The sequence below is a fragment of the Actinoplanes flavus genome (assembly GCF_017592555.1).
Taxonomy (GTDB): Bacteria; Actinomycetota; Actinomycetes; order Mycobacteriales; family Micromonosporaceae; genus Actinoplanes; species Actinoplanes flavus.
This window is the reverse complement of sequence record NZ_JAGFNS010000032.1, coordinates 1-57,671: the sequence shown is the minus strand read 5'-3', so window position 1 is coordinate 57,671 and position 57,671 is coordinate 1. Positions and strand designations below refer to the sequence as shown.

Annotated in this window: 46 protein-coding genes and 1 riboswitch (1 of these 47 running past the window's edge); of the genes, 22 read left to right on the top strand and 24 right to left on the bottom strand. The window is 72.5% G+C overall.

What is annotated here, in order from left to right:
- Both J5X75_RS35760 and J5X75_RS35755 read right to left on the bottom strand, forming a co-directional pair.
- On the bottom strand, positions 1-53 hold the start of the coding sequence (locus J5X75_RS35760) for a hypothetical protein (protein ID WP_208472071.1). The gene continues 628 nt to the left of window position 1, outside the view; the window shows 53 of its 681 coding nt (coding positions 1-53); the start codon lies at positions 51-53; its stop codon lies off the left edge, out of view.
- A 22-nt stretch (positions 54-75) separates the two neighbouring features.
- The gene (locus tag J5X75_RS35755; protein WP_208472070.1) at positions 76-1,383 is read right to left on the bottom strand and encodes a M20/M25/M40 family metallo-hydrolase; all 1,308 of its coding nucleotides are present in this window, start codon (positions 1,381-1,383) and stop codon (positions 76-78) included.
- Positions 1,384-1,504: 121 nt separating this feature from the next.
- Between J5X75_RS35755 and J5X75_RS35750 the strand changes: the two genes are divergently transcribed.
- Complete coding sequence (locus tag J5X75_RS35750; protein WP_372451004.1) at positions 1,505-2,062, top strand: hemerythrin domain-containing protein; 558 nt, start codon at positions 1,505-1,507, stop codon at positions 2,060-2,062.
- Positions 2,063-2,187: 125 nt separating this feature from the next.
- Positions 2,188-3,171, top strand: a complete 984-nt coding sequence (locus tag J5X75_RS35745; protein WP_208472068.1) for a LysR family transcriptional regulator — start codon at positions 2,188-2,190, stop codon at positions 3,169-3,171.
- 44 nt (positions 3,172-3,215) lie between these two features.
- On the opposite strand, the gene J5X75_RS35740 is transcribed toward J5X75_RS35745, so the two are convergent.
- Positions 3,216-5,741 carry an ATP-dependent Clp protease ATP-binding subunit gene (locus J5X75_RS35740; RefSeq protein WP_208472067.1) on the bottom strand — a complete coding sequence of 842 codons (2,526 nt, stop codon included), beginning with the start codon at positions 5,739-5,741 and terminating at the stop codon, positions 3,216-3,218.
- A gap of 157 nt (positions 5,742-5,898) precedes the next feature.
- On the opposite strand from J5X75_RS35740, the gene J5X75_RS35735 reads away from it, so the two are divergent.
- The 5 genes from J5X75_RS35735 (at position 5,899) to J5X75_RS35715 (ending at position 11,367) form a co-directional block, all read left to right on the top strand.
- Positions 5,899-6,339, top strand: a complete 441-nt coding sequence (locus tag J5X75_RS35735; protein ID WP_238490553.1) for a PIN domain-containing protein — start codon at positions 5,899-5,901, stop codon at positions 6,337-6,339.
- A 282-nt stretch (positions 6,340-6,621) separates the two neighbouring features.
- A complete protein-coding gene (locus tag J5X75_RS35730) occupies positions 6,622-6,882 on the top strand; it encodes a hypothetical protein (protein ID WP_208472087.1) in 261 nt (86 codons plus the stop codon).
- A 4-nt stretch (positions 6,883-6,886) separates the two neighbouring features.
- On the top strand, positions 6,887-7,792 hold the full coding sequence (locus J5X75_RS35725) for a hypothetical protein (RefSeq protein WP_208472066.1): 906 nt from the start codon (positions 6,887-6,889) through the stop codon (positions 7,790-7,792).
- Positions 7,793-7,834: 42 nt separating this feature from the next.
- Positions 7,835-10,642 (top strand): FtsK/SpoIIIE domain-containing protein, encoded by a 2,808-nt coding sequence (locus J5X75_RS35720; protein WP_208472065.1) that lies wholly within the window; start codon positions 7,835-7,837, stop codon positions 10,640-10,642.
- A 20-nt stretch (positions 10,643-10,662) separates the two neighbouring features.
- Positions 10,663-11,367, top strand: a complete 705-nt coding sequence (locus tag J5X75_RS35715) for a hypothetical protein (RefSeq protein WP_208472064.1) — start codon at positions 10,663-10,665, stop codon at positions 11,365-11,367.
- On the opposite strand, the gene J5X75_RS35710 is transcribed toward J5X75_RS35715, so the two are convergent.
- Positions 11,336-11,506 (bottom strand): hypothetical protein, encoded by a 171-nt coding sequence (locus J5X75_RS35710; RefSeq protein WP_208472063.1) that lies wholly within the window; start codon positions 11,504-11,506, stop codon positions 11,336-11,338. The genes J5X75_RS35715 and J5X75_RS35710 overlap by 32 nt on opposite strands.
- On the opposite strand from J5X75_RS35710, the gene J5X75_RS35705 reads away from it, so the two are divergent.
- Positions 11,505-12,314: a DUF72 domain-containing protein gene (locus J5X75_RS35705; RefSeq protein ID WP_238490552.1), complete on the top strand. Its 810-nt coding sequence runs from the start codon at positions 11,505-11,507 to the stop codon at positions 12,312-12,314. The genes J5X75_RS35710 and J5X75_RS35705 overlap by 2 nt on opposite strands.
- A 108-nt stretch (positions 12,315-12,422) precedes the next feature.
- Here the strand turns inward: J5X75_RS35705 and J5X75_RS35700 are convergent, their stop codons facing one another.
- The 4 genes from J5X75_RS35700 to secA2 form a co-directional block, all read right to left on the bottom strand.
- Positions 12,423-12,848, bottom strand: coding sequence for a TraR/DksA family transcriptional regulator (locus J5X75_RS35700; protein ID WP_208472062.1), 426 nt, complete (start codon positions 12,846-12,848; stop codon positions 12,423-12,425).
- 199 nt (positions 12,849-13,047) lie between these two features.
- Positions 13,048-13,680 carry a nucleoside/nucleotide kinase family protein gene (locus tag J5X75_RS35695; RefSeq protein WP_208472061.1) on the bottom strand — a complete coding sequence of 211 codons (633 nt, stop codon included), beginning with the start codon at positions 13,678-13,680 and terminating at the stop codon, positions 13,048-13,050.
- A gap of 64 nt (positions 13,681-13,744) precedes the next feature.
- On the bottom strand, positions 13,745-14,314 hold the full coding sequence (locus tag J5X75_RS35690) for a winged helix-turn-helix domain-containing protein (protein ID WP_208472060.1): 570 nt from the start codon (positions 14,312-14,314) through the stop codon (positions 13,745-13,747).
- Between the two features lie 355 nt (positions 14,315-14,669).
- Positions 14,670-16,961, bottom strand: coding sequence for an accessory Sec system translocase SecA2 (gene secA2, locus J5X75_RS35685; RefSeq protein ID WP_208472059.1), 2,292 nt, complete (start codon positions 16,959-16,961; stop codon positions 14,670-14,672).
- Positions 16,962-17,173: 212 nt separating this feature from the next.
- Here secA2 and J5X75_RS35680 point away from each other — a divergent pair, with 212 nt between their 5' ends.
- Genes J5X75_RS35680 through J5X75_RS35665 form a run of 4 tightly spaced genes read left to right on the top strand, consistent with a single transcriptional unit; the run spans position 17,174 to position 21,576 of the window.
- A complete protein-coding gene (locus tag J5X75_RS35680; protein ID WP_208472058.1) occupies positions 17,174-17,914 on the top strand; it encodes an ATP-binding protein in 741 nt (246 codons plus the stop codon).
- Complete coding sequence (locus J5X75_RS35675) at positions 17,911-18,939, top strand: chemotaxis protein CheB (protein ID WP_208472057.1); 1,029 nt, start codon at positions 17,911-17,913, stop codon at positions 18,937-18,939. The genes J5X75_RS35680 and J5X75_RS35675 overlap by 4 nt, the downstream gene beginning before the upstream one ends.
- Before the next feature lie 20 nt (positions 18,940-18,959).
- Positions 18,960-20,798, top strand: a complete 1,839-nt coding sequence (locus J5X75_RS35670; RefSeq protein ID WP_208472056.1) for a CheR family methyltransferase — start codon at positions 18,960-18,962, stop codon at positions 20,796-20,798.
- 52 nt (positions 20,799-20,850) lie between these two features.
- Positions 20,851-21,576, top strand: coding sequence for an ATP-binding protein (locus J5X75_RS35665; RefSeq protein WP_208472055.1), 726 nt, complete (start codon positions 20,851-20,853; stop codon positions 21,574-21,576).
- Between the two features lie 4 nt (positions 21,577-21,580).
- On the opposite strand, the gene J5X75_RS35660 is transcribed toward J5X75_RS35665, so the two are convergent.
- Both J5X75_RS35660 and J5X75_RS35655 read right to left on the bottom strand, forming a co-directional pair.
- Positions 21,581-22,723, bottom strand: a complete 1,143-nt coding sequence (locus J5X75_RS35660) for a SigB/SigF/SigG family RNA polymerase sigma factor (RefSeq protein WP_208472054.1) — start codon at positions 22,721-22,723, stop codon at positions 21,581-21,583.
- Between the two features lie 183 nt (positions 22,724-22,906).
- Entirely contained in the window at positions 22,907-24,064 is a 1,158-nt protein-coding gene (locus J5X75_RS35655; protein WP_208472053.1) for a hypothetical protein, read from the bottom strand.
- A gap of 2,638 nt (positions 24,065-26,702) precedes the next feature.
- Between J5X75_RS35655 and J5X75_RS35650 the strand changes: the two genes are divergently transcribed.
- Together J5X75_RS35650 and J5X75_RS35645 are read left to right on the top strand one after the other, a co-directional pair.
- Positions 26,703-27,224, top strand: coding sequence for a hypothetical protein (locus J5X75_RS35650; protein WP_208472052.1), 522 nt, complete (start codon positions 26,703-26,705; stop codon positions 27,222-27,224).
- 178 nt (positions 27,225-27,402) lie between these two features.
- Positions 27,403-28,881 (top strand): glutamate-cysteine ligase family protein, encoded by a 1,479-nt coding sequence (locus J5X75_RS35645; protein ID WP_208472051.1) that lies wholly within the window; start codon positions 27,403-27,405, stop codon positions 28,879-28,881.
- Here the strand turns inward: J5X75_RS35645 and J5X75_RS35640 are convergent, their stop codons facing one another.
- From J5X75_RS35640 to J5X75_RS35605, 6 genes are all read right to left on the bottom strand, one after another.
- A complete protein-coding gene (locus tag J5X75_RS35640; protein WP_208472050.1) occupies positions 28,882-29,259 on the bottom strand; it encodes a cobalamin biosynthesis protein in 378 nt (125 codons plus the stop codon).
- Positions 29,256-30,605, bottom strand: coding sequence for a cobyrinic acid a,c-diamide synthase CobB (locus J5X75_RS35635; RefSeq protein WP_208472049.1), 1,350 nt, complete (start codon positions 30,603-30,605; stop codon positions 29,256-29,258). The genes J5X75_RS35640 and J5X75_RS35635 overlap by 4 nt, the downstream gene beginning before the upstream one ends.
- Positions 30,599-31,198, bottom strand: coding sequence for a cob(I)yrinic acid a,c-diamide adenosyltransferase (gene cobO / locus J5X75_RS35630; protein WP_208472048.1), 600 nt, complete (start codon positions 31,196-31,198; stop codon positions 30,599-30,601). Before cobO ends, J5X75_RS35635 begins: the two co-directional genes overlap by 7 nt.
- Before the next feature lie 317 nt (positions 31,199-31,515).
- Positions 31,516-33,960: a VWA domain-containing protein gene (locus J5X75_RS46610; protein WP_307798483.1), complete on the bottom strand. Its 2,445-nt coding sequence runs from the start codon at positions 33,958-33,960 to the stop codon at positions 31,516-31,518.
- Positions 33,961-34,345: 385 nt separating this feature from the next.
- Positions 34,346-34,475, bottom strand: a riboswitch (cobalamin riboswitch).
- 568 nt (positions 34,476-35,043) lie between these two features.
- Positions 35,044-36,612 carry a gluconokinase gene (locus J5X75_RS35610; protein WP_208472047.1) on the bottom strand — a complete coding sequence of 523 codons (1,569 nt, stop codon included), beginning with the start codon at positions 36,610-36,612 and terminating at the stop codon, positions 35,044-35,046.
- A 469-nt stretch (positions 36,613-37,081) separates the two neighbouring features.
- On the bottom strand, positions 37,082-38,365 hold the full coding sequence (locus J5X75_RS35605) for a citrate synthase (protein WP_208472046.1): 1,284 nt from the start codon (positions 38,363-38,365) through the stop codon (positions 37,082-37,084).
- Positions 38,366-38,538: 173 nt separating this feature from the next.
- On the opposite strand from J5X75_RS35605, the gene J5X75_RS35600 reads away from it, so the two are divergent.
- Positions 38,539-39,297, top strand: a complete 759-nt coding sequence (locus tag J5X75_RS35600) for a universal stress protein (protein WP_208472045.1) — start codon at positions 38,539-38,541, stop codon at positions 39,295-39,297.
- A 29-nt stretch (positions 39,298-39,326) separates the two neighbouring features.
- Positions 39,327-41,657 (top strand): putative bifunctional diguanylate cyclase/phosphodiesterase, encoded by a 2,331-nt coding sequence (locus J5X75_RS35595; RefSeq protein WP_208472044.1) that lies wholly within the window; start codon positions 39,327-39,329, stop codon positions 41,655-41,657.
- 8 nt (positions 41,658-41,665) lie between these two features.
- Here the strand turns inward: J5X75_RS35595 and J5X75_RS35590 are convergent, their stop codons facing one another.
- Positions 41,666-42,295, bottom strand: coding sequence for a hypothetical protein (locus tag J5X75_RS35590; protein WP_208472043.1), 630 nt, complete (start codon positions 42,293-42,295; stop codon positions 41,666-41,668).
- Between the two features lie 200 nt (positions 42,296-42,495).
- On the opposite strand from J5X75_RS35590, the gene J5X75_RS35585 reads away from it, so the two are divergent.
- The 3 genes from J5X75_RS35585 to J5X75_RS35575 are packed head-to-tail and all read left to right on the top strand — an operon-like array spanning position 42,496 to position 45,923.
- Positions 42,496-43,281, top strand: coding sequence for an exodeoxyribonuclease III (locus J5X75_RS35585; protein ID WP_208472042.1), 786 nt, complete (start codon positions 42,496-42,498; stop codon positions 43,279-43,281).
- 9 nt (positions 43,282-43,290) lie between these two features.
- Entirely contained in the window at positions 43,291-44,904 is a 1,614-nt protein-coding gene (locus J5X75_RS35580) for a PP2C family protein-serine/threonine phosphatase (RefSeq protein WP_208472041.1), read from the top strand.
- On the top strand, positions 44,901-45,923 hold the full coding sequence (locus J5X75_RS35575; protein ID WP_307798480.1) for a cobalamin B12-binding domain-containing protein: 1,023 nt from the start codon (positions 44,901-44,903) through the stop codon (positions 45,921-45,923). Before J5X75_RS35580 ends, J5X75_RS35575 begins: the two co-directional genes overlap by 4 nt.
- A gap of 123 nt (positions 45,924-46,046) precedes the next feature.
- Here the strand turns inward: J5X75_RS35575 and J5X75_RS35570 are convergent, their stop codons facing one another.
- Positions 46,047-47,600 carry a methyl-accepting chemotaxis protein gene (locus tag J5X75_RS35570; protein WP_208472040.1) on the bottom strand — a complete coding sequence of 518 codons (1,554 nt, stop codon included), beginning with the start codon at positions 47,598-47,600 and terminating at the stop codon, positions 46,047-46,049.
- Between the two features lie 586 nt (positions 47,601-48,186).
- Here J5X75_RS35570 and J5X75_RS35565 point away from each other — a divergent pair.
- Positions 48,187-48,426 (top strand): hypothetical protein, encoded by a 240-nt coding sequence (locus J5X75_RS35565; RefSeq protein ID WP_208472039.1) that lies wholly within the window; start codon positions 48,187-48,189, stop codon positions 48,424-48,426.
- Between the two features lie 182 nt (positions 48,427-48,608).
- On the opposite strand, the gene J5X75_RS35560 is transcribed toward J5X75_RS35565, so the two are convergent.
- The 3 genes from J5X75_RS35560 to hrpA all read right to left on the bottom strand — a co-directional run bounded on the left by J5X75_RS35560 (position 48,609) and on the right by hrpA (position 53,797).
- Positions 48,609-49,334, bottom strand: coding sequence for a LamG-like jellyroll fold domain-containing protein (locus tag J5X75_RS35560; RefSeq protein ID WP_208472038.1), 726 nt, complete (start codon positions 49,332-49,334; stop codon positions 48,609-48,611).
- A 74-nt stretch (positions 49,335-49,408) separates the two neighbouring features.
- Entirely contained in the window at positions 49,409-49,798 is a 390-nt protein-coding gene (locus J5X75_RS35555) for a DUF6401 family natural product biosynthesis protein (protein WP_208472037.1), read from the bottom strand.
- 84 nt (positions 49,799-49,882) lie between these two features.
- Positions 49,883-53,797, bottom strand: coding sequence for an ATP-dependent RNA helicase HrpA (gene hrpA, locus J5X75_RS35550; RefSeq protein ID WP_208472036.1), 3,915 nt, complete (start codon positions 53,795-53,797; stop codon positions 49,883-49,885).
- A 194-nt stretch (positions 53,798-53,991) separates the two neighbouring features.
- Here hrpA and J5X75_RS35545 point away from each other — a divergent pair, with 194 nt between their 5' ends.
- Positions 53,992-54,369, top strand: a complete 378-nt coding sequence (locus tag J5X75_RS35545; protein WP_208472035.1) for a response regulator — start codon at positions 53,992-53,994, stop codon at positions 54,367-54,369.
- Here J5X75_RS35545 and J5X75_RS35540 read toward each other — a convergent pair.
- Entirely contained in the window at positions 54,366-55,352 is a 987-nt protein-coding gene (locus J5X75_RS35540; RefSeq protein WP_208472034.1) for a CHASE domain-containing protein, read from the bottom strand. The genes J5X75_RS35545 and J5X75_RS35540 overlap by 4 nt on opposite strands.
- Positions 55,353-55,374: 22 nt before the next feature.
- A complete protein-coding gene (gene gsmA, locus J5X75_RS35535) occupies positions 55,375-56,250 on the bottom strand; it encodes a sporangiospore maturation cell wall hydrolase GsmA (protein WP_208472033.1) in 876 nt (291 codons plus the stop codon).
- A 170-nt stretch (positions 56,251-56,420) separates the two neighbouring features.
- On the opposite strand from gsmA, the gene J5X75_RS35530 reads away from it, so the two are divergent.
- On the top strand, positions 56,421-57,323 hold the full coding sequence (locus tag J5X75_RS35530) for a phosphatase PAP2 family protein (RefSeq protein WP_208472032.1): 903 nt from the start codon (positions 56,421-56,423) through the stop codon (positions 57,321-57,323).
- 54 nt (positions 57,324-57,377) lie between these two features.
- On the opposite strand, the gene J5X75_RS35525 is transcribed toward J5X75_RS35530, so the two are convergent.
- On the bottom strand, positions 57,378-57,671 hold a 294-nt coding region (locus tag J5X75_RS35525; protein ID WP_208472031.1), incomplete at its 5' end, for a sigma-70 family RNA polymerase sigma factor.

Below are 57,671 nucleotides of genomic sequence, written 5' to 3'. Positions count from 1 at the left end.
GCCTCGACCACCCGCTCGAGAGCCTCGTCGAGCTCGGCGTTCTGGTCAGTCATGGAATTGGGGGTCCTTCCGATTTCAGCTGTTTCGGAGCAAACGGTCGAGCACACGCACGCCGAACTTTAGTCCTTCCACCGGAACTCGCTCGTCGATGCCGTGGAAGAGGGCACTGAAGTTGAGATCCGGAGGCAGCCGCAGGGGCGCGAAGCCGAAGCAGCGGATGCCGAGCGTGGCGAAGGCCTTGGCGTCGGTGCCGCCGGACATCAGGTACGGCACGGTACGCGCTCCCGGGTCCTCGGCGCGCAGCGCGGCCCCCATGGCGTCGACCAGGGCGCCGTCGAAGGAGGTCTCCACGGCCGGCTGCTGGTGCACGTGCTCGATCTCCAGGTCCGGCCCGATCACGTCGCGCAGTTCGCGCAGGAACGCGTCGGCGTGGCCCGGCAGGGTCCGGCAGTCGATGGTGGCCGACGCCCGGCCCGGGATGACGTTGTCCTTGTAGCCGGCTTCCAGGCGGGTCGGGTTGGCGGTGTTGCGCAGGGTGGCGCCGATCAGGTTGGCGATCGGGCCGAGCTTGGCCACCGCCAGCTCCGGCTCGTCCGGGTCGAGCTCGATCTCCAGCGCGTCGCTGACCTGCTCGAGGAAGGCCCGTACGGTCGGGGTGACGACGGTCGGGAACCGGTGCCGGCCGACCCGCGCGACGGCTTCGGCGAGCGCGGTGACCGCGTTGTCGTCGTGGATGAAGGAGCCGTGGCCGGGCCGCCCGGTGGCGTGCAGCCGCAGCCAGTCGAGTCCCTTCTCGGCGGTCTGCACGAGATAGAGGCGAAGGTCGTCGTTGACGGTGTACGAGTATCCGCCGACCTCGCCGATCGCCTCGGTGCAGCCCTCGAACGCGTCGGCGTGGTCGCGGGCCAGCCACTGGGAGCCGTACTCCATGCCGGCCTCCTCGTCGGCGGTGTACGCCAGGACGATGTCGCGCGGCGGGACGTAGCCGGTGCGTTTCCAGTCGCGGACGACGGCCAGCACCATGGCGTCGAAGTCCTTCATGTCGACCGCACCGCGGCCCCACAGGTAGCCGTCCTTCTCCTCGCCGGAGAACGGCGGAACCGACCACTCGCTCGCGTCGGCCGGCACCACGTCGAGGTGGCCGTGGACGAGCAGCGCGCCCCGGGACGGGTCGGCGCCGGGTATCCGGGCGATCAGGTTGGCCCGTTTCGGCGCCGACTCCAGCAGCCGCGACTCGATCCCGACCTCATCCAGTTTCCCGGCGACGTATTCCGCGGCGGCCCGCTCGCCCACGGTGGTCCGCTGGTCGCCGGTGTTGGTGGTGTCGATGCGCAGCAGGTCACGGCAGAGGCCGGTGACCTCGCTCTCGGCGGTGGTGTCCATCCGCCCTTCTTACCAGCCGAGTGTAAAGAGCCTTCAGTCCGATCTACCGGTGGCGGGCGGGGCGGTCGGACGGGGGTTTGGGCGGAGAGCCGGGACGGGTATCGGGACGGCCGTGTCCGACGTGAATCTTCCCCCGCTGCCGCCGACCGGCGGCGAGACCTCCGGCCGCAGCATCGTCGACGTGGTCGGCGAGCAGCACCGGCAGATCCTCGCCCTGGCCCGGCGGCTCCGGAGCGACCCCGCCGACGAGCGGGTCGCCTCCGTGCTGGTCGCCGTGGTGTCCCGGCACCTGTGCGCCGAGGAGCAGTACCTCTATCCGGCGGTCCGGTCCGCGGTGCCCGGCGGTGACCAGATCGCCGACCGGGAGCTGGCCGAGGACGCGCGGCTGCTGCGGTTGCTGAGCGACGGCGACGTGGCCGAGTTCGGCGCCGCGATCGAGCGGCACGTGGCGGCCGACGCCGCGGAACTGCTGCCGCTGCTGGAGCAGATGGTCTCGGCCGAGGATCTGATCCGGCTCGGCAACCGGTTCGAGACGGCCGAGGAGGCGGCGCCGACGCGCCCGCACCCGGCCACGCCGTCGTCGCCGCCGTGGAACAAGGTGGTCGATCCGATCGTGGGCGTGGTGGACAAGCTGCGGGACGCGGTCACCGCGCGTACGACGTACATGAGCGATCTGTGACGATAAATGAACTACAGGCGGTAAGCACGGGTTGTCCTGTTCGTTCATACGTTTGTCACAGGTCGCCGATCATTCCACGCTTCCCGGACTAGCATTCCCTCCCGTTCTAGTCCTAACGTCACGCTATGAACCTCGAGCTGCGGCATCTGAAGGTGGTCTGCGCCATCGCGGAGACCGGCAGCGTGACCAAGGCCGCGTCACAACTCGGCCTTGCCCAGCCTGCACTCACCGCCCAACTCCAGCGGATCGAGCGCACTCTGGGTGGCCCGCTGTTCGATCGTGACCGCCGGGGCGCGCGCCCCACGGCCCTGGGAGAGCTGGTGCTGTCCCGCGCCAGGGTGTTGCTGCCGGCGATGAAGGGCCTGCAGGACGAGGCGGCCCGGCTGGCCGCCGGCGGCGGGCACGACACGATGAGCAGGTACCGGATCGGCGCCATCAGCGGCCCGGTCGTGGCACACCTGGTGCACCGCCTGTCGGCCACCCAGCCGGAGGCGCAGATCTCCACCCACGCGTCGTACTACATCTCCGAGCTGTCGAACATGGTGCTCGCCGGCAAGCTGGACTACGCACAGGTGGGCGTCTGCGGCGACGCCATCCCCTCGGCGGAGTACGGACTGGTCTGGGAGACGATCGGCATCGACGCGGTGTGCGTGCTGATGCCGGAGGACCACCCACAGGCCAAGAACATGGAGGTCGACCTGGCCGACCTGGCCGAGGAGCACTGGGTGGCCAGCGCCGGGGACGGCTGCTTCGCCGATTGTTTCGCCGCGGCCTGCGCGCGGGCCGGCTTCGCACCGCGCCGGGTGCTGGAGTCGGACGTCCGCAACTGCGTCGACATGGTGGAGCTGGGCTCCGCGATCGGGCTCTGCCAGCCCACCTTCCGCGCGCCGGCCGGGCTGGTCAGCCGGCCGCTGATGGGTGCGCCGCTGCGCTGGCGGATGATCCTCGGCTGGCACCCGGACTCGCAGGCCGCCCGCAGCGCGCCCAACCTGATGGGCCACGCGCAGGAGGCGTACCAGGAGATCCTGGCGCGCAACGAGAACTACATGGAGTGGATCCGCACCCAGACCCACCTGGGCGGCGGCAGCAGCCAGCTGGCCGCGGCGTGACGCGGACGGGCGCCCTGGCGTGAGGGCGCCCGTCGCTGCCGGGATCAGACCGCGGCGGTCAGCGCCACATCGAAGGTGAGCGAACCGTCGCGGGCGTCCACCCGGACCGTCCGGCCCGGGGCGAGATCCGCCGCGAGCAGCATCTTCGACAGGCGGTTGTCCAGCTCCCGCTGGATGGTCCGGCGCAGTGGCCGGGCGCCGAACTCGGGCTGGAAGCCCCGCTCGGCCAGCCAGTCCACCGCCGCCGGCGTGATGTCCATGGCGACGTCCTGGGCGTGCAGGCGGCGCCGGGTCTCCTCGAGCAGCATCTCGGTGATCCGGTGCAGCTGGTCGTCGTCCAGCTGCCGGAAGATGATGATCTCGTCGATCCGGTTGATGAACTCGGGCCGCAGCTGCTCCTTGAGCCGCCGGTCGAGCCGGTCACGCAGCTCGTCGGCGGCGGACCGGCCGGTCTCCGCGCCGCCGAAGCCGACGCTGCGGGTGCTGCCGCTGATCAGGTCGGCGCCCAGGTTGCTGGTCATGATCAGGACGGTGTTCTTGAAGCTGACCGTCCGCCCCTGGCTGTCGGTGAGCCGCCCGTCGTCGAGCACCTGGAGCAGCATGTTGAAGACGTCCGGGTGCGCCTTCTCGATCTCGTCCAGCAGCACCACGCTGTACGGCCGCCGCCGGACCGCCTCGGTGAGCTGTCCCGCCTCGTCGTAGCCGACGTACCCGGGCGGTGCCCCGACCAGCCGCGACACCGTGTGCCGCTCCTGGAACTCGCTCATGTCCAGCCGGATCATCCGGTCCGGCTCGCCGAACAGCGCCTCGGCCAGCGACCGGGCCAGCTCGGTCTTGCCGACGCCGGTCGGGCCGAGGAACAGGAAGCTGCCGACCGGACGGCCCGGGTCGCCCAGCCCGGCCCGCGACCGGCGGACCGCCTCGGCGACCGCGCTGACCGCCTCCTCCTGGCCGATGACGTGCCCGTGCAGGTGCTGCTCGAGGCGCAGCAGGCGGTCCCGCTCGGCCTCGGTGAGCTGGGCCACCGGGATGCCGGTGGACCGCGACACCACCTCGGCGATCTCGTCCGGCGTCACCTGCGGCACCCCGGCGGCGCCCGCGCCGCCGCCGGCCAGCTTCGCCTTCAGCGAGTTGATCTGGTCGCGCAGCTCGGAGGCCTGCTCGTAGTGCTCGGCGGCGACCGCCTGGTCCCGGTCCCGGGACAGCTGCTCCAGCCGGCGCTCCAGCTCGCGGCGGTCGGCGTCCGGCGTCTTGGTGCGCAGCCGGACCCGCGCGCCGGCCTGGTCGATCAGGTCGATCGCCTTGTCCGGCAGGAACCGGTCGGTGATGTACCGGTCGGAGAGCACGGCCGCGGCGTCCAGCGCCTCGTCGGTGATCCGGACCTGGTGGTGGGCCTCGTAGTTGTCCCGCAGGCCGCGCAGGATCGCCACGGTGTCCTCGACGCTGGGCTCGCCCACCAGCACCGGCTGGAAGCGGCGGGCCAGGGCCGCGTCCTTCTCGATGTTCTTGCGGTACTCGTCGAGCGTGGTCGCGCCGATCACCCGCAGCCGCCCGCGGGCCAGCGCCGGCTTGAGCATGTTGCTGGCGTCCATGCCGCCGCCCTCGCCGCCACCGCCCACCCCGACCAGGGTGTGGATCTCGTCCAGGAAGACGATCAGGGTGTCGCCGGAGGCCTGGATCTCGTCGATGACCTTCTTCAGGCGCTCCTCGAAGTCGCCGCGGTATTTGGTGCCGGCCACCAGTCCGGCCAGGTCGAGCTGGACGACCCGCTTGTCCTGGAGGGTGAGCGGCACGTCGCCGTCGACGATCCGCTGGGCCAGGCCCTCGACGATCGCGGTCTTGCCGACACCGGCCTCACCGATCAGCACCGGGTTGTTCTTGGTACGCCGGGACAGGATCTCGACGGCCTGCTCGATCTCCTCGGCCCGCCCGATCACCGGGTCGATCTCACCGCGCCGCGCCAACTCGGTCAGGTCCACACCGAACTGCTCCAGCGTGGGCGTGGGCGCGGCCGGGGTGTGGGTGACGCCGGACGGCTTCGGCAGCTCGCTGTGGTGCGGGATGGTGCGCGGGTCGACGATCCGCCCGGCCAGCAGCCGGCCGGCCGCGGAGTCGGTGTTCAGCCCGAGCGCCATCAGGATGTGCTCCGGGCCGATGTAGGAGGCGCCGACCGCCCGGGAGATCTGGAGGCTGTCCAGCAGCGCCCGTTTGGCGGCCGGGGTCAGCGCGATGCTGTCCGGCAGGTCGCCGGTCGTCTCCGCCGGGCGGCCCATCTCGGCGAGGAGCCGGTCCGGGTCGGCGCCGGCCCGGCGTACCGTCTGCTTCATCGGCTCCTGCTGGAGCACCGCCCAGAGCAGGTGGTCGGTGTCCAGGTCGGCCGGACGGCCGCCACCGGCCAGCTCGGCGGCCCGGCGGGCCGCGTCGGCGAGCACCTGCCGGGCGTCGTTGCTCATGTAACGCGCGATGTCGAAACGCTGCGCCGACCGGCGCGGCTCGGCCGCGCCGAAGAAGCGCGCGAACAGGTCGTCCCACTGGCCGGGCCCAGCCGGCCCGAACGGTCCGATGCTCATCTGTCTCTCTTCTCCTGGTACCTCGGGCCCTGGTCCCCCGCAGGGGCTACCCGGCCGCCCGGGCGGCAAACTCGTGCCGTCCGGGGGTTGGAACCGCGTGAACCGCCCCGGCGATTCCCGGATCATGCCAAAACTTGACTCCAGTAGGCTCAACTTCATGGCTGTGCCCTCCGATCCACCCTCCCTGACCCCGGAGTTCTTGGCGCCCGATTCCGGCGACCCCGATGTCCCGCTGGTGGTCGTCGACGGCGCGAACGTCGTCGGCTCGGTTCCGGACGGCTGGTGGCGCGACCGGGCGGGCGCGGCCGAGCGGCTGCGTGACCGCCTGGCCGCGGTGCCCGCCGCCGGCCTGCCGGACGTCCCGGCCCCGGTCGAGGTGGTCCTGGTGGTCGAGGGCCGGGCCAGGGACATCGCGCGAGCTCCGGGCGGCGTGCGCGTCGAGCGCGCCACCGGCTCCGGCGACGACAAGATCGTTGATCTGGTACGGGTGAGCGCCGCCACCAGGCGCACCATCGTCGTGACCGCCGACCGTGGGCTCCGTGCCCGGGTCACCGCCCTGGGCGCCGAGGTCCGCGGGCCCTCCTCGGTCCCCCGCTGACGCTCCCGCGGCTCTCCGGCCGCCCACGGTCGAGGGCGTGTCGGTCACCCGGGGGACGGGTGTCGGGCCGCCGCCGATCATCGGCGCCGGGCCCCCGCTCTCCACTGTGGATCTTCGTTCGATACGATCCCACCTGCACGATCTTCGGCCGTACCGGGGTAACCCGGCGCCGTGCCGCGCCTGGCACGGTCTGCCAAATCCGGGCGACCGAGGACAGCCGGGCCGGAACCGGGCGGTAGGCTGGGACCGCAAGTCGTGAAACCCGCACAGGAGGCTGCCCGGGTGGCCAGTGTCGCCGAACTCAGAGCTGCCGTGGAGGCCGCGCTTCAGCAGGTCACCGAGGGGCAACAGGCGATCCAGGCGGCGAAGGAGAAGATCGGCGAGGCCCAGCAGAGCCTGGCCGCCGCCCTCGACGGCAGCGCCAACGACGCGGTCGGCGCCGCCCACGCCTCGCTCTCGCACGCCGAGCAGCAGCTGGAGGACGGGTTCAACGCCACCGTCGCGGCGGTCGAGCAGGCGCACACCTACACGGCGAGCCTCTGACGCGATGTCGCTGCTCCAGGAACTCGGCGCCCAGCTCCGGGCGACCTCCGACGACCTGCCGACGGGGCTGGTGACCGCGGCGCTGGAGAAGCTGCGCGCCGCCACCGAGCTGATCCGCTGGGTCCAGGAGGAGTCCAGCCAGGACATCGGCGTGGCCCGGCTCGGCCACGCGGGCGAGCACGTGGAGAACGCGGTGGCCGCCCTGCGGGGCACCCAGGAGGCCCTGGACCGCTATCTCGCGGTCCTCGGCCTGACCGGTGTGCCCGGCGCCCCGGCCGGCCAGGAGTGGCGCGAGGGCCTGCGCCGGGAGGAGGAGCGTCCCCGCCCGGAGCGGACCGGGGCCGCGCCGGTGGAGTCGCTGGGCCCGTGGTGGCAGCGGCGGGTCGCCGAGCTGACCGGCGAGCAGCCGCCCGGTGAGCGCTCCGGGTCCGGCGAGTCGCCGGACTCCGCCGAGCTGCTGCGCCGGATCGCCGCCGGGGTGCGTTCCGGCGACCGGGCCCGGCTCGGGCGCGAGCTGCACGCGGTGAACGCGTCGACCGGGCTGGGCCTGTCCGCGGTCACTCCCCCGGTGCTGCACCGGCTGGCCGGCGACCTGCTCGGCCACGATCCCCGCCCGGAGGACGTGCCCCGCCTGCGGACCGCGGCGGAGGGCCGGGTCCGGGCGCTGCTGCCGGGCACCGAGCCGGGTGTGCTGGAGACCCTGCTGGACCGCATCTGCCGGGTGCCGGTCCAGGAGCAGCAGGAGAAACGCGGCGACCGGCCGCCGGGCCACCCGGCCGACACCGCGGTGACCGCGAGCGTCCTGACCGGGATCCTGCTGGCCCGGCTGGGCCGGGACGCGGACGCCCTGTCCCCGGACGCGCCGGAGCCGGCCCGGTCCCGCCCCGGGGCCCCGGAGGACGAGCGGTGAGCCGCGCCCGGATTTCCGTAACTGCGACGATGCCGGCGGGTCATGGCTGAATCCACCAAGCACCGGGTGATGGAGATCCGCGCCGGGCTGTCCCACGCGCTCGGCGCCGCGCAGGTGGCGCTGGAGCGGGCGCAGGCGGCCCTGGAGCAGGCCGAGGCACGGCACCGCAAGGTCGGCGCGGCCGCGACGGCCCGCAAGCGGAAGCTGGCCGCGACCCGGGACGAGCGGATCCGTGAGATCGACGCGTGGCACGACACCGAGCTGGCGGCGCTGGCCGGAGCGGCGGCCGGCGCGGCCGACCGGGCGGCGCCGGGCGCGGCCGGCGAGCCCTGGCACAGCTGGGAGGCGACGCCGCTGGACGCCGCCGCCGAGCTGCGGGTGGGCCGCCTCATGCTGCCCGAGGCCCCGGTGCCGTCACCGGTGCGCACCGAGCGGCCCGGGCCCGCCGGGCCGGGCGACGGCGACGTCTGGGCCGGTGGCGCGTGGGCCGGCGCGCCGGGCGAGACCGCCGAGCCGCCGGCCGGGCCGGAGAGCGAGCCGCCGCCGGTGACCGGGCCGGTCGGCGAGGAGGGGCCGCCCGAGGTGCCGGCCCTGGTGCGGCTGCTCGACCACGGCCACATCGTGATCGAGGGCGACCGGCGGGCCGGTGACGACGTGGCGGCCGGGTTGCTGCTGCGGGCACTCGGCAGCAGCCCGCCCGGGCACGTCCAGATCATCGGGTACGACCCGGAGAGCCTGGGCGGTGGCCTGGCCGGGTTCGCGCCGCTGGCCGCCGCCGGGGTGCTCACCTTCGTCGGGCCGGGCGGGCTGGAGAAGCTGCTCGACGAGCTGGTCGGGCACGTCCGGCGGATCAACGAGACGGTGCTGGCCGGGGAGTATTCCTCGTTGCGCGAGTTGCACCGGGCCACCAGGCGCCGGCCGGAGCCGTGGCGGGTGGCGGTGCTGCTCGGCGGTGGGGAGCTGTCCCGGCACGAGCGGTCCCAGCTGGACCGGCTGTTGCGCACCGGGGCGGCCTGCGGGGTGCACCTGGTGATCCGGGGGCTGTCCGTGGAGCCGGGCCCGGACATCGAGTCGGTGGCGGCCGCACCCGGTGACGGCGCCCGGATCGGGAGCGCCGGAGACCTGCCGGTCCGCCTGGACCCGGGCCCGCCGCCGGCCCTGGTGACCGTGACCTGCCGGCAGATCGCCGAGGCGGTGGCCGCCGGCCCGGCCCCGGTGGCGCTGGACAGCCTGCTGCCGGCCGCCGGCGACGAGTGGCGGGAGGAGTCGGCCACCGGGCTGACCGCGCCGCTCGGCGACAGCCCGCAGGGTCCCCGGGTGCTGGTGACGTTGAGCGACTATCCGCCGCACGCCCTGATCGCCGGGCCGTCCGGCACCGGCAAGACCAACTTCATCTACGCCTGGATGGGCGCGCTGGCGGCCCGCTACTCCCCCCGTGAACTGGCCTTCTACCTGCTCGACTTCAAGGAGGGGGTGTCGTTCGCCCGGTTCGCGCCGGGCCGGCGGGACCCGACGTGGCTGCCGCACGTGCGCCTGGTGGGGGTGAACGTCAACACCGACCGGGAGTTCGGGCTGGCCCTGCTCCGGTTCCTCAGCGGCGAGCTGCGGCGCCGGGCCGACGCCGCCAAGCAGCACGAGGTCACCAACCTGGCCGAGCTGCGCGCCGAGGATCCGGAGGGGTCGTGGCCGCGGATCGTGGCGGTGGTCGACGAGTTCCAGGTGCTGCTGGCCGGCCGGGACGCGGTCGCCGCCGAGGCGGTCGACCTGCTCGAGGACCTGGCCCGGCGGGGCCGTTCGCAGGGCATCCACCTGATCCTGGCCAGCCAGGACGTGTCCGGGATCGAGGCGCTGTGGGGCCGGCCGGCGCTGGTGGCCCAGTTCAGTCTGCGGGTCGCGCTGCCCCGGGCCCGCCGGGTGCTGGCCGAGACGAACGCGGCGGCCGACTCGCTGCCGCGCTACCACGCCGTGGTGAACGCTGACTCCGGCGCGACCGAGGCGAACCGCGTGGTCCGGGTGCCGGCGGCCGGCGACCGGGAGCAGTGGTCCGCGCTCCAGCACCGGCTGTGGCGGCGGCGCCCGCCCGAGATGGGGCCGCCCCGGCTCTTCGACGGTGACGTGGTCCCGAAACTCGCCGACAGCCCGGACTTCCGCGCGCTGCGGGCCGCCGCGTCGCCGGCCGCGCCGATCGCCCTGCTCGGCGAGACCATCGACGTGGCGGCACGCTCCGCCCGTACCGTGCTGCGCCGTGCCCCCGGCCGGAACCTGGCCGTTCTCGGCACCCGGGTGGACGAGGCCTGCGCCGTGCTGGCCACCGCGGGCCGCTCGCTGGCCGCGCAGTTCACCCCGGAAGGCGCCCGGTTCTCGGTGGTCTGCCTGGACGCCGACGCCCGGACGGCCGCCGAGGCGCTGCACGCGCGGATCCCGGACTGCGGGTGGTACGACGCGGAGAACGTGGACTGGCTGCTCGAGGACGCCGCCGCCGAGGCGACCGCCGCGTGGCCGGCCGACCGGCCGCACTTCATCCTGATCTACGCGGCCGACGCGCTGCCCGGTGGCAAGGTGGCCGGTGACCAGCTGCGCACGGTGCTGCGGCAGGGTCCGGAGCGGCGGCTGCACGTGCTGGGCTGGTGGCGCGGGGCCGGGTTGCTGCGGGACAGTCTCGGTGGGCACGCCGCCCGCACCGACGCGATCGGCTCCTGGGTGGCCCTGGACGTGCACGGCAGCGAGCTGGCGCCCTACTACCCGGGGAGCGGGGCGCCGAACTGGTACCCGCGCCCGTGGCGCGCCCTGCACTTCGACCGCTCGGTGCATCGCGGCGCCGAGGTGCTCATCCCCTACGGAAACTCATGACCGGCGGCGGAGGTGGCGGCATGAGCGAGCTGGAGCCCGCGGACTTCGAGCGGGCCGACTACCGGACGGTGCTGCGCCGCCTCACCACCCTGGACGAGCGGGCGGCCACCCTGCGGGAGGAGGCGCACCGCTGGCACGCCGAGCGCCGGGTCGCCGCCGACACCGCGGTCCGGGAGGCCGCCGCCCGGCTGGAGGACGCCGAACTCGCGGTCCGCCGGGCCCGGCGCGACCTGGAGCACGTGGACGCCCGGGCGGCCGGGCTGTGGTCGGAGTTCGTGCACCGGATCGGGCCGGCCGCCGAGCGGTTCGGGCGCACCCTGCCGCCGGCCAGCATCCCCCGGCAGCGCGGTGACCGGGACGCGGCGGACTATCTGGACGAGGTGGAGAGCCGGGTCAAGTACACGCCTCCGGCCCGGCCGATCACCTTCGGCACCAAGCTGGTCTTCGTGCTTCTCGGGCTGGCCGGCGGCCTGCTCGGGGTGACCGGCAACCTGCTGGTCACCCGCACCGGCGAGGCGGCCGGCGGCGAGTGGCAGCAGGCCGCCCCGGTGGTGGCGCTGCTGGTGCTGCTCTGTTGCCCGGTCCTGGCCGTGGTGACGGCGAAGCTCATCGCCGACCGCCGTGGAACCAGCCTGGACACGGCCGCCGTCGTGACGGTCCTCGGCACCGGCCTGCTGACGGCCGGGCTGCTGTTCAGCGCGGTGCGGTTCGCCCAGCCAGGCTGACCCGCCGCTGCGCCTCCTCGCGGAGCGCGGCCGGCACGTCGGGCCCGCTGTCGCCGCCGCCGTGCGCCTCGTCGTACTCGTAGTCGCCGGACTGCTCCTCCGGCTCGTCGGTCCGCTGTTCGTCGGGTGCGTCCGTCATGAGACGGAAGGTACCCGGGTATGAGGGCGGCATGCTGTGGATCGGGACCTCGGGATGGCAGTACCGCGACTGGCGGCCGGAGAAGGGGGCCGACGGCGCCGGGTTCCTGTATCCCGCCGGGCTGCCGCAGCGGGCGTGGCTGGAGCACTACGCGGAGGCGTTCGCGACGGTCGAGGTGAACAACGCGTTCTACCGGCTGCCGGAGCGCGGGACGTTCGAGCAGTGGCGGGAGCGGACGCCGGACGGGTTCCGGGTCGCGGTCAAGATGAGCCGTTTCCTGACGCACGTGAAGCGGCTGCGCGAGCCGGCCGAGCCGGTGGCCCGCTTCCTGGACCGGGCGTCGGGGCTCGGCGACAAGCTGGGCCCGGTGCTGCTGCAACTACCGCCGACCCTGCGGGCCGATCTCGGCGCCCTGGACGAGACGCTGGCCCGCTTCCCGGGTGACGTCCGGGTGGCGGTGGAGCCGCGGCACGACAGCTGGTTCACGCCCGACTGTGAGCGCCTGCTGCGACGGCACGGCGCGGCGCTCTGCTGGGCGGACCGTCGCGGGCGGCCGGTCACCCCGCTCTGGCGCACCGCGGATTTCGGATATCTACGGCTTCACGAAGGAGCCGCGAAACCCTGGCCGCGTTACGGCCGGGCGGCGCTGAGGTCGTGGCTGGACCGCTGCGACCTACCGGAATTCTTTGTGTTCTTCAACAACGATCCGGGCGGCGCCGCCGTGATCGACGCCGGTGTGATGGCGACCGAGGCGGAGCGCCGGGATCGGCGGATCAGCCGGGTTCCGCGGGTCCGGCCGCGGCGGTAATCGATGCGGAATTGCGCGGGTGTGGCGGCCGCCACCAATTCCGGAAAATGACGCCGCCGGATTCGTTGAATCCCCGGGCCCGCCGCACGGACGGGCCCGGACGACCGGTCAGCTGGCCCGGCGCTCGCGCACCTGCTTGCAGTTGACGCACGTGGTGGCCGAGGGGAACACCTCCAGGCGCTCGACCGGAATCGGGTTCGAGCAGCCCTCGCAGTTCCCGTACGTCCCCTCGTCCAGCCGGTGCAGCGCGTGCTCCGCCTGGGTCCGCCGGTCCAGCAGCGTCCGCAACAGCGACGTCGCGGCATCGCGCTCCGCCGTCTTCGAACCGCTGTCGGCCTGGTCGTCGCCGGCCGCGTCGCCGATCTCGACCAGCCGAAGCCGGGTGTTCTGGGCGACGGCCTCTTCGTACTCGGTGTTGAGCTCCTCGAATCGGCTCTGCAGGATCACCCGGATCTGCTCGATCTCCTCGACCGAGCGTAAGCCCTTCGCCGTGCCCGCGCCCTTACCCGCAACAACCGCTCCGTTGACGAGCATGCAGTCCCCCTGCCCTTCACTCAGCCCCAGCCGGTGGCCATCCGCCGGGTCACCCTCGTCCCGGCCGGCTCCACATGTGGAGCCGGTCGATACCCACCGCCGGAGATCCCAAACGGGACCCCCGCGAAAAAGTAACCGGAGCATAACTGTCAGTGGTCGGATCCGCCACGGACTCGGCACGCGGGTCTTGTGCCGAGCGTCACCAGTCGCTCACCACCAGCGCCGGGCGCTTCGGGTCATCGAGACGAACGACCACGTCAGCGAAGGTTTCCGGGGCCACCTCGGCGGTGTAGCGGTGGAACGCGGGAAGCGTCCAGGCGGCCTCCGGCGGGGTCCGCCGGGCCAGCGCGGCCCGGGTCAGCTCGAGATGAACGGAGTAGTCGAACGGCAGCCCCGAACCGAGCAGCAGCGGGCCGCTGACCAGCACGATCGCCCCGGCCGGCAGCTGCCGGTAGGGCTGGCGGGCGGCCCGGTCGGCGGTCGCGTCCCAGAGACGCTCGACGATCCGCCCGGAGCCGCCCGGGCCCGCCGGGGCCAACACCTCGCGGATCAGCCCCGCCTCGTCGAACCAGCCGCTGTAGAACGAGTCCGGATTGGTCCGCCCGAACTCCAGGCGCACCGAGGCGGGGCGCAGGAAATCCCTGGTCTCGACCCGTACCGTGGGGCGGCCGCGGACCCGCAGCGGGTCGACGAGAGCGTCGGCCAGACGGGCCGGATCGGCGGCGTCGGCCCCGTCGACGGCCACCCGGAGCACATTGTCGGATTCCCGACTGGCGAGACGGTCGGCGAGATCCTCGACCAGGACCCCGAAGGAGAGCGGGCGGACGTGCATCCGTCAATGACTCTTGCTCGCGACGGTGGAGATCATGTGGGAAACCTACTCGCCGGACCGGACGTCAATCGTGCGGCAGGACCACGATGCGGGCGTCGTCGGCCAGCCGGTAGCCCACGCCGTACACCGTGGTGATGAGCGGGAGCTGCCCGCCCAGCTTGAGCCGCAGCCGGCGGACGTGCACGTCCACGGTCCGCTCGCCGGCCCGCTCGTAGCCCCACACGGCGGCCAGCAGCTGCGCCCGGGTGAACACCCGGCGGGGCCGCTCGGCGAGGTATTGCAGGAGGTCGAACTCGAGCCGGGTGAGCGGCAGCGCCTCGCCGTCCAGCAGCGCCTGACGCGACGCGGTGAGCAGACGCACCTCCGGGCCCCCGGGAACGCTCTCCGGCTCGTCAGCGACCGGCTCGGCGGCGTCGACGGAGGGCGCCTGCTCGACGGTCACCGTGCCCCGGCTCAGCTCGACGAGCTCGCGGACCGCCGCGAGCAGCCGGTGCGCCTGTGGTGATATCGCCTCACCGGTGAGCGGAATGGCGAGCGTCACGGTCAGCGCGGGCTCGGCGGAACGACGACCGGCGCCCCGGCCCGGTCCGGCGGATCGACGATCGGCTCGCGGCGACAATGCGCTGACCGGCATTGGTGTATCCCCCAGAATTTGCTGCGGCAAGCGAATATGACTGATCACTGTGCGTAAAGCGGGGACGATATTTCCCGCTTGCCCGATCGCGGGTCAAGTCGCCAACCACAGTGTGGGAAAGACGTTCCATATTGTCGCGCGTCACACAAATGCATTCCGGGAACATTTTCTGTCAGCGTCATTAAACGCCGGCGAACGCCGGTGGCGATGAAACGTGACAACCCTCGACGTGGGGACCCGTCGCCAGGGGCGAACCGGGTGGCCACGGAGCCGGGCGGCGAAGGATCTCGAACCGCCGGGATGGTGGAACCGGTGGGGGCGCCGCACGTGCGGCGCCCCCGGGGAGAGCAATCTCTCAGCCGCCCGACGTGAGGCGGCGGCCGACGGCCGCGATCAGCCGGTCCAGTTCGGAGCCGAACGGGTTGTCGTGCACCAGGTACGTCCAGGTGGCGCTGGGCCGGACGATCTCCGCCCGGTCCGGCTGCCAGCCGTCGGTGAGGTCGACCTCCTCGAAGGTCTCGATGGTCCGCGCCTCGACCTGGGTGAGCAGCTCCTGGAAGGCGGGCACCGCGGCCCGGTGGAACTCGTCCAGCGGGTCCAGCTTGCCCAGGGCCCGCAGGTGCACGCCCTCGCGCACCTCGGACAGGTACGCCAGATGCTCGGCCCACAGCCGGTCCAGGTGGTAGAGCGCGATGGCGCGGGCCGCGTCGGACAGCACGTCCTCGTCGGTCTCCTCGGCCTTCTCCTTCGCCTTCTCCAGCAGCATGATCGCCGCCACCTCGGAGGTCAGCAGGCGCTCCCGGCGCTCGGCCAGCAGCAGGCGCTGCTGCTCGATCACCACGCTGTACCGCCAGGTGTTCTTGTGGATCTCGTGGTTCACGCCCTCGGCGACCCGCTGGGCGTGCTCCACCGCGTACTCCACCTGGGAGTCGTGCACGACGCCGTCGATGTCCATCCGCGGGGAGGCCGGCAGGACGTCGGCGGCGTGCCGGAAGACCAGCTCGTCCTCGAGGCTCACGAAGAACACCGAGCGGCCCGGGTCGCCCTGCCGGCCGGCCCGGCCACGGAGCTGGTCGTCGACGCGGCGGCTGTCGTGGCGGCCGGAGCCGATCACGTACAGCCCGCCGAGCTCGACCACCCGGTCGCGGTCCTTCTCGTCGCTGCCGCCGAGGCGGATGTCGACGCCACGGCCGGCCATCTGGGTGGAGACGGTCACCGCACCGAGCGCGCCGGCCTCCGCGATGATCTCGGCCTCCTCGGCGTCGTTCTTCGCGTTCAGCACGTTGGACGGGACACCGGCGTCGGCGAGCTGGCGGGCCAGCCGCTCGGAGGCCTTCACGTCCAGGGTGCCGATCAGCACCGGCCGCCCCGACTCGTGGGCGATCTTGATCTCCTCGACCAGGGCCTCGTCACGCATGTCGTGCGCCGAGTAGATCCGGTCGACGTCGTCCTCACGGATGTTCGGGGTGTTCGACGGGATGACCGCGACCTCGAGCTTGAAGTACTCGCGCAGCTGCTCGCCGACGTGCACGGCGGTCGCCGTCATGCCGCAGACCGTCCGGTAGAGCGCGATGAACGCCTGCACCGTGATGGTGTCCAGCACCTCGCCCTCGGCGGTGGCGGACAGGCCCTCCTTCGCCTCGACGGCCGCCTGGAGCCCGTCCGGCCAGCGGCGGCGCTGCGCCACCCGGCCGCGCATCTCGTCGATCAGCTCGACGCCGCCGTTGCGGACGATGTAGTCGACGTCGCGGCGCAGCAGGGCGTGCGCGTGCAGCGCGACGTTCACCGCGGAGAGGACCTCGACCTGGTCGTCGGCGTACAGGTCGATGCCGCCGAGCCGCTCCTCGACGTGCTTGAGCCCGTCGTCGGTGAAGGCCACGCTGCGGCCGTCCTCGGCCACCTCGTAGTGCTTGCCCCTGCGCAGCTCCTTCATCAGGGCGGCGGCCTCGTGCACCGGGTCGCTCTCCACCGCGGTGCTGCCGGCCAGCACCATCGGCACCCGGGCCTCGTCGATCAGGATCGAGTCGGCCTCGTCCACGATGCAGGTGGCCAGGTCGCGCTGGACCCGGTCGGCCACGTCGGTCACCAGCTGGTCGCGCAGGTAGTCGAAGCCGGCCTCGCTCACCGAGACGTAGGTGACGTCCGCGGCGTACGCCTCCCGGCGCTCCTCCGGCGTCATCAGCTCGGTCACCGAGGCGACGGTGAGGCCGAGCAGTGTGTAGATCGGCTCCATCCACTCGGCGTCGCGCTTGGCCAGGTAGTCGTTGACGGTGAGCACGTGCACCGGGCCGTTGCCGAGGCGGGTGTGGCCGTACGCCGCGATCGTGGCGGTGAGCGTCTTGCCCTCACCGGTGGCCATCTCGGCGACCCGCTTGTCGAGCAGGGCCATGGCGCCGAGCAGCTGGACGTCGTACGGTCGCTGGCTGATCGCCCGGCGGGCCGCCTCGCGGCCGATGGCGCAGATCTCGGCGTAGTCGGTCGCCTCACGGGCGGCCTCGGTCAGTGCCGCGTCGTCGAGCTGCTCGAGCGCGTCCTCCCGCGCCTCGATCGCACCGAGCCGCTTCGACAACGGCCCCAGGTCCACCGTCGTGCCCGGACGCTGGAGAAACTTGCGGAACCGGCTCTTCAGCCGCTGCGACACACCCATGGCGCGCAACGGTACTTCATTTTGCCCCGTCTCAGGCGCTTGACTCCCGCCCGCCCATCAGAAGGTGATCGTGCGGTCCGGTGACCAGGAGTTTCGATCCGGCGGCCGGCCGGGTCGCGGCCCACCGGCACGAACCACATGTCCGACGTTTGCGCCGGCCGGGCGCCGGGCACCTCAGGTGGTCGGCATCCGCCGGCCGAGGGGGGAGGGGAATGCCCAGCCAGCTCGTCTGCCGTCCGGAGCAGGACCTTCCGGTCGCGGTCCTGTCGGTCCGCGGCACCCTGGACCGGATCACCGGCGGCGCGCTGGGCACGGCGATCCGCCGCAGCCTCGCGGTGCAGCCGTCCCGGATGGTCCTGGACGTCACCCGGCTGCGCGTCGGCGACCCGCTGGCGCTGTCCGCCCTGGGCAAGGTCGTCTGCCAGGCCGAGGAGTTCCCGGCGGTGCCGATCGTGGTGTGCGGCGCCGACCCGGCGACCCGGGCCGCGCTCGCCGCCGAACCGGGGTGCGCGACCCTGGAGATGGCCGACGGGCCCCCGGAGTCGGTGGCCGGGGCACGGGCCGAGCCGGATCCGCCGGCCGTCCGGGCCCGCCTGCGCCCGGTGCCCGAGGCCTGCCGCCAGGTCCGCCACCTGGTCACCCAGGCATGCGCCGGCTGGCAGCGTTCGGAGGTCACGGCGACGGCCGCGCTGGTCGCCACCGAACTCGTCGCCAACGTGGTCCGGCACGCCCACACCAGCATGGACTTCACGCTGCGGCTGCGCGGCGGGCGGCTCATCGTGGCGGTCCGCGACCGCAGCCGCCGCATGCCGCGCACCCTCGACCCCGCGGTCACCGACTCCGGCGGCCGCGGCCTGCGCCTGATCCGCGACCTCACCGAGACGTGGGGTGTCCTGCCGGTCGTCGACGGCAAGGTCGTCTGGAGCCGGCTCGCCGCCGGAGCCGCCGTATGAGACCGCCGCCCGAGCACCGTGACCTGGTCGCGATCGGCGCCTCGGCCGGCGGGGTCGAGGCGCTGCGGGCGGTCGTGGCCGGGCTCCCGCCGGACTATCCCGGCGCGATCCTGGTGGTGCTGCACGTCCCCCGGGAGGCGCCGAGCGCCCTGCCCCGCATCCTGGCGCGCAGCGGGCCGCTGCCGGCGAGCGCCGCCCGCGACGGGGACCAGGTGCGGTCCGGGCACATCTACGTCGCGCCCGGCGACCATCATCTGCTTCTGCTCGACGGCCGGCTGCGGCTGAGCCGGGGCCCGGCGGAGAACGGCCACCGGCCCGCCGTCGACCCACTGTTCCGCTCGGTCGCCCGGAGGGCCGGCCGGCGGGCGATCGGCGTGATCCTCTCCGGCACCCGGGACGACGGCGCGGCCGGGCTGGCCTCGATCGCCGGCCGGGGCGGCGCCACCGTGATCCAGGACCCGGCCGACGCCCTCTACGCGGGAATGCCCCGGGCCGCGCTGGAGGCGGTGGACCCGGATCACGTGGTGCCCGCCGCCAAGATCGGCGGCCTGCTCGGCGACCTCACCGCCGAGGACCTGGCCCCGATCCCGGCCCCCGGGCCCGATGCCATGCTCGATGCCGAGGTCGCCATGTCCGAACTCAGTTCCATCACCACCGACGGTCTGGCCCCGCCGGCCGGCTTCGGGTGCCCCACCTGCGGCGGCAGCCTGTTCCAGATCGAGGAGCGGCCGTTGCCCCGATTCCGCTGCCGGGTCGGGCACGCCTGGTCGCCGGAGACGCTGCTCGACGAGCAGGCCGCCACGCTGGAGAGCGCGCTCTGGATGGCGCTGCGCTCGCTCCAGGAGAAGGCGGCGCTGAGCCGCCGGATGGCCGAGCGACCGCACCGGGCCGATCCGCAGCGGTTCCGCGACATGGCCGAGGACGCGGAGAACGCCGCGGCGGAGATCCGGGCGCTGATCGCCCGGATCGGCTCCACCGCCGAACCCGAGGACCTTCCGCGCTCCACCGAAGCCGATCCGGCGTGACGTGCGATAGGTTCCGACACGTGCAGGAGACGGACCCGAACTTCGAAGCGCTGCTGGTGTACTTGAAAGAGGCTCGCGGCTTCGACTTCACCGGGTACAAACGCTCGAGCCTGATGCGCCGGGTGCAGCGCCGGATGAGCCAGGTCGACACTCCCGGCTATCCGGATTACCTGGACTACCTCCAGGTCCACCCGGACGAGTTCACCGCGCTCTTCAACACCATCCTGATCAACGTGACCGCGTTCTTCCGGGACCCCGACGCCTGGGACTACGTTCGCGACGAGATCCTCGAGCCGATGGTGGCCGGCAAGCCCGACGACTCGATGATCCGGGTCTGGTCGGCCGGCTGCGCCTCCGGCGAGGAGGCGTACACGCTCGCCATCGCGCTGGCCGAGATCCTCGGGGTGGAGCAGTTCAAGGAACGCGTCAAGATCTACGCCACCGATGTCGACGAGGAGCAGCTCAACGAGGCCCGCCAGGCGTCGTACGGGGAACGCGAGGTGCAGGATCTCGCCCCCGAGCTGGTGGAGAAGTACTTCGAACAGGTGAACAGCCGGTACGTCTTCCGCAAGGACCTGCGCCGCTCGGTCATCTTCGGCCGCAACGACCTGGTGCAGGACGCCCCGATCTCCCGGATCGACCTGCTCACCTGCCGCAACACCCTGATGTACTTCAACGCCGAGACGCAGGCGAAGATCCTCGGCCGGTTCCACTTCGCCCTCGCCGAGACCGGCGTGCTCTTCCTCGGCAAGGCGGAGATGCTGCTCAGCCACTCCAGCCTGTTCACGCCGATCGACCTGAAACGGCGCGTCTTCCGCCGGGTCCCCCGCCTGTACGCCCCGCCCGGCGCCGTCTTCGCCGATCCGCCGCCGGCCGTCGCCGCACGGGTCACCGGGCTGGACGAGCTGCGCAACGAGACCTTCACGGCCAGCCCGCTGGCCCAGCTCGCGCTCACCCCGGACGGCCTGGTCGCGCTCACCAACCGGCAGCTGGAGAAACTGTTCGGGGTGTCCTCGCGCGACATCGGCCGGCCCTTCCGGGACCTGGACCTCTCCTACCGCCCGGTCGAGTTGCGCCGCTTCATCGAGCAGGCCCAGCTGGAACGCCGCACCCTGCGGGTCAGCGACGTCGAATTCGCCCGCGGCTCCGAGACCGTCCACCTGGTGGTGCAGGTCAGCCCGCTCAGCGACGCCGACGGCAGCCTCCTCGGCGTCAACCTGATCTTCCACGACGTGACCGCGGCCCGGCGGCTGCAGGACGAGCTGGAACACGCCAACCAGCAGCTCGAGGCGGCGTACGAGGAGCTCCAGTCGACGAACGAGGAACTGGAGACCACCAACGAGGAGCTCCAGTCCACGGTCGAGGAGCTGGAGACCACCAACGAGGAGCTCCAGTCGACGAACGAGGAGCTGGAGACCATGAACGAGGAGCTCCAGTCCACCAACGACGAGTTGCAGAGCATCAACGACCAGCTGCGGATCAGCACGGCCCGGCTGGACGAGGCGAACGCGTTCCTGGAGACGGTGCTGACCAGCCTCCAGGCCGGTGTCGCGGTGGTCGACGCCGACCTGCGGATCCGGATGTGGAACCGGCACGCCGAGGACCTGTGGGGGCTGCGTTCCAGCGAGGTGATCGGGCAGCACTTCCTCAACCTCGACATCGGCCTGCCGATCGACCGGGTCCGGCCGCTGCTGCGCGGCTCGCTCGGCGCCGGCGGCGCCTCCGCCGAGACCAAACTCGATGCGGTCAACCGGCGCGGGCGCGCGATCACGGTCCGGGTCGCGTGCACCCCCCTGCGGCAGCGCGACGGTGGCCCGGCCGACGGAAACGGGGCCATCATCGTGATGGAGACGGCCTGACGTTTGCCGCCCACGACGCCGGGTAAGCCGCCGCCCTCAGGAAGGCGAAGCCATGACGATCCGGTGCGAGACGCGCGACGACGGCGCGAACCTGGTCATCGCGGTGATCGGCGAACTGCGACTGACCGACACGGTGCCGCTGCGCGAGCGCCTGCTCAAATGCCTCGCCGAACAGCCGGGCGCCCTGCTCGTGGACCTGACCGGGCTGCACGTCGAACAGGCGCCGTCGCTGGCCGTCTTCACCGCGGTGCTGCGCCAGGCGGCCCGGTGGCCGGGCACCCCCGTGCTGCTCTACGGGCCACCGGCGCAGACCCGGAGGCTGCTGCTCGCCGGCGCCTTCCGCCGGCTGCCGCTCTACGACGACCGGGCCGGCGCGATCGCCCACCTGCACGACGAACGGCGGAGCCGGCCGTCGGTGATCGACCAGCTGCTGCCGGTGTCCGGCTCCGCCCGGCACGCCCGGGACGTCGCCACCGAGGCCTGCCTGCGCTGGGACCTGCCCCATCTGGTCGCCCCGGCCAGCCTCATCGCCACCGAACTCGTGGCCAACGTGATCGATCACGTCCACACGATGATGACGCTGCACCTGACGTTGCGGCCCCGCTATCTCCATGTCGCGGTCCGCGACGGCTCCCCGGTGCCGCCGGATCCGCCCGGGAAGATCCGCCCGGAGACCGCCGGCGGGCGCGGGCTCCTGCTGGTCGGGGAGCTGGCACACAGTTGGGGATGGCTCCCGTCGAAGGACGGCAAGGTGGTGTGGGCGTCGCTGCGCCGGTGACCGGTCAGCAGCGCCGCAGCACACCGGCCAGGCCGGACACCGCCAGGATCCGGGCGACGTAGGGCTGGGCGCCGGACATGCAGATCTCCCCGCCCGCGCGGGCCGCCACCCGGACCGCGTCGAGCAGCACCGACACACCGGCCGCGTCGAGCAGCGGAACAGCCGTCAGATCCACCACGACCAGGCTCGCCCCGCCCGTCGTGATCGCGTGCCGCAGTCCCATCCGCAGACGCTCGGCGGTGTCCCGGTCGACCTCGCCGCACACCCGGACCCGCAGCGCCGTGCCCTCGCGGATCACCGAGACGTCCATGCCACGCTGCTGCCCCGCCCGGTTGTCGCCCTCCCACGGCGGCAGGGTGTCGCTGAGCATCGCCTCGCGCAGCCAGGACAGGGCCCGGCTCAGCAGCCGCGACACGTGCATCTGTGAGATGCCCAGCTCGGCGGCGATGTCCGCCTGGGTGCGGTTGCCGTAGAAGCGCATCGCCAGCATCCGGCGCTCCCGGGCCGGCAGGCGCAGCAGCAGATCGGTGACGGTCAGCTTGTCGGTCACCGACTCGAGATCGTCGTCGACGCCGCCGATCAGGTCACCGAACTCGGCCACCCCGTCCCCCGCGATCGGCGCGTTCAGCGAGGCCGGTGAATATCCGGCGGCCGATTCGACGGCCTCCAGCACGGCCGGCTCACTCACCCCCAGGTGCCTCGCGAGCTCCGCGACCGTCGGGGTACGGGCGAGCGCGCTGGTCAGCAGCATCGAGGCGTGCCCGACCTCCAGGCTCAGATCCTGAACCCGCCGGGGCACGTGCACACCCCAGGTGCGGTCCCGGAAGTGGCGCTTCAGCTCGCCGGAGATGGTGATCACCGCGTACGCCGTGAACGAGCCGCGGCCCGGATCGTACCGGTCCACGGCTTTCACCAGGCCGAGCCGCGCCACCTGCTCGAGATCCTCCAGATGCTCGCCCCGGCCGCGGTAGCGGCGGGCGAGCCGTCCGGCGAAGGGCAGACAGTGCCGGAGCAGGTCCTCGCGCAGTTGCTCGGCCTCGGCCGCGGTGGCGCCCTCCCGGCCCGCCGCGAACTCCAGCGCCGCGGTGTCGAGATCCTCGAGCGTGTTGTCGGCCGCTGCTTCACCGAACTGACTTCGCACGGGCATGTCACCCCTCCCCGGTATGGTTCCGGCGGGAACGCCGCCTCATCGGCCGTCCTCCGCCGGCAGCACCGGAACCGGCCCAAAACCGGCTTTCCGGCACCCTCCCGGTCGTCCAGACGCTACTGCCCGGTCCGGTCACCGCCCAAACACATCCGGCGTACGGCGGTCGCGCCGTCGTTCGCCGGCTCACTGCGAATGCCGCGGCGGCAGACCGCTGGGCTGGGCCGACGGGTCGTCGATCCCCTTGGGCACGCCGGGCTCACCCGGCCGGGCCGGCGCCGCCCCGGGCCGCCGCGGCAGTCCGGACGGCAGACCCCCTTCACCCGCGGTCGCGGCCTCCGCTCCCGGCCGCGGGGCACTCTGCCCCATGTCCGGCGCCTGCAACGGCGCCCGACTCACGCCCTGACCCATGTCCGGTGCCTGCAATGGGCTTCGGGCGGGCTCGTTGTGCTGGCCCATATCCGGCGCCTGCAACGGCGACCGACCCGCGGTTTGCCCCAAATCCGGCGCCTGCAACGGCGACCGACCCGCGGTTTGCCCCAAATCCGGCGCCTGCAACGGGCTGCGGGCGGGCTCGTTATGCTGGCCCATATCCGGCGCCTGCAACGGCGACCGACCTGTGGTTTGCCCCATGTCCGGCGCCTGCAACGGGCTGCGGGCGGGCTCGTTGTGCTGGCCCATATCCGGCGCCTGCAACGGCGACCGACCCGCGGTTTGCCCCAAATCCGGCGCCTGCAACGGCGACCGACCCGTGGCTTGCCCCAAATCCGGCGCCTGCAACGGGCTGCGGGCGGGCTCGTTATGCTGGCCCATATCCGGCGCCTGCAACGGCGACCGACCTGTGGTTTGCCCCATTTCCGGCGCTTGCAACGGCGACCGGCCCGCACCGTGCCCTGAATCCGGCGGCTGGAGCGGGCTGCGGGTGGGCTCGTTGTGCTGGCCCAGATCGGAACCTCGCGGCGAAGGGCTGACCGGGTCCTGCCGACCCGCTTCCGTCAACCGGGCGATGCTGTCCTGGCCCATGTCCTGCGCCTGCGACGGCAAGCGGGCGGAACCCACCGGCTCCCCGGTCGCCGCGCCTCCGCCCGGCGTGGGTGAACCGTGCTGGCCCACGTCGGAAGCCTGGACCGGCGGACGGCCGGGAGCGGACGCGCCAGGCGTCACGGTCCCCGGGAAAGCGGCTGTCGCATCCGGCGCGGGCGACGTCGTGAACCCACCCTCGGCCGCCTGCGCGCGGCGCGCCGAGCGGGTGAAGCGGGGCGCGTCGAGCGGGCGGTTCTGCTGGCTGTAAACCGGCCGCCGAACCACCTCGTCCAGTTCCTCCGGGGCGCGCGGGCTGTCCACGGCGGTACCGCCCCCGGCGGGCGCCCGCGTTTCCGGCACGGATGCCGCCTGATTCGCCGGGCCCGGCCCCCCGGTTTCGAAGCCACCGGTCCCGGCCGTGCCATACCCCGGCGCATCCGGCCCGGCCGGGCTCCGTCCACGGTCGCCCGCCACCGGCTCCCCCGAGCCTTGTCCAGCATTTCCGTAGAGCTCCTCGCCAGTGGCTTCCGGCATGCCCGCGCCACCCGGCACGAAACGCCCCGAACCACCCGGCCCGGGATCGCCGATCCCGGGAACACCGGCACCAGCCAACCCCGAACCACCGAGCCCCGAACCACCAAGCCCCGAATCACCGAAGCCAGGAACGCCCGCACCGGCCATCCCCGGATCACCAAGCCCAGGAACACCCGAACCAGGCATCCCCGAACCAGGCATCCCCGAACCGGGCATCCCCGAACCAGGCATTGCCGAGTCCTGAATCCCCGAATCCTGAATCCCAGTAACACTGGTACCGGCGGTCCTAGGTTCACCGAACCCAGGACCCGCACCAGCCATCCCCGGATCCTGTAACCCAGTAACACTGGCACCAGCCGTCCTAGGATCACCGAACCCAGGACCCGCACCAGCCATCCCCGGATCCTGTAACCCAGGAACACCCACACCAGCCGTCCCCGGATCCTGGAACCCTGAGACACCGGCACCGGCCGTCCCCGGAGCACGGAGCCCGGGAGTCGCCGGGCTGGGGGGCATCGAACCGCCCAGTACCGGCCCGGGCTGCATCAATCCACCCACCACAATGCCGGATGTCTCGGATGGGGCGGTTCCCGAGAGGGCATCGCTCGTTCCTGGGACAGCCCTACCGCCCGCCGGGAGGCCACTGGCAGCTCCGGTACCCGCGTTCGAAATCCCCCCGCCACCGGCACCACCCGATGTGCCGCCGAGCGGCCCCCCGGCCATCTCACCGGAGCCGCTGCCGCCTCTGCCTTCCGCACTGCCCGCACCGAGAACGGACGATCCTGGGACCGGCGAACCTAGGACCCCCGGCCCCGGAACTAGCGAACCCGGGTCTGGCGAACCCGGGACGACCGAACCCCGGACCGCCGAACCCGGCACCGCCGAACCCTGGACCGCCGAACCCTGGACCGGCGAACCCTGGACCGGCGAACCCGGGATCGGCGAACCCTGGACCGGCGAACCCGGGCCCGGAGAACCGTGAATGGGCGAATCCTGAACCGGCGCATCCGTGAAGCGTGAGCCCGGAACACCCGGGATCGATATGCCGGAATCACCCGGCTCGGCGGGCAACCACGGCGGCCGGCCGCCTTCCGGTCGGCCCGCAGCCGCCCACGCCCCCGTCTCCTCTGTGGCCCACGACGGCGCGGACGGTTCGGTCGGCGGCCAGGGCCGCGACTCTCCCTCCGCCGAGGTGGCCGGCGGGGGTGGCCAACTTCCGGGCCCGGAAGCCGGCCATCCCCCGGCGCTCTCCGCGGCCGGACCCGGGGCGAGCGGGTCGTAGGCCGGCGGAGGGGGCATCGGTACCGCACCCCGCGCGTGCATCCCGCCGGAAGCCGGAGCGGATCCGGCTATCGGACCGGCAGGATCGGCAGGATCGGCGGCGGACGTTCCCGGCCCGGCGAGCAGCCCCGGCGCGTGGCCCGCGCCCGCCGAGGCGGAACCGGTGACCGCGGCCGGACCGACGGCCGGACCCGGCGAGCCCCCGGCGCTTGTTCCGGCCCCACCACCGCCCAACAGCCCGGAACCGGCGGCGCCTCCTCCGGCCCAACCACCCACCGACCCCGACCCGGCAGCATCTCCCCCAGCCCAACCACCCACCGACCCGGAACCGGCGGCGCCTCCCCCGGCCCAACCACCCACCGACCCCGACCCGGCAGCATCTCCCCCAGCCCAACCACCCACCGACCCCGGCACGGCGGCTCCTGTTCCCGGCCCACCGCCCAGCGGCCCGGAAGTGGCGTCGGCCGGCGGCCCGGGGTGGCCGGCCCGGTCGTACCCCGTAGGAAGGTCCGCAGGCGGGCCGGGAACCTCTGGAGCAGCCGCAGAACCATATGGAGAAGCGGGTGCGGTGTCATTTGAAGGGGACTCCTCAACGGCCCACGGCGGCGGCCCGGGTACCGCCGACGGCATCAATCCGGACGAGACCGGCGCCCAGGCCGGACGGCTCGCGGCGACGAGCCCGGATTCTTCGGCGAGCCCGGCCGCGACGAGGACTTCGGCCGCGGACTGTGCGGCACGGCAGGGCAGCGGTTCGCCGCAGGCGGGACAGAGTGTCATGCCGTCGCGGGCGCCGGTTCCACCGCCGTGTGCCTCGATGACCTCACGTGCGACGGTCGCCAGCACGCTCTCCGGTTTGACGTATGCCTTCACCGGTCTCCGCCCCCCATCCCCGGCTGTCCACGTACCGGGACGGCACGACGGTCTTGCCGGGTTCACACGGCCCGGGTCCAGTTCACCCCTTCGAGTGCGCCGGGAGGGTGATTTTCCGAAGATCTGTGCAGATCAGCGGGGCGGGGCGAGCGAATCGGGGTGATCCGGCGGCGGCCGGGCGGAGCAGGCGGTATGCAGAGACTGCATATTCACTCACGGTGGTGAAGCAGATTCCCTCCGTAGCATTTGACGTATATCCAGGAGGTGACCCCCCATGGACGACACCGAACTGCACCGCGAGCGGATCCTCCGGCACGTCAGTCCCATCATCACCGGCCGGTTCCTCGGCTTCCAGGCCTCCTACACCCGTGAGGTACGGGTGGGACGCCCGATCGCCCTGGCTGTCTTCGTCGCCGCCGGCATCGCCCAGATGATCGGCGCCCTGCTGCGGATGAAACCGTCCCGGCGCACCCTCAAGGAGCTCCGGAAGGGCCCGGAGTTCCTGGTCACGCCGGTGCGGCTGCGTGACGACCTCGGCCAGACGTACGAGATCGAGATGCATGGCCAGCTCCCCCAGTCGGCCCTGCACCGTGGCGACCTGGTCCAGGTCCGCACCCAGCCGCAGTCCGATCCGACCCTCCCGGTCCGCCTCGTGCAGGTGGTGAACCTGACCACCATGCAGCCGCTGACCCCCCGGATCCCGACCCAGTGGTCGCACATGGGCCCGGCGCTGCTGCTCCAGGCGGCGGTGGGCGTGGCGATCGCCGGAGGGCTGCTGGCCGCCTGGCTGGGATGATTTCCGGGCGGGCCGGGTAGAGACAGCGCCCATGGAAGATCGTTTGCCAGTCTGCCGAGAATGGACGGTCGGCACCGGGCGCCACACCATCGACAGCGGTCATCATGGGCGCAGGGGATGGCGGCTACGGCGCCGCGCGATCTCCTCGCGTCTCTGACGGCTCGAAAGGTGGTGCGCGGTGGGCGAGAAAGTCGACCAGACCGATTTCACCCGTGAGGACCGGACCCGCTACCGGCAGAAGATCCGCCGCAGTCTCGACGTGTTCGCGACGATGTTGCGCGAGGCACGCTTCGAGTTCGAACGGCCGCTGACCGGCATGGAGATCGAGCTCAACCTGATCGACGGCAACGCCGATCCGGCGATGCGCAACGCCGAGGTGCTGGGCGCGATCGCCGACCCCGACTTCCAGACGGAGCTGGGGCAGTTCAACATCGAGATCAATCTGCCGCCGCGGCGGCTGGCCGGCGACGACTTCGCGGAGCTGGAGCGTGGCCTGCGGGCCAGTCTGAATCAGGCGGAGCGGCGGGCCCGGGCGGCCGGCGCGCACATGGTGACGATCGGGATCCTGCCGACGCTGCGGCGCGAGCACCTCACCGGCGAGGCGCTCACCGTCAATCCCCGGTACCAACTGCTGAACGAGCAGATCTTCGCGGCCCGCGGCGAGGACCTGGACATCCGCATCGACGGGGTGGACCGGCTGGCCGTCACCACCGACACGATCGCGCCGGAGGCGGCGTGCACCAGCACCCAGTTCCATCTCCAGGTGAGCCCGGCGCAGTTCGCGGCGTACTGGAACGCCTCGCAGATCGTCTCCGGGGTGCAGCTGGCCCTCGGCGCGAACTCGCCGCTGCTGTTCGGCCGGGAGTTGTGGCGGGAGACCCGCATCCCGCTGTTCGAGCAGGCCACCGACACCCGGTCGGAGGAGATAAGGGCACAGGGGGTCCGCCCGCGCGTCTGGTTCGGGGAACGCTGGATCACCAGTGTCTTCGACCTGTTCGAGGAGAACGTCCGCTACTTCCCGGCGCTCCTGCCGATCTGTGACGTGCACGATCCGGCCGAGATCCTGGAGCGGGGCGAGATCCCGGAGCTGAGCGAGTTGCGCCTGCACAACGGCACGGTCTACCGGTGGAACCGGCCGATCTACGCGGTGGTCAACGGCCGCCCGCACCTGCGGGTGGAGAACCGGGTGCTGCCCGCCGGGCCGACCGTCGCCGACACCATCGCCAACGCCGCGTTCTACTACGGCCTGGTCCGCAGCATCGCCGAGGCGGAGCGCCCGCTCTGGACGCAGATGAGCTTCCGCGCCGCCGAGGAGAACTTCCACAACTGCGCCCGGCACGGCATCGACGCCAGCGTGTTCTGGCCCGGCCACGGCACGGTCCCGGTCACCGAACTGGTGTTGCGCCGGCTTCTGCCGCAGGCCGCCGAGGGCCTGGACCTGTGGGGTGTCTCGCCGGCCCAGCGGGACCGGTTGCTCGGCATCATCGAGCAGCGCTGCCTGCGGCACCGCAACGGCGCGTCCTGGCAGGTGGAGACGTTGCACGAGATCGAGGCGCAGGGTGCGGACCGGCAGCGGGCACTGCACGAGATGCTGCGCCGCTACCTGCCGCTGATGCACGACAACATCCCGGTCCACGAGTGGCCCCCGGGCAAGTGATCAGCCGGCCGGCCGGGCGACCGCGACCGTCACGCCGGAGCGCACCCGCTTCGCGACGATCAGGCGGCCGCCCGGACCGGCGGCCCGCAGGGCGGCGGCCTCGGCGACGCTCGGCGTGCCGACCGCCATCCCGACCACGGCGCTGGGCGTGGGCACCGGCTGACCGGCCAGTTCGGAGGCCGGGAACCCGAGCAGGCGCCACCCGGCCGCGGCCGCGAACTCCCGCGGCCCCTCCTCGGCGGCCCGCCGGTCGAGCGTGGCCAGCACGGCGACCGCGGTGCACGCCAGTCCCTCATCGGCCAGGACGCCGCGGACGGCGTCGGCGAGGACTCCGGCGGCCACCCCGGTACGGGCGCCGAATCCGACGATCAACGTCACGAGGCCGCCGCGCGAACCAGCCGTTCCGCCGTGCCGCGCTGTCCCGCCCAGTGCAGGTGCAGGTAGGAGGCGTGCACCGTCGGCGTCGCGAACCCCTCCGGGTCGGCGCCCCGCCACGCCCACGCCGCCTGCCCGGCCGGGGACAGCAGCAGCCCGGACCGCGGATGCACGACGGTCCGGTGGAACTCGTGCCCGGTCACCCGGGTCCCGGCCACCGCGAGGGGGCTGTCGCCGAGCGCCACCGCGTCCCGGTAGCCGAGGGTCAGCGACGGTGTCATCACCGCCTCGGCGTCGAGGACGCCGCACATCGGTTCGCCGTCGAGGGTGCGGCACAGCCACAGCAGCCCGGCACACTCGGCGGTGATCACCCCGCCGGCCGACGCGAACGACCGCACCGACGCGCGGAGCCGTTCGTTGGCGGACAGCGACGACGCGTACACCTCGGGGAACCCGCCGCCCACCACCAGCGCCCGCGTCCCCTCGGGCAGGGCCGTGTCGTGCAGCGGGTCCACCGTCACCACGTCGGCTCCGGCGCCGGACAGCAGTTCGCGCGTCTCGGCGTACGAGAAGGAGAAAGCCGGACCACCGGCGAGGGCGACCAGGGGACGGCCCGGAACAGGCGTCTCGCTGTCCGGTGTCCATGCCCGGAAGGGCAGGGGTGGCGCCGAGCGGGCCACCGACGCGACCGCCTCGAGATCGACGGACGTGGCGATCAGCGCGGCCAGCGCGTCGACCGAGGCCAGCGCTTCGGCACGCCGTTCCGCCGCCGGGATCAGCCCGAGATGCCGGGACGGCGCGGCCACCGCGTCGGCGCGGCGCAGTGCACCCAGCACCGGCGTGCCCACCTCCTCGCAGGCGTCCCGGAGGATCTGCTCGTGCCGCTCCGAGCCGACCCGGTTGAGGATCACGCCGGCCAGCCGCACCGTCCCGAAGCTGCGGAAACCGTGCACCACGGCGGCGATCGACCGCCCTTGCGCGGCGGCGTCCACGACCAGGATCACCGGCGCGTCGAGCAGCGCGGCCACCTGCGCGGTCGAACCGGTGTCGCCCGCCCCGGTACGCCCGTCGTAGAGCCCCATCACCCCTTCGACGATCGCCAGCTCGGCGCCCCGCGCCCCGTGCGCGAACAGCGGCCCGACCAGGTCCTCCCCGACCAGCACCGGGTCGAGGTTGCGGCCGGGCCGGCCGGCGGCCAGCGCGTGGTAGCCGGGGTCGATGTAGTCCGGCCCCACCTTGAACGGCGCCACCGGAACCCCGCGCCGCGCGAACGCCGCCAGCAGCCCGGTGGCCACGGTCGTCTTCCCGTGCCCGGACGCCGGCGCCGCGATGACCAGCCGATCTACCATTCGATGCCCTGCTGCCCCTTGCGCCCGGCGTCCATCGGGTGCTTGATCTTCGTCATCTCGGTGACCAGGTCGGCGGCCGCGATCAGATCCGGGTGCGCGTCCCGCCCGGTGATCACCACATGCTGGGTGCCGGGCCGTTCCCGCAGCGTCGTGATCACGTCCGCGACGTCCACCCAGCCCCATTTCATCGGATACGTGAACTCGTCCAGCACATAGAACCGGAACGTCTCCGCCGCCAGGTCCCGCTTGATCTGCGCCCATCCTTCGGCGGCCTCGGCGGCGTGGTCCCGCTCGCTGCCCGCCCGCTGGATCCAGGACCAGCCCTCACCCATCTTGTGCCAGGTCACGGGCGTCCTGTCCAAACCGCCGAGCGCTGTGAGCGCGGCCTCCTCGCCGACCTTCCACTTCTCCGACTTGACGAACTGGAACACCCCGATCGGCCAGCCCGCGCTCCAGGCCCGCAACGCCATCCCGAACGCCGCCGTCGACTTCCCCTTGCCCGCCCCGGTGTGCACCGCGAACACCGCCTGCCGCCGCCGCTGCCGCGTCGTCAGCCCGTCGTCGGGCACGCTCGTCACTTTCCCTTGCGGCACGCGCTCCTCCTTCTCCTCAAGATCAACCCCATTCCCGGTACGCGCTGAGCCGTCCAGCCCATCCCACACCGTCCCGCCCGTCGCGGCGAAGGTGGTCCGCCCGGCGCGCGCCCGTCACCCCCCTGCGAAACTCGCCCTCACCCCCGGCCGGCTCCCAGAGCCGTCTCAACCCACCCGAGAAGCCCTCACGACCAGCCGCCCCCACCCACCCGGGCAGTCCTCACAACCAGCCGCCCCACCCACCCCGGGCAACGCACCCGACCAGCTGCCGCGACTCGCCGCGACAGCGCCCATGACCAGCTGTCGCGCCGCGGCGCCTACGCGGCAGAGCGGTAGGCGCGGTCGGCCGGGGACGTTGCGGTGGCGGCGCGGGTCGCCGGGTGGAGGACGGTCGCGGCCTGAAGCTGTTCGAGTGGCATGAGGTCGGCGCGGAGGGTCGCGGCCAGCTTTCCGGCCAAGCCCAGCCGGACCGGGCCGGACTCGCAGTCGACCACCACGGTCGCCACCCCGGACAGAGCGGGCGCCAGCAGGGCCGGGTCGGGTCCGCTGGTGGCCCGGCCGTCGGTGACCACCACCAGCAGCGGACGGCGTCGCGGGTCGCGGCGGCGTTCGGTGGCGATGGTCGCGGCCGCGGCGCGCAGACCCGCCGCCAACGGGGTACGGCCACCGGTCCGGAGCGCGGCCAGCCGCATCACCCCGACCTCGTGACTGGACGTCGGCGGCAGCACCACCTCGGCGTCCCTCCCCCGAAACGTGATCATCCCGATCCGGTCCCGCCGCTGATAGGCGTCCCGCAGCAACGACAGCACCGCCGTCTTGACCAGCGTCATCCGCTTTCGGGCGGCCATCGACCCGGACGCGTCCACCACGAAGAGCACCAGATTCGCCTCACGCCCCACGTGCACCGACTCCCGCAGATCCCCCGGCGACACCCGGATCCCCACCGGCCCACCAGCCGAACCACGGCGGACGGCGCCCCGGCCCGCAGCCACACCGGCCACGACACCATCAAGCACCGCCCCAGCCGCAGCGGCCCCGTCGGCCGGGACACCATCAAGCACTGCCCCGCCCGCAGCGACACCATCGGCCGCGACACCATCAACGGCCACCGTGCCCGCAGCCACACCACCGGCCGCGACCCCATCAAGCGCCACCATGCCCGCAGCCGCACCGCCTGCCGCGACGCCATCAGGCACCGCCCGGCCCGGAGCGGCGCCATTCGCTGCGGCGCCGTCGAGGGCGGTTCGGTCCAAGGCGGCCCGGAGCGTCGCGAAGAGATGGGGGGCGCCGGACAGCTTCCCCTGGGGAACACGGCTGCCCACCACCCGGCCGCGGCGGGCGAAGGCCGGGGAACGGCGGCCGGCGTGGCCGCCCTCGCCGCGGGCGGTGATGCGAAGTGTCCGCGTCCGGTACGCCTGACCCGCGGCGGCCACCGCTCCCGACTTCTCCGGCTGGGCAGAGCCGTCCGCGTTCTCATCCGTACCCTCGAGTGGTGGGGCTGATCCGGACGGCCCGCCGCCGTCGCGCGGGGTGCCGTCGCCCGGGCCTCCGCCGCCGGGGCCGCCGTCGCCCGGGTCGGGATCGGTGTCCGGGTCCGGCTCGCCGTGGGGGTCGTCCTCGGACCGTCGCCGCTCGGCTCGGTCCCGTTCGGCTCGATCCCGCTCCGCCCTGTCCTGTTCGGTCCGTTCCCGCTCGGCCCAGTCCTGTTCGGCCCTGTCCTGTTCGGCCCGCTCCTGTTCGGCTCGGTCCTGTTCGGCCTGGCGTTCGGCTTCGGCCAGCGCCTCGTCGAGCTTCTGCTCGTCGGTGCCGGGCGGGTCGAGGGGGTCGGTGCGGCGGCGGTGTGGGAGGGCCAGGCGGGCGGCGTCCCGGACGTCGTCGGCGACGACCCGGTCGCGGCCGTGCCAGGCGGCCAGGGCGACGGCGCAGCGGGCGACCACGATGTCGGCGCGCATGCCGTCCACGCCGTAGGCGAGGCAGACCCGGGAGATGCGGTCGAGTTCGGCGTCGGGCAGCGTCACCGCCGGAAGGGCGGCGCGGGCGGCGGCGATCCGGGCCGCGTAGTCGCGTTCAGCGCCGGCGTAGCGGGCCGCGAAACCGTCCGGGTCGGCCTCGTAGGCGAGACGGCGGCGCACCACCTCGGCGCGCTGGCGGGCGTCGCGGGGCGCGGCGACGTTCACGACCAGGCCGAACCGGTCGACCAGCTGGGGCCGGGGCTCGCCCTCCTCCGGGTTCATGGTGCCGACCAGCAGGAACCGGGCCGCGTGCTTGACCGACACCCCGTCCCGTTCGACGTGTGCCCGGCCCATCGCCGCCGCGTCCAGCAGCAGGTCCACCAGGTGGTCCGGCAGGAGATTCACCTCGTCGACATAGAGGACACCCCGGTGCGCGGCGGCGAGCAGGCCCGGCTCGTAGGCCCTCACCCCGTCGGTGAGCGCGCGCTGCAGGTCGAGCGTGCCGACCACCCGGTCCTCGGTGGCGCCGACCGGCAACTCGACGAGCGACGCGGGCCGGACGGTGGCACTCACCGACGCGTCCGGACCGGGGACGGTGGTGTGCGGACCACCTGGGCCGGAGACGGTGGTGTGCGGACCACCTGGGCCGGAGACGGTGGTGTGCGGACCACCCGGGCCGGAGACGGTGGTATGCGAGCCATCCTGGCCGGGAGCGGTCGTGTGCGGACCACCCGGGCCGGAAACGGTGGTATGCGAGCCATCCTGGCCGGGAGCGGTCGTGTGCGGACCACCCGAGCCGGGGACGGTCATGTGCGGACCACCCGAACCGGAGACGGTCGTGTGCGGACCATCCGGGCGGGAGACGGTCGTGTGCGGACCATCCGGGCCGGAGACGGTCGTGTGCGGACCATCCGGGCAGGCCGGGTCCGGGGCGGCGGGATCGCAGGCGAAACGGCAGCCGGTCACCACGGTGACCGGTGGCAGCAGGCCGGCCAGGGCGCGGACGACGGTGCTTTTGGCCGTGCCCTTCTCGCCCCGGACGAGGACCCCGCCGACGGCCGGTGACACCGAGGTGAGCAGCAGAGCCAGGCGTAGGTCGTCGAGACCCACCACGGCCGAGAACGGGTACGGAGTAGTCACCAGGATCCCTTCCGGCGGGTGTCCACGCCCGCTCGTCGGTCGACGCGAGCGGCCGGAGTCTCCTGACTCCCGGATCGACGTTTCCCGCTTGCCTTCCGGCGCATCAGCCGCCGTGGCGTAGGTGGTCAGCGGGTCGCTCCCCGGTCACAGTGGCGGGACCGTCCCGGAATCGCACCGGGTTCCTCCGCAACCGCTCGCCGGTCACTCTTCCGGACCGGCCGTGCGCCCGTCAACGCGGGATCCGTCACCCGCCGAACGCAGCTTCGCCGAACACGGCCCCACCGAACACGGCCCCACCGAGGACCGCGTCGCCGAACACGGGCGGTCGCCGGTCACGAACGCCACCGCCACCGTGGCGGCGCCAGTGCCGCCTGGAACCGGACGGCACAGGCAGCGCGGCGACGAACGGGCCTCCCCGAACGCGGCTCCACCGAAGATCGCGTCGCCGAACACGGGCGGTCGCCGGTCACGAACGCCACCGCCACCGTGGCGGCGCCAGTGCCGCCTGGAACCGGACGGCACAGGCAGCGCGGCGACGAACGGGTCCACCCCGAACACGGCGCCACCGAAGACCGCGTCACCGAACACGGGCGGTCGCCGGTCACGAACGCCACCGCCACCGTGGCGGCGCCAGTGCCGCCTGGAACCGGACGGCAAAGGCAGCGCGGCGACGAACGAACCTCCCCCAACACGACGGCGGCGAACGAGTCCTCCCATAACGCTGCCTCACCGAACGCGGTGCGTGCGGTCGGGTCAGCGGGGCACCGCCTTCTCGGTGGCGGGGAGGGGTTCGGGGGCCAGGCGGTCGAGTTCGGCCACCACGTCGAGGACGGCCAGGGCGGAGCGTTCCACCAGGGGGCGCAGGCGGCGGTAGAGGGCGGCGTCCTCCGGGTCGGGGCTGGTGGCGTTCGCGGTGGGGACCAGGTCGGCGGCACGGTCGAGGTCGGGGAGTTCGCCGAGGGCGTGCCGGGCCAGGAGGCAGGCGCCCAGCGCGGTGCCCTCGGGGACGTCGGCGACCGTCACCGGGAGGTCGAGGGCGGAAGCCAGGATGGACACCCACAGGTGGGAGGCGGCGGCGCCGCCGGTGGCGCGGATCTCGGTGACCGGGCAGCCCTCGGCGTCGAACGAGTCACGGACCAGGGCGAGCTGCTGGCAGACGCCTTCCACGGCGGCGCGGACCAGGTGCGGGCGGGCGTGTTCGCGGCGCAGGCCCAGGTAGGCGCCGCGCATGCCGGGACGCCACCAGGGCGCCCGTTCGCCCAGGAGGTAGGGCAGGCAGAGCAGGCCCTCGCTGCCGGCCCGGACTTCGGCGGCCTCGGCCAGCAGGGCGGCGTCACGCTCGTCGGCGTCCTCACCTTCGGCGGCGGGGGCGCCCGGAGCGCCGGCGGCGAGGGACTGGGCCGCCCACCGTACGACCGAGCCGGCGTTGTTGACCGCTCCGCCGATCACCCAGCGGTCCTCGGTGAGGGCGTAGCAGAACAGGCGGCCGGCGTCGTCGGAGGTGGGGCGGTCCACGACGGTACGGAGGGCGCCGCTGGTGCCGAGAGAGACCGCCGCGACGCCGGGCGGGGTGGCGCCGACACCGAGGTTGGCGAGCGGGCCGTCGGCGGCGCCGATGATCAGCGGTACGTCCGGGGGCAGTCCCGCCGCGGTGGCCACCTCGGGGCTCAGCCGGAGGGCGTGCGTGGTGGGGACGACCTCGGCGAGCTGCCCGGGGCGCACGCCGGCGATCGCCAGCGCCTCGTCGTCCCACCGGCGGGAGTGGATGTCGTAGAGGCCGGTGCCGGAGGCGATCGACAGGTCCACCAGGAACGGGTCGTCGGCGAGGGCCGCGACGATCAGTTCCTTGACGCCACCCCAGCGTGGGGTGCCGCGCAGCGTGCCGGGGTCCTCCTCGGCCCACCAGGCCAGCTTCGTGAGCGGCGACATCGGGTGGACCGGGGTGCCGGTGCGGGCTTGGAGGCGCTTCGCCGGCCCGTCCGCGACGATCTTCTCGCACTGCCGGGCGGAGCGGCCGTCCGCCCATGTCACCACGGGGCCGAGGGGGCGGCCGGCGGCGTCCATCGGCAGCAGCGCGTGCAGGAAGGAGCTGAGGCTGATCGCGATCACCCGGTCGCCGCGTTCGCGGCATGCGGCGGCCACGTCGGCGAGCGCCCGCATGGCGGCTTCGGTGAGCTGCCGGGGGTCGAGTTCGGCACGGCCCGGCCCGGGCACCGACAGCGGGTAGTGGACGCTGGTCAGCGCCCGGATCTCACCGGCCGGGCCGGCGGCGACCCCTTTGGTCGCGGTGGTCCCGGTGTCGATCCCGATCACGACGTCCATGCTTCGCCTCCCCGATCGCGCTCAGCCGACCCTCTCATGCCCACCCTCCCCGATACCCATGCCGTGCCGCCGACCGCGGGGATCTTCCTGGCTGGCTCTGGGGGATGCCTCAACGTCGTTGAGACATGCCCCAGAGCCAGCCGGATCTCCACAGCCGGCCGACGGGCCGGCCTCCCGTCCCGCAACGAACCTGGCAGCCAGCCGGGGGGTGTTCGGCTGGCTGCCAGGGCTGTTTCGGGACGATGGAGACGACGCTGGTGGCCAACCGGGTGGGTGGGCGAAGCGGAGCGAGCCGGGGCGAGTGGGCAGCACCGCCCGGTGGGGGCGGCAAGGGATGGAGTGGCAGAAGATCGCCGGGACTTTCGGGGCGGGGAAATTCATCGATAACTGTCCACCCCGTACCGGAAATGGTCTTGAAAAGCGAAACGCCCCGCCGAGAGGGGCGGGGCGTCGCGGGGTGCGGAAAAGGTCAGCGCTGGTCCATCGGCACGAAGTCGCGGACCGGCGAGCCGGTGTAGATCTGCCGCGGGCGACCGATCTTGTTGGCCGGGTCGGTCATCATCTCGCGCCACTGGGCGATCCAGCCGGGGAGGCGGCCGATCGCGAACAGCACCGTGAACATGTCGGTGGGGAAGCCCATGGCCTTGTAGATGAGGCCGGTGTAGAAGTCGACGTTCGGGTACAGCTTGCGGGAGATGAAGTACTCGTCGGAGAGGGCGATCTCCTCGAGCTTGAAGGCGATCTCCAGCAGCGGGTCCGGCTTGTCGAGGGTCGACAGCATCTCCTGGGCGGCCTTCTTGACGATGGCGGCACGCGGGTCGTAGTTCTTGTAGACCCGGTGGCCGAAGCCCATGAGCTTGACGCCCTTTTCCTTGTTCTTCACCCGGGTGACGAACGAGGTGACGTCTCCGCCCTCCTTGCGGATCTGCTCGAGCATCTCGAGGACGGCCGCGTTGGCGCCGCCGTGCAGCGGGCCGGAGAGGGCGTTGATGCCGGCGGAGACGCTGGCGAACAGGTTGGCCTGCGCCGAGCCGACCAGGCGCACCGACGAGGTCGAGCAGTTCTGCTCGTGGTCGGCGTGCAGGATGAACAGCATGTCCAGGATCTTGGCGACCTTGGGGTCGACGTTGTACTGGACGGTCGGGAGACCGAAGGTCAGGCGCAGGAAGTTCTCGACGTAGTCGAGCGAGTTGTCCGGGTACGGCAGCGGGTGCCCGATGGACTTCTTGTAGATGTACGCCGCGATCGTCGGAAGTTTCGCCATCAGCCGGATTGCGGAGATATCGACCTGCTCCTCGTCGAGCGGGTCGAGCGCGTCCTGGTAGAAGGTCGACAGCGCGGTGACCGCGGACGACAGCACCGACATCGGGTGCGCGTTACGCGGGAAGCTCGAGAAGAAGGTGCGCATCTCCTCCTGGAGCAGCGTGTGCACCCGGATCTTGTCCGCGAAGTCCTGAAGCTGCGTCGCGGTCGGCAGCTCACCGTTCATCAGCAGGTAGGAGACCTCGAGGAAGGTGCTCTTCTCCGCGAGCTGCTCGATCGGGTAACCCCGGTAACGCAGAATGCCCTGGTCACCGTCGATGTAAGTGATCGCCGACTTGGTCGACGCGGTGTTCACGAAACCCTGATCGAGGGTTACGTAACCGGTCTCCTTCAGCAGAGCACTGACGTCGATGCCGCCCGGACCGTCGACGGCCTTCGTGACCGCCATCGACAACTGACCACCGGGGTGGTCGAGCTTGACATCCGTCATGTATTTCCCTCACTTCACCGGCAGATGTCCCAAAGATTTTGCCGTTCACCGTAAACCCTCAACCTGAATGGGTCATCAGGTGGCCGCCTGTTGAGGCATTGGTCACCAGTGCGTATAGGTCGTTGCGCCATAGACAATGGTCGGTATATTGCGACGCTGTTACGGGAGGGCCCATGCACATCCCGGCTGACGGACCCGTTGTGGTGGGGGTCGGCGGCACGGCGACCGACCCGGCCGCCGTGCGATTCGCCGCGCGGGAGGCGGTCTCCCGTGGGCGGGCGCTCACCGTCGTCCACGCTTTCACGTGGCCGGGACCCGGCGAGTACGCCCTGGCGCGCCGGGCCGCCTCACGCACCGTCGAGGAGGCGGTCTCCATCGCTCAGCGTTCCACACCCGGGGTCGCCGCGCGGGGCCAACTCGTGGATGGACCGCCGGAACGTGTCCTGTTGCGCTTGAGCCGGGCTTCCGCACTGCTGGTCCTCGGCGGCGGCCTGGTCGAGGTGGTGCTGCGGGCGTGGTGCCCGGTGGCGGTGGCCCGCCGGCACCGGACGCCGTCCGGGCCGGTCCTGGCCGCCGTCGACGGGTCGCCGGTCTCCGCCGCGGTGCTGCGGTTCGCCGCCGAGCAGGCCCGGCGCCGGGGCGGCCGGGTGGACGTGGTGTACGCCGGCGACCCCGCCGGCCGCCCGGTCCTCGACGGCGTCCACCCCCGCCTGCTCTCCGGCGATCCGGCCGGCGCCCTGGTGCAGGCCTCCCGCGGCGCCGGCCTGATCGTGCTGGGGCCGCGCGGTCCGGGCACACGCGGCCGCCTGGGTACGGTCGCGGCCGCGGTGCTGCGGCACGGCGGGTGCCCGGCGGTCTTCGTACGCGGAGCGGCAGGTTCCCGGAACCCCGGTAACCCCGTGCCCGAATTGCTACCGTTAGCCCACACATAGGTCTTCGGGCTGTACGGGAGGAATGCCCGGTGCAATCGGTGCTCCCGCCCGGAATCGCCCGACGGCTGTGGCAGGTCATCGCCGTGGGTGGCGTCATCGCCACCGTGCTCTACGGGTTGTTCCCGTCATCGGCTGTCGGCACGAGCGCGTTCACGCTGCTCGCGGTCGTCGTCGTGATCGCCTGCTTCGCCGGGCCGCGGCGATGGGGCGCCGAGCCGCCGGGCGCGTGGCTGCTGATGGGCGCGGCCGCGCTGCTGTTCATGATCGGCGTGATGATCCGCCCGACGGTCACCGAGATGCCGATGCCGTGGCCGCTGCTCGCCGACGTCGCCTCGTTCAGCGGGTATCTGCTGCTGGGCGCGTTCGTCCTGGTCCTGCTGCAGCGGCGGGGCAGCCTCGACCGGCACGCGGTGCTGGACGGGCTGATCGTCTGCCTGGCCGCCGGGGTGGCCACCGTGCTGCTGCTGGCCGTGCCGGCGGCCGAGATCCCCGGCCGGGACCCGGTGCTGTCCGGCATCCAGGGCATGTACCCGATGTTCGACGTGCTGCTCCTGCTGCTGCTGGTGAACCTCACCTTCACGGCGAAGACCTGGCCGGTCAGCCTGATCGGGCTGATCGTCATGATGTCGATGATCTTCGCGGGCGACCTGGCCTACGCGATCGTCGGGGTGCAGGGCCACATCTACGCGTCACCGCTGCTCAACGTGCCGTACATGGTCGCGTACACCGGGCTCGGGGTGGCCGCCACGCACCCGTCCGTGGTGGAGATGGGCCGGGCCGCCAAACTGCCCGCCCAGGCCTGGTCCTGGCCGCGGCTGTCGCTGCTGCTGCCCGCCCTGGCCGTCCCGTTCGCGCTGCTGCTGACCACCGGCACCCGGTCGGCCGCGGCCCGGGTGCTGATCGCGGTGACCGGCGCGATGATCGTCGCGCTGCTGCTGGTCCGGGCGATCTCCGCGGTCCGCGCCCAGGTCGCCGCCCAGCTGCGTTCCGAGCATCAGGCCACCCACGACCCGCTGACCGGGCTGCCCAACCGGCAGTCCATGTCGGCCGAGATCGCGCGCCTGCTCACCGTGGTGGATCCGGAGGGGCACGACCGGGTATGGGTCTACATGCTCGACCTGGACGGGTTCAAGTGGGTCAACGACTCGTGGGGCCACGACACCGGCGACCAGCTGGTGATCGACGTGGGCCGGCGGCTGCGGACCGGGGTCCCGCACGGCATCCCGGTGGCCCGGGTCGGCGGCGACGAGTTCCTGCTCGTGTTCATCGGCGAGAAGGGTGGGGCGCTGCGCCTGGTCGACGACATCCGCGGCTGTTTCGCCAAGCCGTTCCCGGTCCGTGACCACGACGTGGTGATCAGCGCGTCGATCGGCATCTCGCACGCCGAGGCCGACCCGGCCAACGCCACGGTCACCGCCGAGGCCCTGATGCGCGACGCCGACACCGCCCTGTACCGGGCCAAGGACGAGGGCCCGGGACGGTCCATCATCTTCGACACCAGCATGCACACCCAGGTCCGGGAGCGCATCGAGCTGGAGGTGGCGCTGCGCCAGGCGCTCGCCGAGGAGCAGCTGCACGTGGCCTACCAGCCGCTGGTCCGGCTGGAGACCGGGGTCCCGGTGGGCGCCGAGGCGCTGGTCCGCTGGATGCATCCGGAACGTGGCCCGATCCCGCCGATGACCTTCATCTCGATCGCCGAGGACGCCGGACTGATCAACGCGATCGGCACCTGGGTACGCAAGGAGGCCCTGCGCCAGCTCGGCGTGTGGCGCTCGGAGGGCACCGTCCACGACGACTTCTACCTGTCGATCAACGTCTCGCCGCGCCAGCTCAGCGACCCGGAGCTGCCGCTGATCGTGTCCGGCGAGATGGTCCGGTACGGCGTCCCGCCGCACTGCGTGGCCCTGGAGATGACCGAGTCGGTGATGGTGGACGGCTCCAGCGTCACCTCACGGGTCCTCTTCGAACTGCGCGAACTCGGCGTACGGCTGCTGGTGGACGACTTCGGCACGGGGTTCTCGGCGCTCGGCTACCTGCGCAAGTTCCCGGTCACCGGCGTCAAGATCGACCGCTCGTTCGTGACCGGGCTCGGGGTCAACCACGAGGACGACGAGATCGTCCGCGCCGTGGTGGCGATGAGTCACGCGCTCGGCCTCAGCGTGATCGCCGAAGGGGTGGAGACGCCGTTGCAGCGGGAGGCCCTGTACGCGGTCGGCGTCGTCAACGGCCAGGGCTGGCTGTGGGGCGCCGCGGTGCCGGCCGCCGAGTTCGCCCAGCGCTGGCGGGACGTGGTGATGGGCGGCCCGGCCGTACCGGAGACCGCGGAGAACCCGTCGGGCCGGCACCGCCGGCCCGACTGAGCCCGTCGTCAGATCCGGGCGGCCCGGCGCTCCTGCTGGCCGTCCAGCCGGTTCGGCACACCGCGCCGCTCCTCACGCCGGAACGGCATGTCGTCCTTCGGGAACTCGAACATCCAGAACGACTGCGCGTCCAGCCGGGTCGGCTGCGCCCGGCCGCAGGAGGCCGCCCGGCCCAGCACCAGGGCGATCATCCGGGGCAGCTGGTTGCGTTCCTCGTTCCACGAGCAGATGTCGAAGAAGACCTTGCCGTCCACCTCCTCGATCGGCGCGTACATCTGCCGTTGCAGGGAGACGAACACGCCCCGGCCCCGCCGGCCCAGCGCGGAACCGGCGAAGATGCAGTAGAAGAGCCGGCGCTGCTCGTACAGCTCGGGCCAGTGGTACTGGAAGTAGTCCGCCGAGATCAGCGGGACCGCCTCCAGGTCGTTCGTGATCGTGCCCATCCCGGCGATGCCCTCGTCGTCCAGCGCCACGTGCTTGGCGATCCGCTTGTCGCTCATCACGTCGTCGAACTCGTGGCGGTACATGAGATGCCGGTTGACCGCGAGGATCCGCAGGTCGTTGAAACAGTTCGAATAGAAGTCCCAAGCCTCGTCCCGCATGTCGGCCGGCAGCTCGGGCATCACTTCCACGCGCATGGTCGCCCCCTCTCGGTGTCAAACCTTCCAGGGACCCTGGTGCCGTGCGGCCAACTCGGGCATTATTCGCTGGCGTATTCCTGGTGTAAGCCATGTCACCGCTGATCGGAGGTCCGATGATCTGGCTGACCGTCCTGCTGGTTTCCCTCAGCGTCGGCCTCGCCGCCGCGCTGATGGCCGCGACCAGGTAGAAAGCGGGTATGCGCTTCGCCACCTGGAACGTCAACTCGGTCAAGGCCCGGCTGCCCCGCCTGATCGACTGGCTGGAGAACACCGCCCCGGACGTCGTCTGCCTCCAGGAGACCAAGGTCGCCGAGGGCGGTTTCCCCACCGAGGTCGAGAAACTGGGGTACGAGGTGGCCGCGTACGGCCAGGGCCGCTGGAACGGTGTCGCCCTGCTCTCCCGGATCGGCCTCGACGACGTACGCCACGGCTTCGAGGGCGAGCCCGGCTATCCCGGCCCGGAGGCCCGCGCGATCAGCGCCCGCTGCGGCGGCATCCGCTTCATGTCGGTGTACGTGCCGAACGGGCGCACCCCGGAGGATCCGCACTACGACTACAAGCTGCGGTGGCTCGCCGCGCTGCGCGACGCCCTCGTGCCCGACCTGGCCGCCGGCCCGGTGGTGGTGGCCGGCGACTACAACGTGGCGCCCACCGACGCCGACGTCTGGGACATCGCCGTCTTCGCCGCGTCCACCCACGTCACGCCACCCGAGCGGGCCGCCCTCGCGGCGCTGCGCGACCTCGGCCTCACCGACGTGCCGGCCCGGCCGCTCAAGGGCGACCACCCGTTCACGTACTGGGACTATCGCGCCGGGATGTTCCACCAGAACAAGGGCATGCGCATCGACCTCGTCTACGCCACCGCGGACGTGACGGCCCGGGTCACCGACGCGTACGTCGACCGGGAGGCCCGCAAGGGCAAGGGCCCGTCCGACCACGCCCCGATCGTGGTCGACCTGAACGATGCTCCGTCCAGCCCGTAGGCTGGGGGCATGACCCTGGTCGCACCGGCATCGGCGCTGCTCCAGGCCGCCATCGAGGCCGCCGGTGAGGGGATGCTGCTGTGCGACGCCGCCGGGCACACGGTGCTGCTGGCGAACGCGGAGGCCCGGCGCCTGGTGCCCGGCGCCCGCCTCGGCCACCCGGTCACCGGCCCGTTCCCGGACCCCGGCGCCGACTCGTTCCGGTGCGAGTTCGAGGGGCGCTCGCTCGCCGGGACACGGCGTGACCTCGACGGCGCGCACTACGCCTGGTTCATCCGGGACGAGACCGAGCAGGCGCGGCGGATCGCCCACAGCGAGTTCCTCGCCGAGGTGGGGTGGCGGCTGTCCACGTCGCTGCATGTGGGCCGGGTCATGCGTACCGTCGTGGAGCTGGCGGTCCAGCACCTCGCCGACACCGCCATGGTGGTCCTGCCGCCGCACCGGCGCCGCAGCACCTGGACCAGGCTGCTGCCCCGGCGCGCCGTCGAGGAGGGCACGCTGCCGGAGCGGCTGCTCGGCGACGTCCCCGGCCTGATCGAGTCGCTCGACGGCTTCCCGCCGATCCCCAGCCGCTGGCTGGACCCGGCACAGGCGCCCGGCTGGCTGCTTCCGGCCGAGCTGGGCCCGGTCGGCGCGATGCTGGTCACCCCGCTGCCCGGCAACGCCGAACCGGCCGGGGCGCTGATCCTGGCCCGGCACGGCGCGGCCGCCGTGTTCGGCGAGGAGGACGAGGCGCTCGCCCGGGTCTTCGCGGCCCGCGCGGGCGCGGCGATCGCGGCCGCCACGCTCTACCACGAGCAGTCCGAGACGGCCGCCATCCTCAAGGCCGGCCTGCTCCCACCGGACCTTCCGGTGATCGACGGCGTCGAGCTGGCCGGATCGCACCACCTGCACATCGGCGGCGACTTCTACGACGTGTTCGGGCCGGCCGGGGACGACACCGACACGGTGATCGCCCTCGGCGACGTCTGCGGCACCGGCCCGGAGGCAGCCGTCCTCACCGGACAGGTGCGCCAGACCCTGCGCGTGCTGCGGCTGGTGCGGGCCGAGCCGGCGGCCATGCTGCGGGTTCTCAACGACGTGCTGCTGGGATCCGGGCGGCGGAGCCGGTTCGTGACCATGGTGGTCGGCGCGGTCCGCCGGGTGGAACACGGCCGGATCCGGCTCGAGCTGGCCACCGGCGGCCACCCCGGCCCGCTCGTCCTGCGCGCCGACGGCACCGTCGAGGAGGTTGCGGCCAAGGGCACCCTGATCGGGGTGATGCCGCTGACCGACATCCAGCCGGCCACCGTCGAGCTGGGCCCCGGCGAGCTGTGCCTGCTCTACAGCGACGGCCTCACCGAGGCCCGCGGCGGTCCGGCCGGGCGCGAACACTTCGGCGAGGACCGGCTGCACCGGGCGCTCGCCGACTGCGCGGGCATGCCCGCCGCCGCCGTCGTCGAGCGGCTCAGCCAGATCGCCTCCGACTGGCTGCGCGGCGGGCAGTCCGACGACATCGCCATGCTGGCCGTCCGCGCCCCGGCGCGCACCCCGCTCAGCCTGCGCGGCGGCGGCGTCCCCGAGGAGTCCCCCTTCCTGATCGCCGCCCGGCGCGGCGACCGCCGGTCCCGGGCCCGATCGTGACCGCGCCCGCCCGGCCCGCCCCGCCCATCGACTCCTGGCTCACGGAGCGCTATCTGGCCCTGGTGTCGGACAGTGACGAGGCCGGCGCCATCGAACTGGTCGGCGAACTGCACGACCGGGGCGTGCCGGCCGAGCGGATCATCGTCGACCTGATCGGCGCCACCCAGCGCCGGATCGGCGAGCTGTGGGCCGCCAACGAGTGGACGGTGGCCCGCGAGCACGCCGCCACCGCGGTCAGCGAGCGCGCCCTCGCCGCGGTCGCGGCCCACCCCACCGGGCGGGCGTCGCGCGGCCGCATCACCCTCGCCTGCGTGGACGGCGAATGGCACGGGCTGCCCGCCCGGATGCTCGCCGAACTGCTACGGCTCGACGGCTGGCGGGTCGACTTCCTGGGCGCCAGCGTCCCCGGCCGGCACCTGATCACCCACCTGCACCAGACCGGGCCGGACGCGGTCGCGCTCAGCTGCACGATCCCCACCCGGCTGCCGCGCGCCCACGCCGCGATCACCGCCTGCCGCGCCACCGGTGTTCCGGTGATCGCCGGCGGCCGCGGCTTCGGTCCCGGCGGCCGCTACGCCGCCCGGATGGGCGCGCACGCCTGGGCCGATTCCGGCGAGACGGCCGTCGCCCGTCTGGCCACCGCCTGGCCATCGCGTCCGGTGACCGACCTTCCCCGCCTCGGCGACGAGGAGTACACCTTCCTCGTCCGTAGCCGCCCCGAGCTGATCGCCACCGCGATGGGGCGCCTGATCGGCGCCTATCCGGCCGCCCACGACTACAGCGCCGCCCAGACCGAGTCGACCGTCGAGGACATGGGCCACATCGTCGACTTCCTGGCGGCCGCGATCTACGTCGGCGAACAGGAGATCTTCACCGACTTCACCGAGTGGACCACCGGCGTGCTCACCGCCCGCGGTGTGCCGCCCGTCGCGCTGCGCACCGGCCTCCGCCTGATCCGCGACCAGCTCATCGACTTCCCGGCCGCCGTCGCGACGCTCGACGCCGCGATGATCCTTTGACGGTACGGACGTCGCCGTCCCCGGAGACCACATCCACCGCCGGTCCACGCGAGCGCCTGCCGGGTCCCGCCCGTGCCGCGACCGCCGGGCGGAGCTGCCCACTCACCCTCCCGGCCGCCCCGATCAAACCCGGAACGTCGCCACGATGCCCCGCATCGTCGTGGACATCTGCCCGAGTTCGGCGACGGCGGCCTGGGTTCCGGCGATTCTGGAGGCGGTGGTCTGAGCGGCGGTCGCCACGCCGGTGATGTTCTGGGCGATGTCGGTCGCCCCCGAGCTGGCTTCTGCCACACTCCGGCTGATCTCGCTGGTCACGGCGCTCTGTTCCTCGACGGCCGAGGCGATGGTCGCCGAGTAGTCGTGAACCTTCTCGATGATCTCGGAGATCTGGCCGATCGCCTCCGCCGCGGCACTGCTGGCGCCCTGGATGGCCGCGACCCGGGTGGCGATGTCCTCGGTGGCGGCGGCCGTGGCCTGCGAGAGGTCCTTGACCTCACTGGCGACGACGGCGAAGCCCTTGCCCGCCTCGCCGGCCCGCGCGGCTTCGATCGTGGCGTTGAGCGCCAGCAGGTTCGTCTGCTCCGCGATCTGCGTGATCATCTGCAGGACGTCGCCGATCTCGGCGCTGGACGTGCCGAGATCGGACACGGTCTGGTTGGCCTGCCCGGCCATCTCCACCGCGCCCCGTGCCACCTGGGCGGCGTCGGCGGCGCTGCTCGCTATCTCCCGGATCGAGGCGCCCATCTGCTCGGCGGCGGCCGCCACCGTGTCGACGTTGCGGGAGACCTCCTCCGCGCTGGTGGAGACGCTGTCGGACCGGATGCTGGTCTCTTCCGCGGACCCGGCGATCTGCGTGCTGGTCCCGGCCAGGTGGTGCGCCGCTTCGGCGAGAGTCTCGCTGTTCGCGCCGAGCACCCCGACGGTCTCCCGCAGCCGGGTCGTCGCCGTGTCGAGCCCGGCCGCCATCGTGCCGAGTTCGTCCCTACTGCTCACCGCGGCGGTGCGGGTCAGATCGCCGACGGCCAGCCCGTCGACCACGTGCGACACCCGGCGCAGCGAGGCGACGATCCGGCGGGACACGAACAACCCGAACGCCACGGCCAGCGCCAGGCCTCCGAACAGCAGCGTCATGGTGGTCCAGCGCGACTTCTGCCACGTCATGTAGGCGTCGTCCACGCTCCGTTGGGCGCCCTGCCGCTCCCGGTCCACCAGCTCCGCGACGATCTCGGACGCCTCGGTGAACAACGGCCGGGCCTCGGCGTCGCGGATTCGTGCGACCTCGGCGAAGTCGTTGCGGCGGCTCGCCGCCAGAATCTTGGCCCGGTTGTCCTGGTAGTTCCGCCACTCCGCGGTCAGGTCGTCGACCAGTTCCGGCGCGATCGACTCCTTGCGGTAGAGGGCGGCCGCGCGGGCGAACGCGTCATCGTCGGCCTTGATCGCCTTCTCGAACTCGGTCATCCGCCCGTCGGTCGTCGACAGGGCGTGGTCGAGGGTGTCGACACGGGTCTGCCGCATGATCAGCGCAAGCTCTTCGACGTGCTCCATGGGTATCACGCTCATGTGATAGAGCGACGTGGAGGCGTTGTTCATCAGCCTCATACCACCCAGCGCCACTACACCCTGCACCATCGCCGTCGCGGCGAGGATCGCGATCACCGACAGGATCTTGATCTTCATCGGGCGGTTGTCCACCCAGCGACCCAGGCCGGCTCTCGGCGTAGCGTATCCCTGCGGCACTGACGCCCCCTGCTGTACGAAAATGATCATTGCCGACAGTGCCGACCGGCACGCATCGCAATCATGGGTGGACTCTCCGCGTGCAAGGATCGGTTCCCGGCGGGCGAGTATGAGCCGTCCGCCCCGGCCTGTCGCGAACCTGTCGGCCACCGGGGAGCAGGCGCCCAGCGGCCGGCGTCGTCCGTACCGGTAAATGGGTGGCGGAGGCGGTGGGGACGGATTAGCGTGAGCGACATGCTGTGATGCCTTCCCGACCCGCCGCCTGGCGCCCGCCGCACCGAGCCGGTGGCGCGTGCAGGCCGCGTTTGTCGCCGTGCGCCGGAAACGGCCGGGGACGGGAGCGTCGCGCATTCCTCGCGGGACCACCAGGTCACCGGGTTTCCGGCAGGTCCGGTCGGGGCTTCGCGCCCGCCGGGCTCTTCGCCGCCGCTCAGGCCGCCGCACCCGAAGTCATTCCGGTCATGCCCTCCGATGTGGGGGTGAGCGTGGCCCGTCCGCTCCCCAGTGGAGCCGCAAGGAGGTCGTTTTGCCTGCCGAACCGTTTTCCGTTCACCCCAACCTCGACGAGATCGCCGAGCGGGACATCGCCGCGGCGTTGCGCCCGGTCTCGCCGGGTGGGACCGCCGACCATCCGTCCGATCTGGCCGCCGCGCATCACGGGGCGCATGATTCCCGTCAGGCCTCCCGGGAGCGTTCCGGGCGGGCCCGCTCGGGCCGCGCGGGCCAGGCCGCGGGTGGGCGCTCCTACGCGTTCCGCCGCAGCTGAGCCGCGCGGACCGGAAAGCCGCACTCCGCCGCGGCTGAACCGCGGGGCTCGGAAGCCCGCGCCCGGCCGCGGCTGAGCCGCGCGGACGAAGAGCTGCGCTCGGGGCGCACGCGGATGGAGTGAGGGCCCGGTGCCGGAGGAATCCGGCGCCGGGCCCGTCGTCGTTCGGTGGTGGGAGTGGGTCAGCCGACCTGGACGTAGACGTCGTCGAGCTGGCCGTGGTACATGTCGCCGTTGGCCTGGAGGTTCGGGCCGCCGATGCGCAGCGGCATGGAGTTCTCGACGGAGACCGTGGACGGGATGGTGGTCTTGGTACCGGCCTCACCGTCGACCGAGGCGGCCAGCGTGGTGCCGACGCGCTCGCAGACGACGCGGTGCCAGTTGCCGTCGGTGACCGGGTGGGCGGAGCGGGCCACGAACGACTGGCGGGAGCCGCGGGCGACCATCACGCACTGGGCGCGGCCGGTCTTGCCGATCTGCATCTTCCACTGGCTGTCGGTGCCGGCCACGCCCTTCTGCATGATGTTGGCGTTGCCACTGAGCTGGCCTGTCGTCAGCCGTACGGTGGCCGCCCACCGGAAGTTGCGGGTGCCCGGGTCGAGGTCGGCGTCGTCGGGCGCCTCGAGCAGCGCCTTGGCGCAGGTGGCCGTGTTGCCGGCGCAGACGCCCGGGAAGGAGGCGAAGCGGCTGGTGCCCTGGGTCGTGATGGCGACCTGACCGTTGTTGGCGCCACGGATGGTGAGCTGGCCACCACGCCCGGACAGGTCGTTGATCTTGCCGGCGTTGGCGCCGCCGTCGAAGTTGTAGCGGGCGACGACCGCGGAGCCCGCGGGTTCGTCGGTGGCGAAGGCCGGAGCGCCGAACAGCGGCGCGAGGAGAACGGCGGAAAGAGCCGCGAACATCTTCATGAGATGAAAGATGGCCTAAAATCCGATTTGATGCCTAAACTCCCCGAAAAAGTAGATCGGATGGGGGTCGCCCCTCAGAGGAGACCCTCCGCCTCGGCGATCATGCAGATCGCCACCAGGCGCACCAGCGGGAAGCCGGCGGCCAGCCACGCGGCGGCGGTGACCGGGGCGAAACCCGGCTCCGGCAGCGGGCTGCCCATCCGGACGGCGGCGGCCGCGATCGACCGGGCGTACGCCGCCAGGCCCGCCGCGTCGGTGGCCCGGCCGGCGGCACGCAGCGCGTCCCGGACCGCCGCGGCGTGCTGGTCGAGCCTGGCCAGCAGGGCGGGTTCGGCGAACGCGGCCGCCAGCCCGTCGACTCCGACGCGGGCCATCATCTCGTCGAGGTAGACCCGGGCGGGGAGGTCGGCGGCGACGGCGGCGGCGATCGGAGCGGCGGCGAAGGCGAGGTTCTCGTTCGTCATGCCGAAGACGTTAGAGGGCCTTGACCTGGGATGACAGCGGGGTAACCGGTTAGCACCCCAAGCGCCACCGCGGGCCAACCCCGGCTACCCGGGCAGCGCGTCCATGGCCTTGTAGATGCGTTTGTCGGAGACCGGGTACGCCGTCCCGAGGGCCTGTGCGAAGTAGTTGATCCGCAGTTCCTCGATCATCCAGCGGATCTCCCGCAGCCCCTCCTCGGCCGGCCCACCGGCGGAGATCGAGGCCCGCAGTTCGCGGTACTCCGACTCGATCTCGTGGATCTGGGTGGTGAGCTGCCGGTCGCGGGCCAGGCTGCCGCCGAGCCGGTCCAGCCGGTGCACGATGCCGCGCAGGTAGCGGGGCATGTGGTGCAGCTGGCGCCACCCGGTTTTGGTCACGAACCCGGGATGGACCAGGCCCTTGAGCTGCTGCCGGATGTCGGCCAGGGCGGGGAGCAGCTGCGGGTCGCGCAACTGTTTGAGGCGCTGCTCCACGTCGTACGACGTGGCGAGCACCGCCCGCACCTGGGTGACCAGGTTGGCGACCGCGTCGACCAGGTCCTGCCGGACGGTGTCGCGCAGCGACGCGAACTCCACCGACGACCAGACCGGTCCCCCGGCCTCGGCGACGAGCCGGTCCACGGCCGCGCCGGCGCAGTCGTCGAGCAGGTCGGCGATCGACCGGTACGGGTTGGCCCGGCTCAGTTCCAGCTTGGCCCGGTTGTCCAGCCGCCCCTGGAGGAACCGCGCGGCCGGCGGCAGGGTGAGCAGCAGCAGCCGCCGGGTGCCGGCGACCATGGCGACCCGCTGGGACGCCTCGTCCTCGAACACCCGGACCGCCACGCTGTCGCCCTCGTCGACGAGCGCCGGCCAGACGTTGACCTCGTAACCGCCGCGGACCTGGGCGACCCGCCGGGGCAGCGCGCCGAAGTCGTTGGTGGTGATCCCGCGCCGTTCCAGGTTGCCGGCCGCCCGGGAGATGGTGGCCTGCACCTTGGGGGCCAGCTGGCGGCGCAGCACCTCCAGATCGCGGCCCTCGGCGACCGTCTCGCCGCTCTCGTTGACGATCCGGAAGTTCATCCGCAGGTGCTCGGGCACCTGGTCGGGCCGCCAGGCGTCACGCGGCACCACGGTGCCGGTGAGCCGCCGCAGCTCGGTGCCGATGGCGTCGGGCAGCGGACCGCGCCGGGCCGGCACCCGGTCGAGGACGGCCTCGGCCCAGTCCGGCACCGGGACGAAGGCGGTGCGCAGCTGCTTGGGCAGGGCCCGGATCAGCGCGATCACCACCTCCCTGCGGAAGCCCGGCACCGACCAGCCGAAGTCGTCCGCGTCGACCTTGTTGATCAGGTCGAGCGGCACCCGGACGGTGACGCCGTCGGCCGGCGAGTTCGGCTCGAAGGAATAGGACAGCGGCAGTTTCACGCCACCGGACAGCCACGCGTCCGGGAACTGGTTGGGGTCGACCGTGTCCCGGCCGGTGTTGACCAGATCGTCGCGGGTGAAGGTGAGCAGATCCGGCGTCTCCACCCGCGCCTTCTTCCACCAGCCGTCGAAATGGCGGGCGGAGACGACGTCGGCGGGAATCCGGGCGTCGTAGAGGGCGTACACCGTCTCGTCGTCGACCGCGATGTCGCGGCGGCGGGCGCGGTTCTCGATCTCGGTGATCTTCTCCAGCAGCCGCCGGTTCTCGGCGAAGAACTTGTGGTGGGTCTCCCAGTCGCCCTCGACCAGCGCGTGCCGGATGAAAAGCTCCCGGGAGACGACCGGATCGACCCGGCCGTATCCGACGCGGCGCCGCGGCACGATCGGCAGACCGTAGAGGGTCACCTTCTCGTAAGCCATCACCGCGCCCATCCGGCGGTCCCAGTGCGGCTCGCTGTAACTGTGTTTGACCAGGTGCGGAGCCAGTTTCTCGGCCCATTCCGGCTCGATCCGCGCGTTCACCCGGCCCCACAGCCGGCTGGTCTCCACCAATTCGGCGGACATCACCCAGCGGGGCTGCCGCTTGAACAGCGCGGAACCGGGGAAGATCGCGAACTTCGCGCCGCGGGCGCCGATGAATTCGCGTTTCTCCTGGTCCTTCATGCCGATGTGGCTGAGCAGACCCGCGAGCAGAGCGGTGTGCACCGGTTGCGGCGCGACGCCCGCTTCCCAATCCTCTTTCAAAGACAGATCGAGGGTACGGGTGACCTGCTTCAGTTGCGCATAGATGTCCTGCCACTCACGGACCCGAAGATAGTTCAGGAATTCGCTGCGGCAGAGCCGGCGGAACTGGTTCCCGGACAGTTCCTGCTGCTTCTCCCGCAGATAGCGCCACAGGTTGAGATAGCTGAAGAAGTCCGATTCCTTGTCGGTGAACCGGGCGTGTTTCTCGTCGGCCTGCTGCTGTTTGTCGGCGGGCCGTTCGCGGGGGTCCTGGATCGACAGGGCGGCCGCGATCACCATGACCTCGGCCAGGCACTCCTGCCGGTCCGCCTCGATCACCATGCGGGCCAGCCGGGGGTCGACCGGGAGCTGGGCGAGCTGCCGGCCGAGCGGGGTGAGCCGGCGGTCGTCGAGGGCGCCGAGCTCCTCGAGCAGCTTGATGCCGTCGGTGATGTTGCGCCGGTCCGGCGGGTCGATGAACGGGAACCGCTGGAGGTCGCCGAGCCCCAGGTTGGTCATCTGGAGGATGACGCTGGCCAGGTTGGTCCGCAGGATCTCCGGCTCGGTGAACTCCGGGCGCTGGTCGAAGTCCTCCTCGGAGTAGAGCCGGATGCAGATGCCGTCGGAGGTCCGCCCGCAGCGGCCCTTGCGCTGGTTGGCGCTGGCCTGCGAGACCGGCTCGATGGGCAGCCGCTGCACCTTGAGACGGTGCGAGTAGCGGCTGATCCGGGCGGTGCCGGGGTCGATCACGTACTTGATGCCGGGCACCGTGAGGGAGGTCTCGGCGACGTTGGTGGCGAGCACCACCCGGCGCTGGCTGTGCCGTTCGAAGACCCGGTGCTGTTCGGCCGAGGAGAGCCGGCCGTAGAGCGGGATGACCTCGGTGCCGCGCAGATCCTTCTTGTTCAGCGCGTCGGCGGTGTCCCGGATCTCCCGCTCGCCGGAGAGGAAGACCAGGATGTCGCCGTCGGTGGGTAGCTCGTCGACGGCGGCCGCGATGCCGTCGATCTGGTCGATCGGCTCCTCGCGGACCTCGTCGTCCTCGATCACCGTGGTGGTGACCAGCGGCCGGTAGCGGACCTCGACCGGATAGGTGCGGCCGGACACCTCGATGACCGGGGCGGGCTTGCCGTCCGCTCCGGCGAAGTGGGCCGCGAACCGCTCGGTCTCGATCGTCGCCGAGGTGATGATCAGCTTGAGGTCGGGCCGCTTCGGCAGCAGCTCCCGGAGGTAGCCGAGGATGAAGTCGATGTTGAGGCTGCGCTCGTGGGCCTCGTCGATGATCAGCGTGTCGTACCGGTGCAGCATCCGGTCGTTCTGGATCTCGGCCAGCAGGATGCCGTCGGTCATCACCTTGACCAGGGTGTCGTCGCTCACCTGGTCGGTGAACCGCACCTTGTAGCCGACCGTGGAGCCGAGCGGCCGGTCCAGCTCCTCGGCGATCCGCTCGGCCACGGTACGCGCGGCGATCCGGCGCGGCTGGGTGTGGCCGATCTGGCCGCGGATGCCCCGGCCCAGCTCCAGGCAGATCTTCGGGATCTGGGTGGTCTTGCCGGAGCCGGTCTCGCCGGCCACGACCACGACCTGGTGGTCCCGGATGGCCTCGGCGATGTCGTCCTTGCGGGCGCTGACCGGCAGCCCCTCCGGGTAGGTGATCCGGGGCGCCGACGCGATCCGGCTCTCCAGGCGCAGCCGGGCCCGCTCCACCTCGCCCTCGATCTCGGCGAGGACGGTGGCACGGGCGGCGTCGTCACGGATGCGCCGGGTCCCGTCGAGGCGGCGCTGGAGCCGCCGCTGGTCACGGGGCAGCAACTCGGAGATCCGGCTACGCAGCGAGGAGACAGGCGTTATCGACATGGCGGAGCAAGGATAGGCGCAACCGGCCGGAAACGCCTGGTGATTAACGCCGCCCCGCCCCGGCTCGCCACGTGCCGTCCGGCGGACGCGACGGCGGCGGTCACCCTTTCGGACCAGATCGGCGGGGCCGTTTCCCGGAGGCCGCCCGACTCGATATCCCCGGCGACGAAGCCGGTTCAGGAACGGGGACGACGGTGATCGTAGTCGCTGAGGATCACGACGACATCCGGTACGTGGTGCAGCGTTCACTGGAACGCGCCGGGCACCGCGTGGTGGCCGCGGCCGACGGCGCCGCCGCCCTGGCCGCGGTCCGCGAGCACCGGCCGGACCTGGTGGTCACCGACGTGGACATGCCCCACATGACCGGCCTGGACCTGTGCCGGGCGATCCGCGCCGACGACGATCTGCGGCACATCCCGGTGGTGGTGGCCAGCGGCTCGCTGATGCCGGGCGACGGGCTGGCCGAGGACGCGGGCGCCTCCGCCACGCTGCTCAAGCCGTTCCTGCCGGCCCAGCTGCTGGCGCTGGTCGCGCAGCTGCTGCCGTCGCGGGCCGCCTCGGACGGGATCTAGGACCCGGCTGCCGGGCGGTGGGCGAGCCGGGCCAGCAGACCGGTCAGGATCAGGCCCCCGGCCAGGACGGTCATCGGCAGGTACCAACCGGCGCCGGCGAGCCGCCGGGAATCGCCGCGGGTCTCCAGGACCCAGTGCCGGTCGCCGACCTCGAACCCGCCGGAGCGGAGCAGGTCCGGCTCGCCGGGGCGGGCCCAGCTCGCCACCGTGTCCCGGCCGCCGTCGCCGGTGGTCGCGACGAGCTCGCCGGAGACGCCGGGGTCGCCGACGGTCCGCAGGACGTCGCGCAGGAGGGTGCCGCCGTGCAGGCCGGAGACCACCCAGCCGCGGAACTCCGGGGTGTTGGCACGGGTCCAGACCGGCGCGGCGAACGCGAAGGACAGCTGCCGCCGGTCCGGGTCGTGGATCAGCGGGTAGCCGTCCGAGACGGTGGTCCGGTGGGTGTCCCGGGCCAGTTCCAGGGCGGTGGAGAGCGGCCCGGCGCCGGCCACGTCGGTTCCCGGGCGCGGGGCGGCCGGCTCGGCCTCGCCGAGGGCACGGCTCAGCACCCGGAAGTAGTGCACGTGGTTGCCCGGGTTCGGGCGCAGGACGAGACCGGACGCCCCGTGGTCGCGCCACCGCCGCTGGGCCGCCGCCACGTCGTCCTCGGGAACGCTCACCAGGAACGCCACGCCGGTGGCGCCGGCCGGCCCGGACTCCGCCAGCGGGCCGGTCACGACGTCGAAGTCCTCCCAGGTGAGGTCGCTGTCGGTGGCGATGCCGGCGGCCACGCCGTCGAGCAGGCCGCGAAACCGCTCGACCTCGGCGCGGACGGCGGCCAGGGCCGTGCGGTGCCGCTGGTCCATCGCCCGGCTCGCGATGTCGCGCTGGGCTCCGTAGAGGGCGGCCGAGGACAGGACGGTGACGGTCAGCCCGGCCAAAAGCACGGAGACGGAGAGCAGCGAGCCGGTGGCCCGCCGCGCTCCGTCCCTACGTTCCCCCATGTAAGGGAGGGTATGCCCGGCACTACTTCCAGGTGTCGTACTGATACAAATCGTATTTTTTCATGATGCCGGTGACCTTGGTGGTGTAGTTCGGGTCGGTGGCGTACCCGGCCTTGCGCACCGCCTCGATGAACTTGTTCGCGTTCTTCGTGTGGGCGAACGCCGGGGCGTACCGTTTGTTGTTCTTCAGGAAGTGGCCGTGGTCGCGGATCGAGCGGGCCATCGAGGCGTACGTCCGGAACGCGTCGGACGCCGGGAAGCACTTCCCGGCCTTGTCGCACTCGGTCGTCTTGTAGACGTGGCAGCCGTTGGCGTGCGGCCCGTAGTAGCTGCCCTGGCACTTGATGCCGAAGTAGTTGCGGTCCACCGACGACAGGCCGCTACGGCCCCAGCCGGACTCCAGGATGGCCTGGGCGATGGTGACCGACGCCGGGACACCGTACTCCCGCCAGCCCTGCTGCGCGCCCGGCACCGCCGCGGCGATGAACTGCGCGGGCGTCTGCGCCGGGGCCGGGGCGGGCTTCGGCGCGGGCTTGGGCGCGGGCTTCGGCGTGGCCACCGTGCTCTTGCAGGCCGGAATCTTGGCGGAGGTGCGCACGTAGGCGTGCGACACGTACCGGCCGTCGGAGAGCCGGTCCCACACGGCGGTCGTCCGGACCTTGCCGCGCACCTTCTGACCGGTGACCGAGCAGGCCACGGCGATCCGCTGACCGTCGCGCAGCGTGCCGGTGATGGCGGCCGTCAGCGACGGCTTGGCGCGCACCTTCAGCTGGCTGTTGACGTCGACGGTCGCCCGGGCGCCGGCGGCGTGCGCCACGCCGGGCGCGACCCCGGCTCCGGCCCCGGCGGCGAGCACCAGCAGGGCGCTGGTGAGCAGTCGTCGGGTGGTGTGACCCATGAGTGAGATCCCCTTCGTCACCGGCAACGTCGGTTACGAAGGTGCGGCACGGCCGTTGCACCCGGAGATCACGATCGGGTGCCGTCACGTTGCGGCCGGTGGAAACGGTGCTTGGAAACCGGCGGTACGGGGAAAGGGCGTTGGCGCATCGTCAGTCCTGGAGGTCCCCGATGACGGCTGTCGCGTCCCGCCCGGCTCCGGCCCGTACCGCCGGCCACACCTGGCACACCCTCACCCCACTGCTGGTCGCGGTGACCGCCGCGGTCGGCGCGTTCGCCGTGCACCGGCTGTTCGTGGGGACCGGACTGGGGCAGGCGGTGGACACCGCGGCCCTGCTGGGCGGCGACTTCCACCATCCACGGGTCAGCGACGTGCTCACCCGTACGCTCGACGCCACCCGCCTCGCGGTGCTGGCCGTGGTCTGCCTGGCCGCCGCGGCCTTCGGCGTGCTGCGCCGCCGTCTCGACCTGGCCGTCGCCTCCGCTTTCCTGGTGATCACCGCCAACCTGGCCACCCAGCAGCTCAAGGCCCATCTGGACCGGCCGCTGCTGGACGGCTTCCCGGCGCCCAACTCGTTCCCGAGCGGGCACGCCACGGCGGCCGCGTCGGCGGCGTTCGTGCTGGTGCTGGTCTTCCCACGGGCGCTGCGCGGCACGGTGGGGCTGCTCGGCGCCGGCTATGTCGCGGTGGTCTCGGTGGCCACCGTGTGGGCCGAGTGGCACCGGCCCAGCGACGTGCTCGCGGCGCTGCTCATCGTGCTGGCCTGCGGCTCGGCGGCGGTCTTCGGGGTTCGGCTGCGCCGGTCCGGGCCGACCCGGCCGCTGCACCTGCCGAACCGGCTGGTCATGGCGGTCCTCACGGTGACCGCCGCGCTCGCCGCCATCGCCGCGGTGGTCGGCCTGCTGTCCGTGGCCCTGTCCGAGCGCGCCCTCCCGGATCTGGTCTCGGGCCGCTACGCGTTCCTCACCGGTGTGGCCCTCATCGTGGCCGGCACCGCCGCCGCGTTCATCGTCTGGGTCCGGCTCACCTCCGGCGAACCGGCCCAGGAAGCCACCCGGGAAGCGACCCGCTGAGCCGGCATGCCGACGGCGCCCGGCGAGCCGGGCGCCGCGAGGGGGCCGGGACCGTCAGGCCTCGGCCAGCTGCCGGCGCAACTTGGTGAGCGCCTTGGTCAGCAGTCGTGAGACGTGCATCTGGGAGATGCCGATCTGGTCGGCGATCTGGGATTGGGTGAGGTTGCCGTAGAAGCGGAGGGTGAGGATCTTCTGTTCGCGTTCGTCGAGGGTGGCGAGGGCGGGGCCGAGGGCGACGCGGGTTTCGGCGATCTCGTATTCGTGGTCTTCGCCGCCGAGGGTGTCGCCGAGTTCGGTGGTGCCGTCGGCGCCGATGGGGGTGGAGAGGCTGGTGGCGTTGTAGGCGCG

Bases quoted from the DNA above. Each gene is read 5' to 3' on its own strand.
- J5X75_RS35755 (WP_208472070.1), bottom strand. From the start codon at position 1,383: ATGGACACCACCGCCGAGAGCGAGGTCACCGGCCTCTGCCGTGACCTG.
- J5X75_RS35745 (WP_208472068.1), top strand. From the start codon at position 2,188: ATGAACCTCGAGCTGCGGCATCTGAAGGTGGTCTGCGCCATCGCGGAG.
- J5X75_RS35740 (WP_208472067.1), bottom strand. From the start codon at position 5,741: ATGAGCATCGGACCGTTCGGGCCGGCTGGGCCCGGCCAGTGGGACGAC.
- J5X75_RS35735 (WP_238490553.1), top strand. From the start codon at position 5,899: ATGGCTGTGCCCTCCGATCCACCCTCCCTGACCCCGGAGTTCTTGGCG.
- J5X75_RS35725 (WP_208472066.1), top strand. From the start codon at position 6,887: ATGTCGCTGCTCCAGGAACTCGGCGCCCAGCTCCGGGCGACCTCCGAC.
- J5X75_RS35720 (WP_208472065.1), top strand. From the start codon at position 7,835: ATGGCTGAATCCACCAAGCACCGGGTGATGGAGATCCGCGCCGGGCTG.
- J5X75_RS35715 (WP_208472064.1), top strand. From the start codon at position 10,663: ATGAGCGAGCTGGAGCCCGCGGACTTCGAGCGGGCCGACTACCGGACG.
- J5X75_RS35705 (WP_238490552.1), top strand. From the start codon at position 11,505: ATGAGACGGAAGGTACCCGGGTATGAGGGCGGCATGCTGTGGATCGGG.
- J5X75_RS35710 (WP_208472063.1), bottom strand. From the start codon at position 11,506: ATGACGGACGCACCCGACGAACAGCGGACCGACGAGCCGGAGGAGCAG.
- J5X75_RS35700 (WP_208472062.1), bottom strand. From the start codon at position 12,848: ATGCTCGTCAACGGAGCGGTTGTTGCGGGTAAGGGCGCGGGCACGGCG.
- J5X75_RS35695 (WP_208472061.1), bottom strand. From the start codon at position 13,680: ATGCACGTCCGCCCGCTCTCCTTCGGGGTCCTGGTCGAGGATCTCGCC.
- J5X75_RS35690 (WP_208472060.1), bottom strand. From the start codon at position 14,314: ATGCCGGTCAGCGCATTGTCGCCGCGAGCCGATCGTCGATCCGCCGGA.
- secA2 (WP_208472059.1), bottom strand. From the start codon at position 16,961: ATGGGTGTGTCGCAGCGGCTGAAGAGCCGGTTCCGCAAGTTTCTCCAG.
- J5X75_RS35680 (WP_208472058.1), top strand. From the start codon at position 17,174: ATGCCCAGCCAGCTCGTCTGCCGTCCGGAGCAGGACCTTCCGGTCGCG.
- J5X75_RS35675 (WP_208472057.1), top strand. From the start codon at position 17,911: ATGAGACCGCCGCCCGAGCACCGTGACCTGGTCGCGATCGGCGCCTCG.
- J5X75_RS35665 (WP_208472055.1), top strand. From the start codon at position 20,851: ATGACGATCCGGTGCGAGACGCGCGACGACGGCGCGAACCTGGTCATC.
- J5X75_RS35660 (WP_208472054.1), bottom strand. From the start codon at position 22,723: ATGCCCGTGCGAAGTCAGTTCGGTGAAGCAGCGGCCGACAACACGCTC.
- J5X75_RS35650 (WP_208472052.1), top strand. From the start codon at position 26,703: ATGGACGACACCGAACTGCACCGCGAGCGGATCCTCCGGCACGTCAGT.
- J5X75_RS35635 (WP_208472049.1), bottom strand. From the start codon at position 30,605: ATGGTAGATCGGCTGGTCATCGCGGCGCCGGCGTCCGGGCACGGGAAG.
- J5X75_RS46610 (WP_307798483.1), bottom strand. From the start codon at position 33,960: ATGACCGTCCCCGGCTCGGGTGGTCCGCACACGACCGCTCCCGGCCAG.
- J5X75_RS35610 (WP_208472047.1), bottom strand. From the start codon at position 36,612: ATGGACGTCGTGATCGGGATCGACACCGGGACCACCGCGACCAAAGGG.
- J5X75_RS35605 (WP_208472046.1), bottom strand. From the start codon at position 38,365: ATGACGGATGTCAAGCTCGACCACCCCGGTGGTCAGTTGTCGATGGCG.
- J5X75_RS35600 (WP_208472045.1), top strand. From the start codon at position 38,539: ATGCACATCCCGGCTGACGGACCCGTTGTGGTGGGGGTCGGCGGCACG.
- J5X75_RS35590 (WP_208472043.1), bottom strand. From the start codon at position 42,295: ATGCGCGTGGAAGTGATGCCCGAGCTGCCGGCCGACATGCGGGACGAG.
- J5X75_RS35585 (WP_208472042.1), top strand. From the start codon at position 42,496: ATGCGCTTCGCCACCTGGAACGTCAACTCGGTCAAGGCCCGGCTGCCC.
- J5X75_RS35580 (WP_208472041.1), top strand. From the start codon at position 43,291: ATGACCCTGGTCGCACCGGCATCGGCGCTGCTCCAGGCCGCCATCGAG.
- J5X75_RS35570 (WP_208472040.1), bottom strand. From the start codon at position 47,600: ATGAAGATCAAGATCCTGTCGGTGATCGCGATCCTCGCCGCGACGGCG.
- J5X75_RS35560 (WP_208472038.1), bottom strand. From the start codon at position 49,334: ATGAAGATGTTCGCGGCTCTTTCCGCCGTTCTCCTCGCGCCGCTGTTC.
- J5X75_RS35555 (WP_208472037.1), bottom strand. From the start codon at position 49,798: ATGACGAACGAGAACCTCGCCTTCGCCGCCGCTCCGATCGCCGCCGCC.
- hrpA (WP_208472036.1), bottom strand. From the start codon at position 53,797: ATGTCGATAACGCCTGTCTCCTCGCTGCGTAGCCGGATCTCCGAGTTG.
- J5X75_RS35540 (WP_208472034.1), bottom strand. From the start codon at position 55,352: ATGGGGGAACGTAGGGACGGAGCGCGGCGGGCCACCGGCTCGCTGCTC.
- gsmA (WP_208472033.1), bottom strand. From the start codon at position 56,250: ATGGGTCACACCACCCGACGACTGCTCACCAGCGCCCTGCTGGTGCTC.
- J5X75_RS35530 (WP_208472032.1), top strand. From the start codon at position 56,421: ATGACGGCTGTCGCGTCCCGCCCGGCTCCGGCCCGTACCGCCGGCCAC.